The sequence below is a fragment of the Robertmurraya dakarensis genome (assembly GCF_900156875.1).
GTDB classification, from domain to species: Bacteria; Bacillota; Bacilli; order Bacillales; family Cytobacillaceae; genus Robertmurraya; species Robertmurraya dakarensis.
In genome coordinates, this window is sequence record NZ_LT707409.1 from 3,037,429 (window position 1) to 3,085,756 (window position 48,328).

38 protein-coding genes are annotated in these 48,328 nt (G+C 41.3%); 13 read left to right on the forward strand and 25 right to left on the reverse strand.

What is annotated here, in order from left to right:
* Positions 1 to 73: 73 nt before the first annotated feature.
* On the reverse strand, positions 74 to 760 hold the full coding sequence (locus CZ487_RS23630; protein WP_077214822.1) for a response regulator: 687 nt from the start codon (positions 758 to 760) through the stop codon (positions 74 to 76).
* Between the two features lie 59 nt (positions 761 to 819).
* Positions 820 to 1,953, reverse strand: coding sequence for a sensor histidine kinase (locus CZ487_RS23635; RefSeq protein ID WP_077214823.1), 1,134 nt, complete (start codon positions 1,951 to 1,953; stop codon positions 820 to 822).
* Between the two features lie 409 nt (positions 1,954 to 2,362).
* Between CZ487_RS23635 and CZ487_RS23640 the strand changes: the two genes are divergently transcribed.
* Positions 2,363 to 2,995, forward strand: coding sequence for a YigZ family protein (locus CZ487_RS23640; protein ID WP_077214824.1), 633 nt, complete (start codon positions 2,363 to 2,365; stop codon positions 2,993 to 2,995).
* A 162-nt stretch (positions 2,996 to 3,157) separates the two neighbouring features.
* Entirely contained in the window at positions 3,158 to 4,204 is a 1,047-nt protein-coding gene (locus CZ487_RS23645; protein ID WP_077214825.1) for an LCP family protein, read from the forward strand.
* Positions 4,205 to 4,342: 138 nt separating this feature from the next.
* Here CZ487_RS23645 and CZ487_RS23650 read toward each other — a convergent pair whose 3' ends face one another.
* Positions 4,343 to 5,410, reverse strand: a complete 1,068-nt coding sequence (locus CZ487_RS23650) for a glycosyltransferase family 4 protein (protein WP_077214826.1) — start codon at positions 5,408 to 5,410, stop codon at positions 4,343 to 4,345.
* Between the two features lie 318 nt (positions 5,411 to 5,728).
* Between CZ487_RS23650 and CZ487_RS23655 the strand changes: the two genes are divergently transcribed.
* A complete protein-coding gene (locus CZ487_RS23655) occupies positions 5,729 to 5,941 on the forward strand; it encodes a hypothetical protein (RefSeq protein WP_077214827.1) in 213 nt (70 codons plus the stop codon).
* A 4-nt stretch (positions 5,942 to 5,945) separates the two neighbouring features.
* Positions 5,946 to 7,337 (forward strand): SpoIID/LytB domain-containing protein, encoded by a 1,392-nt coding sequence (locus CZ487_RS23660; RefSeq protein WP_139339607.1) that lies wholly within the window; start codon positions 5,946 to 5,948, stop codon positions 7,335 to 7,337.
* 265 nt (positions 7,338 to 7,602) lie between these two features.
* Here the strand turns inward: CZ487_RS23660 and CZ487_RS23665 are convergent, their stop codons facing one another.
* The 7 genes from CZ487_RS23665 to CZ487_RS23695 all read right to left on the reverse strand — a co-directional run bounded on the left by CZ487_RS23665 (position 7,603) and on the right by CZ487_RS23695 (position 15,010).
* Positions 7,603 to 8,352 carry an S-layer homology domain-containing protein gene (locus tag CZ487_RS23665; protein WP_084783360.1) on the reverse strand — a complete coding sequence of 250 codons (750 nt, stop codon included), beginning with the start codon at positions 8,350 to 8,352 and terminating at the stop codon, positions 7,603 to 7,605.
* Positions 8,353 to 8,359: 7 nt separating this feature from the next.
* Entirely contained in the window at positions 8,360 to 9,883 is a 1,524-nt protein-coding gene (murJ, locus tag CZ487_RS23670; RefSeq protein WP_077214828.1) for a murein biosynthesis integral membrane protein MurJ, read from the reverse strand.
* Between the two features lie 27 nt (positions 9,884 to 9,910).
* Positions 9,911 to 10,393 carry a PssE/Cps14G family polysaccharide biosynthesis glycosyltransferase gene (pssE, locus tag CZ487_RS23675; protein ID WP_077214829.1) on the reverse strand — a complete coding sequence of 161 codons (483 nt, stop codon included), beginning with the start codon at positions 10,391 to 10,393 and terminating at the stop codon, positions 9,911 to 9,913.
* The gene (gene pssD / locus CZ487_RS23680) at positions 10,390 to 10,869 is read right to left on the reverse strand and encodes a PssD/Cps14F family polysaccharide biosynthesis glycosyltransferase (protein ID WP_077214830.1); all 480 of its coding nucleotides are present in this window, start codon (positions 10,867 to 10,869) and stop codon (positions 10,390 to 10,392) included. Before pssD ends, pssE begins: the two co-directional genes overlap by 4 nt.
* Before the next feature lie 6 nt (positions 10,870 to 10,875).
* Positions 10,876 to 11,979: a glycosyltransferase gene (locus CZ487_RS23685; RefSeq protein WP_202617870.1), complete on the reverse strand. Its 1,104-nt coding sequence runs from the start codon at positions 11,977 to 11,979 to the stop codon at positions 10,876 to 10,878.
* Entirely contained in the window at positions 11,969 to 13,132 is a 1,164-nt protein-coding gene (locus CZ487_RS23690; RefSeq protein ID WP_077214831.1) for a polysaccharide pyruvyl transferase family protein, read from the reverse strand. The genes CZ487_RS23685 and CZ487_RS23690 overlap by 11 nt, the downstream gene beginning before the upstream one ends.
* A gap of 189 nt (positions 13,133 to 13,321) precedes the next feature.
* Positions 13,322 to 15,010 (reverse strand): N-acetylmuramoyl-L-alanine amidase, encoded by a 1,689-nt coding sequence (locus CZ487_RS23695; protein WP_077214832.1) that lies wholly within the window; start codon positions 15,008 to 15,010, stop codon positions 13,322 to 13,324.
* Between the two features lie 218 nt (positions 15,011 to 15,228).
* On the opposite strand from CZ487_RS23695, the gene CZ487_RS23700 reads away from it, so the two are divergent.
* Positions 15,229 to 16,911, forward strand: coding sequence for a polysaccharide deacetylase family protein (locus CZ487_RS23700; RefSeq protein ID WP_077214833.1), 1,683 nt, complete (start codon positions 15,229 to 15,231; stop codon positions 16,909 to 16,911).
* A gap of 310 nt (positions 16,912 to 17,221) precedes the next feature.
* Here the strand turns inward: CZ487_RS23700 and CZ487_RS23705 are convergent, their stop codons facing one another.
* Entirely contained in the window at positions 17,222 to 19,993 is a 2,772-nt protein-coding gene (locus CZ487_RS23705) for an S-layer homology domain-containing protein (RefSeq protein WP_077214834.1), read from the reverse strand.
* Between the two features lie 215 nt (positions 19,994 to 20,208).
* On the opposite strand from CZ487_RS23705, the gene CZ487_RS23710 reads away from it, so the two are divergent.
* Positions 20,209 to 22,503, forward strand: coding sequence for a S8 family peptidase (locus CZ487_RS23710; protein WP_084783361.1), 2,295 nt, complete (start codon positions 20,209 to 20,211; stop codon positions 22,501 to 22,503).
* A gap of 164 nt (positions 22,504 to 22,667) precedes the next feature.
* Positions 22,668 to 22,871: a hypothetical protein gene (locus CZ487_RS23715; protein ID WP_077214835.1), complete on the forward strand. Its 204-nt coding sequence runs from the start codon at positions 22,668 to 22,670 to the stop codon at positions 22,869 to 22,871.
* A 70-nt stretch (positions 22,872 to 22,941) separates the two neighbouring features.
* Here CZ487_RS23715 and CZ487_RS23720 read toward each other — a convergent pair whose 3' ends face one another.
* From CZ487_RS23720 to CZ487_RS23730, 3 genes are all read right to left on the reverse strand, one after another.
* Positions 22,942 to 25,590, reverse strand: a complete 2,649-nt coding sequence (locus CZ487_RS23720; protein WP_077214836.1) for a YfhO family protein — start codon at positions 25,588 to 25,590, stop codon at positions 22,942 to 22,944.
* A 12-nt stretch (positions 25,591 to 25,602) separates the two neighbouring features.
* Entirely contained in the window at positions 25,603 to 26,577 is a 975-nt protein-coding gene (locus CZ487_RS23725) for a glycosyltransferase family 2 protein (RefSeq protein ID WP_077214837.1), read from the reverse strand.
* Between the two features lie 66 nt (positions 26,578 to 26,643).
* The gene (locus CZ487_RS23730; protein ID WP_419865738.1) at positions 26,644 to 27,045 is read right to left on the reverse strand and encodes a GtrA family protein; all 402 of its coding nucleotides are present in this window, start codon (positions 27,043 to 27,045) and stop codon (positions 26,644 to 26,646) included.
* A 247-nt stretch (positions 27,046 to 27,292) separates the two neighbouring features.
* Between CZ487_RS23730 and CZ487_RS23735 the strand changes: the two genes are divergently transcribed.
* Positions 27,293 to 28,339 (forward strand): S-layer homology domain-containing protein, encoded by a 1,047-nt coding sequence (locus CZ487_RS23735; RefSeq protein WP_077214839.1) that lies wholly within the window; start codon positions 27,293 to 27,295, stop codon positions 28,337 to 28,339.
* Positions 28,340 to 28,563: 224 nt separating this feature from the next.
* Here CZ487_RS23735 and CZ487_RS23740 read toward each other — a convergent pair whose 3' ends face one another.
* Positions 28,564 to 30,807: a 5'-nucleotidase C-terminal domain-containing protein gene (locus tag CZ487_RS23740; RefSeq protein WP_237562934.1), complete on the reverse strand. Its 2,244-nt coding sequence runs from the start codon at positions 30,805 to 30,807 to the stop codon at positions 28,564 to 28,566.
* Between the two features lie 305 nt (positions 30,808 to 31,112).
* Here CZ487_RS23740 and CZ487_RS23745 point away from each other — a divergent pair, with 305 nt between their 5' ends.
* The gene (locus CZ487_RS23745; protein ID WP_077214840.1) at positions 31,113 to 32,060 is read left to right on the forward strand and encodes an LCP family glycopolymer transferase; all 948 of its coding nucleotides are present in this window, start codon (positions 31,113 to 31,115) and stop codon (positions 32,058 to 32,060) included.
* 102 nt (positions 32,061 to 32,162) lie between these two features.
* On the opposite strand, the gene CZ487_RS23750 is transcribed toward CZ487_RS23745, so the two are convergent.
* Entirely contained in the window at positions 32,163 to 32,744 is a 582-nt protein-coding gene (locus CZ487_RS23750; RefSeq protein WP_077214841.1) for a transposase, read from the reverse strand.
* A gap of 392 nt (positions 32,745 to 33,136) precedes the next feature.
* Between CZ487_RS23750 and CZ487_RS23755 the strand changes: the two genes are divergently transcribed.
* A complete protein-coding gene (locus tag CZ487_RS23755; RefSeq protein WP_077214842.1) occupies positions 33,137 to 34,852 on the forward strand; it encodes a DUF2207 domain-containing protein in 1,716 nt (571 codons plus the stop codon).
* A 73-nt stretch (positions 34,853 to 34,925) separates the two neighbouring features.
* On the opposite strand, the gene hisC is transcribed toward CZ487_RS23755, so the two are convergent.
* The 3 genes from hisC to CZ487_RS23770 form a co-directional block, all read right to left on the reverse strand.
* A complete protein-coding gene (gene hisC, locus CZ487_RS23760; protein ID WP_077214843.1) occupies positions 34,926 to 36,035 on the reverse strand; it encodes a histidinol-phosphate transaminase in 1,110 nt (369 codons plus the stop codon).
* Between the two features lie 94 nt (positions 36,036 to 36,129).
* Positions 36,130 to 36,723 carry a class I SAM-dependent methyltransferase gene (locus tag CZ487_RS23765; protein WP_337189766.1) on the reverse strand — a complete coding sequence of 198 codons (594 nt, stop codon included), beginning with the start codon at positions 36,721 to 36,723 and terminating at the stop codon, positions 36,130 to 36,132.
* Positions 36,724 to 36,732: 9 nt separating this feature from the next.
* A complete protein-coding gene (locus CZ487_RS23770) occupies positions 36,733 to 38,088 on the reverse strand; it encodes a diguanylate cyclase domain-containing protein (protein ID WP_077214845.1) in 1,356 nt (451 codons plus the stop codon).
* 282 nt (positions 38,089 to 38,370) lie between these two features.
* On the opposite strand from CZ487_RS23770, the gene CZ487_RS23775 reads away from it, so the two are divergent.
* Entirely contained in the window at positions 38,371 to 38,631 is a 261-nt protein-coding gene (locus tag CZ487_RS23775) for a CGCGG family putative rSAM-modified RiPP protein (RefSeq protein WP_077214846.1), read from the forward strand.
* A complete protein-coding gene (locus tag CZ487_RS23780) occupies positions 38,616 to 38,894 on the forward strand; it encodes a hypothetical protein (RefSeq protein WP_077214847.1) in 279 nt (92 codons plus the stop codon). Before CZ487_RS23775 ends, CZ487_RS23780 begins: the two co-directional genes overlap by 16 nt.
* A gap of 100 nt (positions 38,895 to 38,994) precedes the next feature.
* On the opposite strand, the gene CZ487_RS23785 is transcribed toward CZ487_RS23780, so the two are convergent.
* From CZ487_RS23785 to CZ487_RS23790, 3 genes are all read right to left on the reverse strand, one after another.
* Positions 38,995 to 39,555 carry a recombinase family protein gene (locus tag CZ487_RS23785; RefSeq protein ID WP_077214848.1) on the reverse strand — a complete coding sequence of 187 codons (561 nt, stop codon included), beginning with the start codon at positions 39,553 to 39,555 and terminating at the stop codon, positions 38,995 to 38,997.
* Positions 39,556 to 39,880: 325 nt separating this feature from the next.
* Positions 39,881 to 39,985: a putative holin-like toxin gene (locus CZ487_RS27595; RefSeq protein ID WP_237562935.1), complete on the reverse strand. Its 105-nt coding sequence runs from the start codon at positions 39,983 to 39,985 to the stop codon at positions 39,881 to 39,883.
* 110 nt (positions 39,986 to 40,095) lie between these two features.
* Complete coding sequence (locus tag CZ487_RS23790; protein WP_077214849.1) at positions 40,096 to 41,010, reverse strand: carbohydrate kinase family protein; 915 nt, start codon at positions 41,008 to 41,010, stop codon at positions 40,096 to 40,098.
* A gap of 117 nt (positions 41,011 to 41,127) precedes the next feature.
* Here CZ487_RS23790 and CZ487_RS23795 point away from each other — a divergent pair, with 117 nt between their 5' ends.
* Complete coding sequence (locus CZ487_RS23795) at positions 41,128 to 42,237, forward strand: acyltransferase (protein ID WP_084783362.1); 1,110 nt, start codon at positions 41,128 to 41,130, stop codon at positions 42,235 to 42,237.
* A gap of 119 nt (positions 42,238 to 42,356) precedes the next feature.
* Here CZ487_RS23795 and CZ487_RS23800 read toward each other — a convergent pair whose 3' ends face one another.
* The 3 genes from CZ487_RS23800 to CZ487_RS23810 all read right to left on the reverse strand — a co-directional run.
* Positions 42,357 to 43,130, reverse strand: coding sequence for an N-acetylmuramoyl-L-alanine amidase family protein (locus CZ487_RS23800; RefSeq protein WP_077214851.1), 774 nt, complete (start codon positions 43,128 to 43,130; stop codon positions 42,357 to 42,359).
* A gap of 172 nt (positions 43,131 to 43,302) precedes the next feature.
* Positions 43,303 to 45,891 (reverse strand): bifunctional 2',3'-cyclic-nucleotide 2'-phosphodiesterase/3'-nucleotidase, encoded by a 2,589-nt coding sequence (locus tag CZ487_RS23805; protein ID WP_077214852.1) that lies wholly within the window; start codon positions 45,889 to 45,891, stop codon positions 43,303 to 43,305.
* A gap of 254 nt (positions 45,892 to 46,145) precedes the next feature.
* Positions 46,146 to 48,328, reverse strand: a 2,183-nt coding sequence (locus CZ487_RS23810) for an Ig-like domain-containing protein (protein WP_077214853.1), incomplete at its 5' end; no start/stop codon positions are given.

Sequence of the window (48,328 nt, forward strand, 5' to 3'; positions counted from 1 at the left end):
GCTTTGTAAAGTTATTCACCTCATTTGTCATAAGTTGTTCACGAATAAAAAAAAACACGCCGAAGCGTGTTTCTTATTTTACCTCTACCCAGCCATTCTTAATTGCGACAACAACGGCTTGAGTACGGTCGTTTACATTCATTTTTTGCAGGATGTTACTTACGTGGTTTTTAACCGTTTTTTCACTGATAAATAAAGCTTCGCCGATACCGCGGTTGCTTTTTCCATCAGCTAGAAGCTGAAGAACTTCACATTCACGGCGTGTTAATAAATGCAGCGGGCGTCGAATTTCAACCTGCTGTACATAGCTGCCGCTGCCAGCAGTTTCTTCAAGCGCCAATCTGCGATATTCTTTCACAAGATTATGCGTTACTTTCGGATGCAGGTAAGCTCCTCCGTCCGCAACCACTTTTACCGCTTCCACTAGCGCATCTGCGTCCATTTCTTTCAGCAGATAACCGCTGGCACCTGTTTTCAGCGCATGCTGAACATAGTTTTCATCATCATGTATCGATAAAATAATCACACGAGTCCCCGGATATTTTTCAATTAATTGACGAGTTGCTTCAACTCCATTGATATTTGGCATATTGATGTCCATGATTACCACATCTGGATTATGCTCTTCAACTAATGCAACTGCCTCGCTTCCGTCATCACCTTCAGCTACAACTTCAAAGGATTTTTCAAAATCAAGAATCCTTTTAACCCCTTCTCTAAACAACTGGTGGTCGTCAATAATAATAATCTTGGTAGTCATTGCTTCGCCTCCCTATGCCCTTCTACGTTTTCTGTTTGTTTGTTCGTATTATTTTTAGACTAGTATGGAACTTGAATAAGCACTACCGTTCCAGCGCCAATCTTTGAGTCAATCGCGATCTGGCCATCAAGTATATCTACTCTTTCCCGCATTCCGATGAGACCAAACGATTCGGCTTTTCTTTCATTCACATCAAAGCCCTTTCCGTCATCCTTGACGATGACAGTGACCTTTGAATCATTAATTTCAAGTCTTACCTTTATTTCCTTCGCATCGGCATGCTTTAAGGCATTTTGAACCGATTCCTGAACAAGCCGGAAAAGAGCGACCTCGTATTTGGAAGGAAGTCTTTTTATCTCCCCGATATTCGCAAAAGAAATTTTCGTACTATCATGATATTCTTCGATGGTTTGCAAATATTTTTTGAGGGTTGGAACTAATCCTAAATCATCAAGTGCCATTGGTCGCAAATCATAAATAATGCGTCGAACTTCATACAAGGCGCCGCGGACCATTTTCTTCAAGTTTCTTACTTCTGTAAATGCTTCCTTTGCCCCTTGCTCTTTGTAGACCCGTTCAATTAAATCAGAACGCATCATCACGTTCGCCATCATTTGAGCAGGGCCATCATGGATTTCCCTTGATAGACGTTTTCGTTCTTCCTCTTGCGCCTCGATGATCTTTAAGCCAAAGTCCTGCTTCATCTTGGCATCCTCAAGTGCTTCCCCAACCTGCTTTAGATCACTCATTAAATAATTCATGACAACAGAAATTTGAGAAACAAGATGCTCCGCTCGTTCAATTGTTTCTGTTAAGCCATTTAGCCTGCGCTCAATATCATCTCTGCGGTCACGCAGCTGTTTTTCCATTTGGCGCTTCATCGTAAGGTCCATCTGTAATTGATGAGCCCTTTCGTACGCCTCACGTACCTCTGCTTCTGTATAGTCTTTAAAATGCATGCTGACGACTGAAAGCCGCTTTCTTGCAAACTTGGATTGGGTTTCAAGCTTGTCCCCTTCATCAATAATTTGCGCGACCATATCTCTGACAGCTTTTAGTTCATCTGTCAGTGACTCATAATCCATTCTGCATTGTTCACCAATGCGAAATATTTCATCTTTGCTATTACCCACTGTCTCAACCATTTTATCTAAAATGAGATCCAGGGTTTTTGTATCAAGTTTTTTAGCCATATACATATTCCTCCAAGGGTCCAAAAAACCCTTTAGGTTTTTGTAAATATTTTAGCGTGAAAATAACAAAGATACTATATTCCGAGCTTGAAAAAACTTGAAATTCCTTGAAAAATCGTTAAAAAGTCCGAGATTATTCTACGGACTATGTCCTATATCCTAGTATTTACTTAGGATTCTTTTACTAACCAAACAGACCTATGCAAAACTTTATTTACAAAAACCTATTCTATTATACCATGACTAAAAGTTACCTATATTAAAGTTTCTTTACAAACGAATGATAATTTGAAGTAAGGTTATTGTCGAATTATAATGAAATTAGGGACTTTGTACGGTCATCCCACGATTCACTAAAATCTATTGTAAATAAATCTAAAATTTACCAAACGGAAAGGATATGTTTTTCATGCTGCCCCGCTACCATACAGTAAAAGGATACGGAGAACACGAAATTGTTATAGAAAAATCAAGATTCATCGCTCATGTAGACCGAGCTGAGACAGAAGAAGAGGCACAGGAGTTCATCCAAAACATAAAAAAGAAACATTGGAATGCCACACATAACTGCTCCGCTTATTTAATCGGAGAAACCGATGGAATTCAAAAAGCGAATGATGACGGTGAACCAAGCGGTACAGCCGGCGTTCCGATTTTAGAAGTTTTGAAAAAAAAGGGTCTAAAAGACACAGTGGTTGTCATAACCCGCTACTTCGGCGGAATAAAATTAGGAGCAGGCGGACTTATCCGTGCCTATGGAAAGGCAACCTCCGAAGGCATCAATGCCACTGGCGTTGTGGAAAGAAAGCTGATGAAGGTCATGCATACGAAGGTTGACTACACATGGCTCGGGAAACTGGAGAATGAATTGCGCTCTTCTGTGTACGCCATTAAAGAAATTCATTACTTGGACAATGTGGAAATTGAAACATTTGTCGAAGAAGAACAAACTCAGAACTTTACAGATTGGATGATCGAACTGACAAATGGACAATGTGAAATCACGGAAGGGGACGTGCTTTATTTAGAAGAAGATGCATAATACTGCGCTTTGCAGACCATTTTCTTCAATAATTCCCCTTCTGTTGTAAAACTTTCATTTTACGAGAGAGTAAAAAAATTGTAAAATGGTAGTTGGTTTATAGTTTACTAGTTTACAATCTATGACATTAATAGACTAATCTTTCTATAAAGGGGATTTTTTATGACAAATAATCGAGTCATGAAGAAAAGAAATCGAATTCGAAAAAGACGCAGACGCATATTTAAGTGGGTTTTACTGCCTTTTATGGTCTTGATCCTCAGTGGAACAGCCTATGGGGCATTTTTATACAGCAAAGCAGAATCCGTCATGGAGGATTCCTATCAGCCAGTTGAACGTGAGACAACGAGAGAAGTAGCAGTAGATCCCGTTGAGGATAGCACTTCTATTCTCTTTATCGGTGTTGATGATAGTGAAGTTCGTGATTATAACAGCAGCTCCCGCTCAGATGCACTGATGCTTGCTACATTAAATAAAGAAGAGAAATCAATTAAATTAGTCAGTATCCCCCGTGATTCCTACGTATTCGTACCGGAATTAGGGTATAAAGATAAAATCACACACGCACATGCAAATGGCGGTGTGAAATCAACCATTGAAACGGTTGAAGGATTTTTAGATATTCCTGTTGATTATTATGTGAAAATGAATTTTAATGCATTCATCGATGTAATTGATGCTTTAGGCGGCATCGAGGTCGAAGTTCCATACGCTTTAAATGAAAAGGACTCACAGGACCGTCATAACGCAATTAGACTGCAAGCAGGGCTTCAGGAGCTGAATGGCGAAGAAGCATTAGCATTGGCTCGTACGAGAATGAAGGATAATGATATTGAACGCGGAAAGCGTCAGCAAGAAATCATTAAGGCGATTATGAAAAAAGCGGTCAACGTACAGTCGTTATCGAAATACGATGACGTCATGGAAGCCGTCGGTGATAATATGTCAACGGATATTTCATTTAAGGAAATGAAATCATTTGTGAACTACGCAACTGCAGGAACAGGCTTGGACATCGAAACGATTACACTAGCCGGATACGATGATTATGTTGGCCCGAAATATGTTTATGCTCTAGACGAAGAAGCGCTTGATGAAACAAAGCAGAAGCTTCAGGTACACTTACAATTAATTGAGGAAACAGGTTCTGGAACAGAAACAAACGGGTATGTGAAAGAGGATTCAGAAGACGATAGCGTTAATTATTAAACTTAGCCATTTTTGGCTAAGTTTTTTTTGTGCAATACAGTAGTAGTCGGAACAGTTTGGCACGCACCTTATAAAAAACCACAAATAAAAAGGCTGACTCCATAAGGTCATAGAACCTTTTGAGTCAGCCTCTTTTGTTTATCTGTCTTTCGCTGCGGAATATCGTAATCCGCGCATGAATTTGAGTAATGGCTTATGGTCTTTTCCAACGAGACCAATTTTTTCAGCAAATATTTCGATTAAGACTACGAGCACCGCAACAAGGATTACCGCTCCCCAAATCTTTGCCTGTGAGAAAATGACTGCTACCAGCGCAAAGAACGCTGCGATTGCGTATATGATTAACACCGTCTGTCTGTGTGTAAAGCCTACCTTTAACAAGCAATGATGCAAATGCGACTTGTCTGGAGCCGAGATCGGCTGCTTGTTCACAATTCTGCGGATGATCGCAAATAATGTATCAGAAATTGGAACTCCGAGGATAATAACAGGGATAATTAACGAGATAAGTGTTAATTCCTTAAACCCTAGGAGTGACAACACCGAGATCATAAAGCCTAAGAACAACGCCCCCGTGTCTCCCATAAAAATCTTTGCCGGGTGGAAATTATAGAGCAAGAATCCAAGTGTACTTGCGAATACAATCGCTCCCATCACAGAGACAAATCCATATCCCATAAACATCGCCATTCCAGAAATGGCGATTAACGCGATGGATGAAACCCCGGCTGCAAGTCCGTCAAGTCCATCAATCAGGTTGATGGCATTTGTGATGCCGACAATCCAAAGTATGGTAATTGGAATCTCAAGGAAACCAAAGTTAATTTGACCGAAAAAAGGAACGTCAATGAATTCAAGCTGAATGCCACCAAGTATGACGACAACAGCAGCTGCAATTAATTGACCGCCAAATTTTACTTTGGCCGATAATTCCATCATATCGTCCAGAATTCCAGTTATGATGATAATCGTGCTTCCAATCATGATGGCCATGGCATATTCTGAATATTGACCCCAATCCCAGATCATGAATCCAATTAAGAAACTGATGAAGATCGCGAGCCCGCCAAGTCTCGGCATGATTTTTTGGTGTACTTTACGTTGGTTCGGTTTATCTGTTGCGCCTATTTTAAAGGCTAATTTTTTTACTAAAGGAGTTATCAGGATGGAACTTATAAAGCAAATCAATAAGGTCAAGTAGAACATGAAGACCCTCCTTAGATTATATCTTGCCAAAAAGTAATGATTGTTAAACAGTACATTGGCTGATTCCAAAATTACAGTATTTCATGAATTTTTTAACATTTGTGATCTTCAAATCTTGTATCCTACCAAATTTAGATATATACAAGTACCACGAGGATTATAACATAGTAACCCAAACTTGAGAATACTATTTTTATCGAAAAAGCTCAGATTTTCGACAATTCCTCCATTAACATAATTTATAATCTCATATTCTTGCAAATTTTGATATAATAGATTCTACCTTAATATTTACAAAGTTTAGGAGGTAGAAATTTAATGAAAAAGAAATTGCTTACTGGTTTTTTAACCGCGTTAGTTTTAATATCACTCATCTCCATCCCGAAGATTTCCGCTGCAAGTGAAACAGTGATTGCGAGTGTTGAATGGGTTATGACCGAGCTTAACCCGCTCCAGGACAAGGTCGAGGAATTGGAAAACCGAGTAGAACAGCTGGAAAAACAAGTCATTGAACTAAAGAAAGGAAATTAATTCAATGAATAAATGTATGTATCGTAAAACCTCCCTTGCAGCTGTTTTAGCCATTTTGTTATTGTTCCCATTTGGACAAGCGGACGCTTCTGGGACAACTTTATCGAATCCTGTCACATATAAGACGGAAGTTAAGGTCAAATTGTTACCTACAAATACATTTTCATTAAAAATTAATGGGCTGTATGAAATCGTCAATCTTGATAATAATACGATTATTCCCTATTCATTTTTGTCCGTAACCCAAAAAGATGGTGCTTTACAAATTTTAACAGCATCAGAAAGCTTCACTTCTGTAAAAGGGATCGATATTAACGAAATCCAATACAGTGCCGACAATGATGTCGAAGTGACCGGCATCAATACGGCACAAGGTGTGAAGCCTGTTAAATACAGAGGTTCGATGGAAATTCGACCTGGCAGCGGAAGCACCCCGCCTACCCTTTTTAATATCCTCGACATGGAAGATTATTTAAAAGGGGTTGTACCAAGTGAAATGCCTGCAAGCTGGCATCTAGAAGCCTTAAAGGCGCAATCAGTTGCAGCCCGCAGCTATGCACATACGCAAATTCAAAGCAACAAAGCGAAAGGCTATTTAGAAATGACTGTGAGCAACCAAGTGTATGGTGGAAAGTCAAGTGAGCACGCAAATTCCAATAAGGCGATTGAAGCGACTGCCGGCATTTTTGCAACTTATAATAATGTGCCAATTAACGCCGTTTTCCATTCAAGCTCAGGCGGCCACACGGAAAATAGTGAAAATGTTTGGAGCAGCGCCGTGCCATACATCAAAGCTGTCCCAGATCCATATGATGTAAATACAAGTCACTACGGATGGAGTACGACCGCTAATGCAGATACTATAAAAAAGAGCCTCGGCTTAAATGCCGATCAGATGCTTCTTGGGTTAGAGGTTACAAAGAGAGGACCTAGCAGCGCCGTTCAGCAGATGCAGGCAAGCATTTATAATCGCAGTACGGATTCTATTACGAAGATGGACTTGCTGCCAAAGTATGCGACTACGCCGGACCGATTCCGTTCGATTTTTGGAACTTCTTTAAAGAGCATTAAATTTGATGTTTCGGTGGATTCTTCACATAAAATTCGTTTAGCTAATGGCAAGGATGAAAGCACATCCTATTTGACAGGTTATAAAATCAAAGACGCTTCTGGGAAAGAAGTTACTGTTGAGGATTTGAATCTGCCTGTTAAAACGGCCAGCAGTTCAAAGCTTGTGCCAACTGGTCCAAAGACGTTTACCTTTAGCGGCGATGGCTGGGGTCATCTTCTAGGGATGAGTCAGTGGGGAGCTAAAGGCATGGCTGAATCTGGACATAGCTATGATCAGATTTTGAAGCATTATTATACTGGGATTGAAGTTAAAAAGATGAATTAGATTTGAGGAAAAGCTGTCGACGGGTGGTCGGCGGCTTTTTTGTGTGTGACTGGCAGTCTTAAGGACCGTTTGAGCAAGGAAAAGTTGATTTCGGGCTTTTAGAAGAAGTCTTATGACCCGTTTTTAGGAAAAAGACAACAATGTTGTCCTATAGAAGATGGCTTATGTCCCATTTTCAATAAAAAACGCCCTTAGAGGTCCTTTAGACTTGTCTTTTCACCAAAAAAAGGAGCCCTCCCAAAAGACTCCTTCCTTCTTCCTACTATTATTTAACCTGCAATGTCCGGTAAATGAACGCGGAGAACTGCGAACGCTTCGTTGGGCTTTCCGGCATGAAGCTGCCGTTGCTGCCGGTTGCGATTCCGTGCTGGCTGATGATCTTGATTGCATCATAGCCATCAAGGTCAGGATTTACATCACGATAATCTGCAACTTCCACATCTGTCTCTTCTAATTCAAAAGCTCGCTGCAGTACCATTGCCATGTGGCGGCGCTTCATCGGTTCATTCGGCAAGAAGCTGCCGTTGCTGCCATTGAAAATTCCATGCTCGTACACGGTCATAATTTCCGCCATTCCTGGATGACTCTTACTAACATCCTTAAACACAGAAGGGCTGTCCGATAACGGCAGATCTAACGCCTTAATAATCATCGATGCCGCTTGATAGCGCGTGATCGATCTTTCCGGGTAAAAAAGCCCTACATCCGGGTAGCCTTTAATAATCCCGTTGTCTGATAGATTCATAATTTCCTTGTAAGCCCAATAGTCAGGCTGAACATCCTCAAAAACAACCGGCTCTGATGCTGACACGTCACCGATTTCTTTCTCGAGCTTCGCGATTCTCTCATCTAAATCCGCTGTATCTTTAGATAGACTCTTAACTTCTTCATCTACCCACTCTACTGAAGCGGCCTCCAATGGAGCCTCGGCCGTTGTTTCTTTTTCAATAGAAGAACATGATGCTAGCACCAATGAACAGCAGACAAAAAAGAATCCTTTCTTCCACATCTTCATAGTAGTTCTACCCCCGTTTTCTTCCTCTTCCCAATGACAATATCTTTTGAATCTCTTTTATGCGTAATAGATATGCTCCGATTATAAACCCTGATCCGATTATGAGCAATCCTGCTAATAGATTCAAAATCGACGACGAAAGCGTCAACGTGCTTGCGACAGCTAGTCCCAAGCCTGCTAGCAAAGCTGCTAAAATAAATTGCTTGAGCAAATTAATTTTACTATCCAATTTCAACTTCAGCGACCTTCTCGCCGCAAACATCAAGATGATTAATTGAAAATAAGCACTGATCGTTGTTCCCCACGCAATCGACGCAGCCCCATATCCATCAATAAAGACGACGACAATGAGGATATTCAATCCAAACACCGCCAGCACACCGCTGATGACCGGAAGCACCGCCCGTTCCATTGCATAAAAGAACCGTGTCACATAGAGGTTAGCTGCGTGAGCAAACATCCCAAATACGAAAATTTCCAACAGTCCGCTTGTGATGATCGACGACTCACGATCAAATGTCCCATATTCAAAAATCACCGTCACGATATCTTCTGAGTAAAAGTAGAGGAATACCGTTGACGGAATCATGAGAAACAGTAAATATTGGATGCCATCGCCATACATTTTTGAAAGCTCCTGCTGCTTTCCCTCTGAAATTTTTCGAGCAATCAGCGGGTAAATGACGGTTGTTACAGCAGACATCAATATCGATTGCGGCAGCTGCACCAATTTGGAAGCATAATTGAGGGCCGCAATATACCCTGCTTCAAGCGAGGATGCAAACACCCGATGCACCAAAAAGTAAAATTGCAGCGTGGCTCCGCCTAGCAGAATCGGAATCGCAATTTTTAAGAAGCGAAACAGATGATCCTTTTTTTCCATATAAAAACGAAAACGGAATGCCGAAATCCCGATTTTCCGTAAATTCACAACCAGCATCAAAATCATCACAACGGCCCCGATGAGAGCTCCCCATCCGTATGCATGTTCGTGCAGGATCGGGAACAAAACTAGGGCTATAAGTACAAATAGAAGATTATTCATAAGCGGCGCTGTCGCGGTGATTTGGAAACGGTCGTTGACATTCAGAATCCCCGAATAAAACATCGAGAGAATCAGCAAGAGTGTCGCTGGAGCCATGATTCTAAACAAGCTCCCTGTGACTTCCACTTCCTCAGGATTTAAGCCCATGAAAAACAGCTCGATCCAAAAGTCTGGAAATAGAAAAAACGCTGCGCTGATCAGCGAGAACAGGATTAACGTATACGTAAAAATAACTTCTCTGATTTGCGTTTGCACGAGCGGGTTGCCCGCTTTATTAAAAACGCTGATAAAGGCGGTTGTAATCGCACCGCCGGCAACAATATATAAGAAATTTGGAATCGTATAGGCCGTAATGACACTATCCGCCAAAAATGAAGTTCCAAAATGATAGCCGATGACGACTTCGCGGACAAAGCCGAAAAAGCGGGAAATTAAATTAATAACGGCTACGGCACCAATGATTTTTAAAAGCTTATTTGTATTCATTGCGACCCAGCCTTCCTATAAAGGGTATCAGACCTGCTGATCAATAAAGTTTTTGATGATCGAAAGGATTTCCTTCTTCCCGCTTCGGTACGGAATAGGCTCGAAGGTTTTTACCTTCTCGAGAACATCCCCTAAATCTTCACCATCCGACCACGACAAGATATGGCCAGATGCCACAAATTGACGGACGATTTCGATTTGATGGTCATCATTATGCTCGTTATACTTCATCAGTCTTGGTACAGCGATCACTTTCTTGCCCATTTTAACCCCAAGCGTAATCGACCCGGTACCGCCATGGGTGATGATGAAACTCGCCTCATCATACAATTTTGTCATTTCTTCATAGGTAGTGAATTTCATAAATTCCATCAGCGGCGTGCGGTATTTTGTATGCCCCGCCTGCACCATGACTTCTTCATTAATATTCCCATTCTGAATCTGGTTTTCGATTTCCTTTAACAACCGGTTAAAAGGGAGTTCATGAGTTCCTAACACGACAAATATCAATAGATTGAACCTCCATAAACAGCGTTAGGATAATGCTTCAGCATTCCCTCCCACTGTACAATAAAAAGATCAGCAATTGGATAAATCATCTTCCCCGAAATCGTAGGTGTCGATGTTTTCGCAAAGCTTTCGATGAAGATCACTTTTTTTCGAAAAAGCTTGGCAATATAGCACATCGGTACCGCGGTATGGGCCCCCGTTGAGACAATCACGTCCGGCTTTTCACGCAGAAAAATGAACAGTGATTTGAACACATTGTAGCTGAATTTAAAAATGTATTTAAATGGGTAATTCCGTGCCCCATACACTAAAAAAGACATATTGTACTGTTTTTGCAATTCCTTTGTGATCACAGAGTTTTCCGTGACAATATGGTAGTCGTATTCCTTAAACAAAGGCTCCAGCTGAAGAAGCTGCGTTAAGTGGCCACCTAAAGAAGATATAAACAGTACTTTTTTTCTTTTTTTATTTTTCATCAAGTCCTACCCTCCAGTAGGAAAATAGACGTCCATAACCCGATTAAGCATCCGTTCCTGGTCGTTTTCCTCTGCTTTATTTTCCCCATTCTTTATGAACATTTCTCTATCTTCCGCAGAAGTAAGTAAATGCAGTATCCCTTCTTCAAGCGCCTGTGAATTCTTCGGCGGAACTAACCTGCCAGCTCCATCTGCGAGCAGATACTTTAACCCGCCGACATCACTTCCCACAACCGGCGTACCGCAAGACATCGCTTCAAGCGCAACCAGCCCGAAACCTTCAATATGGGAAGGCAGTACAAACACTTCTGCTGCCGCCATCCAGTTCGCAATCTCTCGCTGGTCTTTCACTCCTAAAAAGGTCACATGGGATTCTATGTTTAATGAGTGTATCTTATTTTCTAGTTCTTGTTTAAAGGCACCATCGTTGCTTGGTCCGATCAAATACAAATGAACATTAGGTTCCACACTGACTATGCCCGGCAACGCATCTGCCAATTCTAGCAGACCTTTCTGCTTGATCAAATTGCCAACAAATAGAATCGGCTTCGTGTTTCCTTCCAAACGGCATGCCTTTTTTGCCTCTTCCTTTGCAACAGGCTTAAATACCTTTCGATTCACACCCATATTAATAATAGAAAGTTTTTCGGCAGGCACTTCAAACTCTTTTAAAATTGTATCATACAGTTCTTGCCCAACGGCAATAACATGGTCAGCTTCATGAAGAATTTTTTTCGTCAAGTTAAAAATTTTCGTACTTTTCCGCGCCATCTTATCAATATCGCCGCCATGAGCGGTCACAATCAAGCGTGTTCCAAACCATTTTTTAAAATAATACCCTAATAACCCGCTTGGAAACACATAATGAGCATGAACGACATCATATTTTTTCCCGCTTGTGATGAACTTTTTCAGCGTCTGTAAAAACCATCGCGAATATTTTTTCAGCACGTTCACTTTGCCGGACTTTGGATTCGTAATTCCAGCCACATCAACCGTCAAGTCCCTCTCCCGTAAGGCCTCAACCTGGTTCTTAACGAAGACGCCAAAGCTTTTATGCTCATCTGTAGGATACATATTGGTTATCACTAACACATTTTTACGACTCATATTTCCCACCTAACATAAGGGCTTGCCGTATTTGCTGTATGCCTGCTTCAGCCTCTTCTTGCTGTTGCATCGATATCGCAGCAATCTCTTCCTGCTCCCTCATCCAGTTTTCTTTATATTTCTCAACAATAGCATCCAGCAGATGTGGATGTTCATGAAGATCCTGAATATCAACAAAGCCTTGTTCTCTATCAATTTTTTTCAAAAAATCTTTCACTTTCTGGTGATAGCCAATTCCAATAACCGGCGTTTTCGCCGCTACAGCCAATATTAATGAATGAAGTCGAGTTCCTATCAGAATATCCTGTTTTTGGCAAATTGAAACAAGCTCTGGAGGATGAAGGTTATCCTTCAGGATCGTAACATGGTCACGATGCTTCATTACTTCAAAAATCTCCTCTGTCACTTTGACATCTTGAGGAAATTTAGTAGAAAAGAACGTGACATTTACACCGTGCTTTTCAATCAACACATCAAGATTAGCCGCCATTCCATTTACATAGTTACGGTAGATAGCCTCGTCGCTCGTCGGCCAATAATCTTTGCTGAAATAAGGAACTGCGGTCACACCAATATTTTTCACAGAGGATGTAGGCTGCCGATCAACCTGTTTGCCCAGCTGAAAAGCTGGATCTGCTATCACATGTACGGGCTTTGTTACCCCGATTGACTCTAGCAGCTCCTTCGACTTTGTATCGCGGACCGATACACTTTCAGCGCTTGAAATCATTTTTTTAATCAGAAAAGTACCCGGCTTGGTCGTGATCGGCCCTGCCCCAACTCCGTAAATAATCACCTTGCAGCCTGTTAAACGCCCCAGCATGGCATGTGACGAATACAGGGGAGCATCGCGCTTGTACATATCCATGAGAAGACCTCCGCCGCCGATGATAAGAAGATTGAGGCCGGAAATAATCTTTCGGTTATGCGCGATTGTCGCCATCATGGACTTCAGGAGCGAGCCCCGCTTATGCAGGAGCTTCACTGTCTGCAGGCCGTATCTGCTTTTTGTATTGTCGGGGTTATTGCTGAAAATGACGATATCATCTGAATTAATACCCAGCTCATCCACCAGCTGCGTCAAGATCCCTTGCAGAATGGCTTCGTCTCCATTGTTATCATGCCCGTAGTTCCCAATAATTCCAATTTTCATTGACATACACCTTATTATCGTTGTTCACCAAAAAGTGACAGACTTCTTTTTTATTCGTTTTATTTCCCGAAAAATAAATGAGTTGCCCCTCGACAATATCTACTTATTTTCGCATAAAACATTATACCAAATTTTACTGAAAGAAGAAAAACAAAGAACGACTGTTTTTGGTTCAGCCGTTCTTTACTCTCATTCACTGTAGTAATTTTTGATCCCTCTAAAAATGGCTTCCGCATATAGTTCTTGATAAGTAGCAGAGGTCAGCTTAGAAAGATCCTCCGAATTTGTAATAAAACCAAGCTCGACTAACACACTTGGGATGTATTGATTTCGAATGACGTAAAACTCATTATCTTTGATGCCCCGGTCATTCGTACCCACTAGCTCAATGATTTGTTTTTGAATTTCTTCTGCAAGATTACGGCTTTCAACGCCGTTATCATTTTCAGAAGTATCGTAATACGTTTCTGTACCTTGCGCCGACGAGCCCGCTGCATTTACATGGATGCTCACAAATAGCTCAGCATAATGTTCCTTTGTAATATCCACACGGTCTTGAAGGCTTGGGAACGAATCGTCCGATCTTGTCATGACTACCTTAGCGCCGCTATTTTCAAGCTTCTGCTGCACGAGCTTAGCTACATTAATCACGATGTCCTTTTCATAGATGTTTCCATAAAGAGTCCCAGGATCTTTCCCGCCGTGACCTGCATCAACAACAATGATTCGATCCTTTAACGCATCACCTTTAAGATTTTTTAGCTTCAAATAAGCTTTATGAACATAGCCAATTCCGTTATTGTGACCGATCTTTGCCCAGTTATTCGTAATGCTGTATACCGTAACCTCTGCCCCTAGACCAAGCTTTCCTAGGATAGCTGCATCCGCATTTCCTTCAGCACGCACATTTAGTGAGTTTGCTGTAACCGTTCCAGTAGCGATTGCTTCTCCCAGCTGTGGAGCTGGTTCTGGCGCTGGCTCAGGAGTTGGTTCTTCGACTGGCTCTTCAACCGGTTCCTCAACTGGCTCTTCAGTTGATTCCTCGTCCTCCTCTGGTGCAGGTGCTGGCTCCTCAGCTGATTCTTTGTCATCTTCTGGAGCAGGAACTGGTTCCGGAGTTGGTGTTGGTTCTGGTTCAGGCACTGGTTCCGGCTCTGGAACAGGCTCTGGCGTTGGCTCCGGTTTTGGCTCCGGTGCCGGCGCTGGGTCATTCTCAGTTCCTTCTGGAGGAACTCTGAATTCATCTTCTAATACCCGGCTGATAAAGACAGAGAACTGCGCCCTCGTAATTTTATCATTTGGTTTAAAGTAATTTCCGCTGCCGTTCGAAATCCCATTATAATACAAAGTATTAATATAAGATGCCGCCCAGAAGCCTTGATTAATATCTCGAAAAACGATGTCCTTTTCCTGTGCTGCTGCGAGATCAAGACCAAACGCTACCGTAAGAATTTTACTCATTTGCGCTCTTGTCAAGTAGTTCTCCGGCTTAAAGTTACCATCCTCGTAGCCGCTAATAATGCCTAGTTCGTTGGCAGCTGCAATCCATTCTGACGCCCAATGATCACTTGGTACATCTTTAAATTTAGACTCTTTCACTTTCATGTCCGGGTCGCCCAATGCGATCATGATCATTTTGGCAGCCTGCGCCCTTGTTACACTATTGTTCGGACGGAACAGCTGTCCATTTTTCACTTCATAGCCATTGATGATCTCTTGTTTATGTAAAAATTCAATTTCTGACTTAGCCCAAAACGAGTCTGGTACATCTCCAAATACATTCTTGCTGGCAGCAAATGCCGAAATCGAAAATGATGATAGTATCAAGCCCATCACAACAAGACAAACAACCCCATATAATTTGACACCTTTCAACATATTGGTCCTCCTTTCTACAATAATTGTTCCCTACTAGTCTACCAAAATTTTGTGGTTCCGACCATAATTCGGTAAAACTTTACACGACTGTAATTTAATTTAGGACTAAAGACTATATTTTTAGGGAATCTTGTAAAAAATTTGGTTAAAAGGATTTGTGATGGTAGAATATTTTAATAGATTACCAATATCCAATATTTTGAATTCAGGTGTGTTTTATGAGAAAAAAGTATTACTATTTTTTGCTGTTTTTGGCGTGTCTCCTTCCATTTATTGGTGAAGGAAAAGCAGCTGCAAATGAGGGCGGGCCACTCCTTGAAGGGGTCGCAGAAAAGATTCCGATCTATGATAATAGCTCAGGATCTCTTGTAAAAGTAGGAGAATTGGTCAAAGGAGAAGTGTACCAGTCCCTTCGTCCTTTTGGAACAAACTGGTATGAAATCACTTTTGGAAATTCTACAGGCTATGTTCCTAGTAAAGATGTCAAAGAGGTTACAACCGCTGAGCTCCGCAATGAAAAAACGATTGAGGTGTTGTCGGGAGAAAGCATTAAAGCGCAGGCGGATTTGATCGTTTATGACAACAGCACAGGAAGCCTTATTCCATTTGCTGTGATTTCTAAAGATGTGCAGTACCCAATCATTTCACCTTATGGCAACTGGTATAAGATTGATATGGCCGGCAGAATTGGCTTTGTCCATAAAAATGATACCTTGTTTTTCGGAAAGCCCGAAGAGAAGCCTCCTGCCTCACAAGGAAAGGTACTTGAGATTGTATCCGACCGGGCAGAGGTATACGACAATCGTACAGGTGCGCTGGTGAAGGTCGGGGAGCTTTTTAAAGGACAAACGTTCCGGCTGCTTCGGCCATTTGGTGAGAATTGGTGGGAAATCTCGTTCGGTGATGCAAAGGGCTATATTGCTAAAGTGAAAGCGAAAGAGGCGCCCGGATCTTCCATTATTGCGGAGAACAAGTACTATGCCCCGCTTGGCGATGTCGTTAAGATCACAACCGACACAACGGTCGTTGATAACAGCACAGGCTCTCTTCTTCCTTTTGCAAAAATAACAAGTGGTACCTCTTATCCAATATTAAGCGTCTATGGCAATTGGTATCGAATTGATGTCGCAGGCAAGATCGGCTATATTCATAAAAATAATACCGTGAAGCTTCCTAATAAAATTGCTGCCACAAACGCGAAGAAAGTTCCCGTACTGATGTATCATCATCTTTTACAAAAAAGAGAGAACATTTTTCCGAACAATAATGTTATTTTGAATGTGGAAAATTTCGCAGAGCAGATGAATTACTTATCGCGTTACGGATATCAGACGATTTCGCTGGCGGATATGGAGAATTATTTAAAGGGACGAATTAAGCTGAAGGATAAAACGGTCTTAATTACGTTTGATGACGGTCTGAAAACGAATCATTTTTATGCTTTGCCGATTCTAAAACAATATGGATTCCAAGCCGGCGCCTTTATCATTACGGATAGAATTACGCCGAGTCCTTCTCATTTTATTGCTAGCAGGTCGCAAAGTTTAAGCGAACCAGAAATCAATGAAATGAAAAGTCATTTTCAAATCGGAAGCCATACAGCCGCACTGCATCAGTTACAAGGATACACTTCTTATGTGTTAACGAAAACCGAAGATGAAGTGCTTAGTGATTTTGTTCGCAGCAAACAGTTTGTGAATACAGGCTATTTTTGCTACCCATTTGGTCAATACAGCGAGAAAACGATAGGTCTTCTGAAAAAGGCCGGCTACACATCTGCCTATACGACAAAAACAGGCTACGCGGTACCTGGTACCAATACGTTTGAAATTCCTCGCTTCGGGGTATATCCATATACAACGATGTCTGATTTTGCAGCCATTGTGAGTGGGTCAAGATAGGTGAGACATTTGAGCATCCTCCGATTGGAGGGTGCCTTTTTTTCGTTTAAGGACGATATTCTTGAAGAATCGTTGATGACGGGCTAATAGAGTTATTCTATTGGACCGTTTTTCTCTAAAAACAACTAACTTGGGCTTTTAGAAATTTCTAATGGCCTTCAAAGTTACTTTTTTAAGGAAGCTGGGCAATAAGAGACTTCCTAATGGCCCAGTTTTGCTATAAATGTTCTATTCCGGGCACTAAGAGAAACGCGCCCCAAACAAAAAAAACTCCACTTACTCAAAATCAGAATAAGTGGAGCTTTTCTTTCTAAAATTGCGCTCGATGGATAAATGCACTAAATTGTGCTCTTGTTACAAAGTTATTTGGTTTAAATGTGTGATCTGCTTTGTAGCCTGTTGTAATGCCGCTTGCAGCGAGGGCATGGATTTCTTTGTATGCCCAGTATTCAGCTGACACGTCGTTAAATGCCGGCGTGATGGTTCCTTCTAACCCGTAGGCACGAGTTAAGATCGCCGCCATTTGCGCTCTTGTCAGTGTACCATTAGGGTCGAAAATCGTGTTGTTGTTCTTCCCGCTCATGATACCACTTTGTTTTACTGCAGCAATTTCCTTATAGTATTGATGATCAGTGGAAACATCCTTATAACCTGGATCAGTTACATTTGCTGTTGAAATCCCCATTGCTCTTACCAGCAATACAGCCGCATGCGCACGAGTCAACGTATTTTCAGGTTTAAAATAACCATTAGAGTAGCCGGTAATAATTCCCGCTTCACTTAAATCAGCGATTTCCTTTTTCGCCCAGTGAGTGTTTGGAACATCATTAAAGATTGGTTCAGCATAGCTGTTTCCATACTCAGCCTGGAGTTTGTCAAAGTAAAGAACGCCTTTATTTTGTTTTTCTGCCAGCGATTCTGCTACATAAAGTTTTGAAAATTTCACTGGAAGCTTGAGACCAGCTGGTACTTCAGCGCGTACATATTTCCAGCCTTTCCAGTTCAACTGTCCTTCTTCTGTGAAGTTGATGGTATGCTCAGTTCCAGATCCGTCCAGAATCTTTCCTCTTAGCCAATGGTTCGCACCATCGCCATATACCCAAAGGCCGATGTAGTTTGGATTTCCAGATAATGCGATTGGGTTAGTAAGCGCCGCATAAGATGCTTTAATTCCCGCTTCGCCGACTGTGAAATCATAATTCATTTTTAAAGAAGTACTGCCATGGAAATACGGCTCTGAACCTGATGCAAGAGATAGCTTCGTGTCTGCTTTAGCAGATTCCGCTTTCCAAGCTGACGCTGCATCGAATGTGTTTATGATCTCTGCTTTATTGGCAATCGTAACGGATGCCTGCGCGCTGGATTTGAATACAGTCGCTTTCACTGTACCTGTTTTCGCTTCAGTACCGGCAGTAAAGACGCCATCAGGTGTGATCGTACCAATTCCATTTGTGACGCTCCATTGTACCGTACCAGCTGGGAGAACTAATTCTTTCCCGTTCTCATCGTAGACTTTCACGCTGAATGAAGCTGAATTGCCAGGGCCCATCGTGGTGTTCGCTGGGCTGATTTCTACTTTCCCTGGAGTTTCCGTGACTGATACGGGGACCTTTTTCACCGCATTGCCGTATCGCCCGACGATATAGCCGCTGCCCTCTTTCGCTGCAACGAATTTATTCCCTTCAATCGTACCAACATCACCTTCAACACTATAAGTCACTTGCGCTGGATCAACTGTGATATGGTGATAGTTTGCATCCATCGCATACTGTGGTTGAAGTTCAATTGAAGTTCCTTTTAAAAGCGTTCCTTCATAAGCTTTCTTGAATTCAAATGTTGTCGCCGGTCCTGTTGGCGCCGTGTTGACTACCTGCAGGATCGTGGAAACAGATCTTTCTCTGCCATCTGATGGTGAGTTCATGACAGTTGGATAAATATTTCCATGCTTTCTTGCCACCAACGTCGTTGAACCGCCGCCATCAAGGTTAATGGCACGATCTGCCCCAAGGCTGACCAAGTACTGCGCAAATTGCTTTAAGTTCATGCCTTTGCTGTAGCCTGACTGACGGCCATCTACTGTAACAAGGAAAACTCTTTTGCCGCTTTTATCCATTGCAACAGCTGTTCTTGGCGCTACCTCTTTCGCGCGGCTGCTGTTTTCGCTGATGGTCATCGATACTTTTCCATCTTTAACAAGCATCGGTCCGCTTGCAAGCATGAACTCGGAATTTTTCCATTTATCTTCCACATTCACATTAAGCTTAATTTCTTGGCCAGGCTGGACATTTGCAAACTTAGCAGCCTGTGTGCCGCCTTGAATGGAAATGACATACCCGTTACTAGGAATGACCGAGTTTCCAGCTTGTCCATAAGGCGTCACAGCCTTGACCGTACCCGTAATCGGTTTGCCAAATTCAATTCCTTCATCTAATTGTGCAGATGTGTTTTCAACGATAATTTCCATTCCATAGCTATTGGTTCTTGTTGAGGAATAGCTCCAGTTTGGAGTGTACACAATAATCTCTGAATCTGTACGTGCCTTGTTAATAGAATTGACCTTCGTGCTTTGACCGTTGACTTCAAACGTCGTGTCATACGCAAAGCTATCAATCTGGGCATTTCCTGCTGCATTGATTCCAAATGCAGTTGGAACACTCATGAATTCGTCGGCTCCTGTGGAAATGACACCTAATGTTTTAACATTTTCCTTCCACGTTACCAAGTATGCTGGCATTTTTGTTTTTGTGTGAAAAAATGAAGCATTGACTGCGCCGACGACTCGATGCCCTTCAGCACTTTCGGCTTTTGCCCGTGCTGAAACCGTTGATAAGGTGTTAATTGGGTTTGGAATTCCCATTTCTACCTTAATATTAGGCTGATTTAAATCAATATCTAGTATTCTACTAGCCTGTTGAGCTGAGTTTTGCACAAACCGCATGTCTTTGTAAACCACACCTGGTGTGACGGTAAACTGCTCTCTAGGGGAACTTTCCGCACTAGCACTTATTGGTGCCACTAGTGTTGAAATAACCATGATAAAAGCAACAGCGATCATACAATATTTTTCTAGTTTTTTCCTCATTCTTCTCCCCCATATCTACAAACTTCCCATAAAACTGCTATCATTCTACAAATTAGTCAATTACCATTCTATGAGACTTGGGAATTATTTTCAATAAGTAGAATGTCTTAATAGAAATGACCATTTTACTTTTTTCTACCAACTTTGCATTAAATCTACTTCTATGATTTTTATAAAGTATAATAATAGTATATTTCTAGCTGGAGTGTGCCTATATGCTTTTAAAAATTGTAAGTCTGTTCACCTTTCTGCTTTTTTTCACCCTCTCCTCTGCTGGGGCAGAAGAAAGCAGGCAGGAGTGGATTGTTTATTTTTCTACAGAAGATGCCGCAACTGGGTTTAAAGAAGCGCATCCTGATCAGGTTTTGGATCAATTAGGGAGAGCTTTGAAGGTTGAACTGAGTGCGACGGAGAAGGATGCTCTTTCATCGGGCGTTCAAATTGAAAATATTGAACACAACTACAGGAAGGCAGCGACTGCCCTCCCTGACGTGGATGACCCGCTTTTTCCAAAACAATGGGGCTTGAAGGCCATCAACTATGCTTCCTTTCCTTCTACTCTTTCTAAAAATGAACTAGTGGGACGGGAGTTTACGGTTAATAGTGAAGTTACGGTTTATGAAAATGCTCCGTTCTCTGCAGATTCTTTTAGGATTGATTTGTCTGGTACGACACTATCGAGAGTTTCGGTTGAGTTAGAGGAAATTGAAGGTTTGTGGACGTTAGGCGTTTTTGATGGAAAAGGAACGTTGATCTCTTCAAATGTGGGGGCTTTGGAAAAGTTGGATGTGCTGCTGCCAAAAAAGGCCTATGATGAGATTACTGTTGTGATTGAAACGGCAGAAGAATGGAAACAGCCCCCAAGGATTGTGAATGTAGAAGGCGTCAATCATTCGATTGTTGCGGTGATTGATTCGGGAGTTTTTTTGCATGAGGATTTCTGCGGCAATGTTCTCTATAGCCTCGGCAAGGATTACAAAGAGAACTTAACGCATCCTGAGGATAAAAATGGACATGGCACACATGTGACCGGAATTCTGGCTGCGTGCAGCAACAACGGGATCGGGATGGCTGGCGTCATCGGGAACGCACCGATTGATATTTTACCTTTAAAGGTGCTCGATGCGAATGGCTATGGCGGCGATTTTGAAATCAGCAAGGCCATTAATGAAGCGATTGAAAAAAAGGTTGATTTGATCAATTTAAGCATTACGGGGCGCGGGCAAACGATAGCGCTGAAAGAGACTGTTCTAAAAGCGCTGAATCACAATATTCCCATTGTCGCTGCTGCCGGAAATTGGGATATTTCAACAGACCAAGTTTTTCCTGCCGCTTATCCGGGTGTGATTACGGTCGCAGGGGTAACGGAGGATTTGCAGAAGGTCTCTACTTCGAATTACGGCTGGGAAGTTGACATCAGCGCGCCTGGCTTTAATATTTTAAGCACGTATTTGAATCATGAGTATCAATACTTAAATGGAACATCGATGGCTACTCCATATGTGACAGGGACGTTGGCGATGATGAAGGCTTTATATCCTGGGGTCGATTTAATTTCGTTACGGAACCATTTATTTGAGAAAAGTGACGATGTTTTGGAGCCCGGTTATGATCAGGATAGCGGCTACGGAATCGTCAATATGAAAAACATGCTCACGGAGCCGTTGGATTTAGAAGGAATTGAGTGGCTTTCATTGAAGGAAGGCCAGGACTTCGATAGCAGTGAGGAGCATTTTATCGGCGTCTCTTCGAAGTGGACTGGTAAAAGGCTGACGGTTTTTGCAAATGAAGTTGTGATTGATGAAGGTGAGATTGAAGATTCTATTATGGAAATTGATCTTTCGGGAGTTGCTGACTCTGAGGGCTTGGTTAAACTTTTTGCGATTGTGACTGATGATGAGAAGCAGGTTTATGGGGTTAACCATTTAACTGTCGGTCAGGATACTTATAGGATTGAGAGCTCGTCGTTTTCTGATATTCCAGCTTCGTTTTGGGCCTATAAGGAAATTTCTCAAGCATCTCAATCTGGTATGATCAACGGCTATGGTGATGGCAGCTTCAAACCGAATGCACCGATTTCACGGAAACATAGCGTGTTGATGCTCAACCGCCTGTTTCAATGGGATGAGTTGGATTCGTACTCGTCCCCTTTTCAGGATGTTAACAGTGAATTAACGGCTGCCAATTTGGCGATCATGACTGCGAACCAAAAGGGAATTATACAAGGGTATCGTGAAGGCAGCGGGCAGTTTTTCAGGCCGGAAAATCCGCTGACGCGCGGACAGATGGCGTTGATATTAGCACGTGTACTAGACTTGGATGGAGTGCCGTTTGACGGGAAGGGTCATGAATTTCATGACATTGCTCCATCCGCGGAATACTACGACGAAGTGCAGCACCTAACATCACTCGGCATCATCACCAAACAACAAGCCTACCGGCCAACCCAACACATCACCCGAGCCCAATTCGCCGCCATGCTATCGCGGATAAAAGAGGCAGCGCTATAAATAAAGAAGGCGTTTTAAATAAAAAGGTACCTTTTTAAATAAAAAGGTACCAGGTACCTCCCATGGACACTGTCCATGGATGGTACCTGGTACCGGCGGTGGACAGTGTCTTCTCTGGATGGACAGTGGTTGGGCCGATACATAGTTATTAGGGGTGATATTTATTGAATAAGACAATTAAAACAATAATTACTATCTGTGTCTTATCTTTTTTAACGGTTTTATTTTTAGTGGGCATGCAATCATATTTTCATTATAAAGAAATCGATTTTGCCACTGACGAATGTTATGAAATTGATGGCGTACCAAAAGTGGAGAAGGATTTTTTGGCTTTGAATTATTCGTTTTCTTGTGAAAAAGATCGCTAAAGCTTAACGCCTGATGGCCATACATTTTTCTTCAGCTCATCTATTAGAAAAGGGTGAAATCCTCAGGATTTCACCCTTTCACTATGCTGTCTTTGCTGCTTTTTCCATTCTTTCTTCTCCACAGTGACAACAATGCGCCGCATATAATCGATAAAATCGATACAAGGAAGCCTTCTTTAAAGAATGGCGTTACGTAGTTCATTTCCAGCTTATAAGTTCCTTTTTCAAGCGGGATGCCGATGAAGGTGTGATTCACTTCGATGTGCTCGACCTCAGCACCGTCAATGCGCACATTCCAGCCTTTGCTGTAGGGTACAGATAAATAGAAGATTCCATCCTCCGCCGCGATAATTTCACCCGAAATAGATTCTTCTGTATAGTTCAAATTCTTCAAGCCCGTCTGTCGAAGATCATCCACTCTTTCGACTAAATTTTCATAGGAGTTAAAATAGACATGAAGATCGTTGATTCTGTAATGACCATTTGACAGCTCAATGCGAATCTCATCTTCCTCGTAATTCCAGCCGGCATTGATGACGAAATTGGTTTTAGGATAGGACCATGTTAAATGATTGGGCCTTTTCTCGAGCGTTTTCCCGTTCAGGGTTAAGGTAAAACTTTTTCCATCAAGCTCTTCAATGTCAATTTCAACTAGAATCTCACCATTCTCATCAGGGTTTTCGATTGGAATTATAAGTTCGCTGCCATTTTCCAGCAATGCGTTGTATTCGTTTCGGCCGCTGCCTTCGATATTTTTAAAAATAACATTCTCTACACCTTGATGCAGCGTTTGTGTGCTTAATTTTTTCACATCAAAATGTTCCCCAACTGAAAGTTCATCCTTCACAACCGCAGCTTGTAGCAAAAGCTGATCCTTCTCTGCGGGATTTAATTTTCTAAACTCCTCTTCTGTTATCCATTGGGAATAGTGAAAGCCGATTGGGAGGAAGTGCTGATTTTCGTAAATATCCCAGTTAGCAGTTTCCCACCGTTTGACATATCCAAATGGAATATGCATTGCGTTTTTATCCACGATATAATATTTATTCGCTGTTACACTCTCTAAATAAGCTCGTTGGTCATAGTTTTTAAACATACTCATCGAATCAAATTGGAGGATGTTATAATCCTCTTTGAAAAACTGATGAACATTCCCCGAAAGCAAGCTTTGGTACGCACTATTCCCTTTATATCCATAGTACATCGGCGTGTTGTACTCTACTTTTGGGTGATCCCAGATTATTCGGTAAAACCCTGGATCACTTCGCTCAATTTCCTCAAATATGCTGAGAGCCTCTCTATTATCAAAACTAATACTCGACAAGTACGTTCGATTTACTTCCTTTTGAATTCCTGCAGTCCCTAGGAACTCGTTATAGTAAAAATAATGCTGAAGCATCCCGTTGACTGCCACAGCCCCGACCAATAAAGCTGACAACACCCAATGTTTTCTTTTTAAAAAAAGAATCAAAAAAAGAATGGAAAGGATCCCTATCCCTAAAAGAATATAATTATAGACCGCCACATCATGACTAATGCCTTGACTCTTCCACACTAAATAGATGAGCAGGAAAAGCGTTCCGCCTGTCAGCAGATGTTTATTTTTCATAAACTTCATTTCATCTAAAAAGAAAGGCGTGATAAAGCAGATGGTAAAACTAAACAAATACAGCCATCTTGTCTGCATTGCTGACATTCCGTTGAAAAATGAATAAGTGTACGGAAAACAAAAAAGGAGGAAAAACACCCCTAAAAAGATTTTCTTATGTTTCAGGCTGGCTGACCTGATCGTAAAGCTCGAGAGCAGCAGGACAAACGCCAAGATCGGCAGTCCAATACTGTAGGTGATGGGATGCGCGCTTCTAAAAGAGAAAAACAAGAATAGCAGAGCATTTTCATAGTGTTCTATGTCGAAAAGAAAGGGAATAGCATAATCTCTTTGTAAGCGATCCGTGTGTAAAAATTGATAGACAGCCGGCAGAAAGGCAAAGGCCGAAATGCCAAGACCGATTAAATACACGATAGAAGTTCGCAAACCGTATCCGATAAAATCCTTTATCGAAGCATTTTTTTCCACTTCAAAATACTTTAAGATTGCATAACAAATGAGATAGACAGACGAAATAAAACCAAAATAAAAATTGGACGCTGTCATGAGAGCAACCGAAAGGATTAAGGGCCAGGCTCTTTTTTTATCAACATAAAGATCCAGTGAAAGTACTGCGATCGGCAGCCATATGTAGGGGTCCAGCATAAAATCAAATTGAAGAGAGTTAAACGCAAACAGGATCGTCCCGCCATACATCAGCGCACCAACTAATGAAGCGGTGAAGGACCTGTTATGGTATTTTAGTAAAACGTAAACACCTGCCATTGCCGCAAAATGCTTTATTATCGAGGACTTGTATACCCAGCCGGCAACGTCCGTGAGCGTGTCGATATCGAAAAATAACAGCAGCCATAAAAAGGGAGAAGCCGAATAATAGTAATTGAACTGCCCAAAAATATCTCCGCCAAGCCCGTAAGACCAAGACCAAAAGAAATGGTCATCAGTAAAAAGGCTGTGAAGCATATATTTGAAAAACAAAAGCTGAACCGTTGCGTCTGTTCCTCTTGTTATTAAAGGCGATCCCGATTGAAAAACATAGGCATGCATTCCCACCGCAGCAATGGCGAGAATAAACAGCGCGAGGATCTCTTTTCTTACTTTCCTTGACAACACAAATGCCTCCTAAATATGGGAAATCCGACCTCTTGAAGTAGACTTCTCTCTGACATGTTCCACCTGCCGCATTTTTTTCTCATCAATAATATAGTTTGGCCGGCCCTTTGATTCATAGTAGATGCGGCCGATGTATTCGCCGATGATTCCGAGAAAAATCAGCTGAACACCGCCGAGAAAAAGGATGGCGGTAATCGTTGTAAAATAGCCTGGTACTTCAACACCTTGAAATAATACCTGAAATAACATCGTCACAATATAGAGGACCGAAAATAACGTAATGGTCAATCCCAGAAAAATGGATATGCGTAAAGGCTTGTTGTTAAATGAAACAATCCCATCGATTCCGTAATTTAAGAGACTCTTAAACGTCCACTTGCTCTCTCCTGCTTCACGCGTGACATTTTCGTATTCAATGACGTATTCTTTAAAGCCAATCCAAGAAAAAAGCCCTTTTGAAAAACGATTGTATTCTTTTAACGTTAACAATGCTTTTAACGCTTTTTTACTGAGCAGACGAAAATCACCGACTCCATCCATGAAATCTACATCTGTTAAACGGTTAATTACCTTATAATATAGCTTCGATAGCAGCGTTCTCGATGCCGCCTCACCTTTTCTAGATCTTTTCGCAACCACTTGATCATAGCCCTCTTGGAACTTTTCGACCATTTCCGGAATGAGGTGTGGAGGGTGCTGCAGGTCAGCATCCATAATCACGACAGCATCTCCCCTTGAATAGCGAAGCCCCGCGAGCATAGCTGCCTCTTTGCCAAAATTTCTGCTGAATGATAGATAGTAGACTCGGGAATCTTGCTCCGCAAGCCTTTTTAAGATCGGCAAAGTTTGATCTCGGCTGCCATCGTTCACAAAGACCATCTCTAGATTGCCGGGAATCTCTCTGGCAATTTTTATTATTTCATTATAAAAATCATTAAGCACTGCGGCTTCATTGTAGCAGGGTATGACAATAGATAATTTCATTGTAAAATCCCTTCTTTATATAGGATCTGTTTTTTAAAATAGTATTATCTCCTCGAACTCCGCTTTTTATTCTGGTTCTGGCTGATGTTTGTCGGCTAAAATTTTTCTAGAAAGCAGAAATGTGAACGGAATTGCGATCACTGATGCAAATAAGGGTGTTATTTTACCATTCAATCCCATGAGATCCGTTAAAATATAGAGTGCTGTCGTGGTCACCGTAATATTGACCACATAGGTTAGCGGAAATTGAAAGAATTTCTTCAACGTCGGCTTGCTCTGATAGGTAAAGTAGGAATTCAAGAAAAAGGAACCGACCATGCTGATGACGAATGCTAGTATATGAGCCGCCATATAATGCAAGTTCAGCACTGTGTAAAAGAGTAAATACAATACATAGTAGTTTCCTGTATTGACAAATCCGATGATGACAAATCGTATCGCCTGCTTGATAAATGTTGAGTTGATCATTTTCATTACCTCAATTGTATAGCTTATTACTAAATTTGGGTTATTTTGGAATTTGTAGTTCTTATCATGAAGGATTGAGCGATGTTTTTCAAGGCGGGGCAGCTGGGATTGGTGAAATTGGTTGGAAGGCCGCGGTTTTTTCAGGGAATTTTGTCCTATTTATGATTCTTCCAATATTTTCAGTTGGTCTCAAATCTGGTAAACGTTTATCCTTGATATATAGTACATATTTTGAGAGGAGTTTAACATGAAAGCCCTGCGTATTACATTAAGTCTTGTCTGTTTGTTTGCGCTTTTGCCTTTTACGGCGTCTGCCGAGGAAAAAGCGACGATTTTTTATTTTCCTTCTGATGTTCCCGATGATCACTGGGCATTGGAAGAAATTGATGATTTCTTAGCTGCTGAAATCATTACAGGAAGTGTATCTGAGGGTGAGGGCGTCATTCCGAACGTGAGAGTTCAACCAGAAGGATTCATTACTCGAGCACAGTTTACAAAAATGATCGTGAATGCATTGAACCTTGAAGCAGCGGGCTCCGCAAAATCTTTTCCTGATGTGAATTCTAGCGCTTGGTATTACCCTTATGTGCAAATTGCAACGAGCCATGGAATTATAAACGGGAAAGAAGACGGAAAGTTTTATCCAAATGATAAAATCAACCGCGGTCAAATGGCAGCGATGATTTACCGGGCATTTAAAGATAGCATTACATTCAATTCTACTGGAAAAACATTTACAGATGTTCCCCCTAACCATTGGGCAGCTAAAGAAGTGAATACGATTGCTGCTAATGAGATTATTAAAGGGAACGGGCAGTTGTTTCAACCGTTGAACTTCGCGACAAGAGCACACGGAATCGTCATGATCCACCGTGCACTGCGTCAAGAAGATACCAACTTGCCAAGCGATAGTGAGCTTAAATCAACTTTAACGAATCATATTAACGAAGAAAGAAACCTGCTTAACACTAGTAACTTTAACGAATTAAAGTCGCTTTATACAAGAGATGGATTTGGCTATTATCGTTCTCAAGGAGTGGAAATCACTGAGCTCTATCAAAGCGCACTCGATGAAGGCGACACACTGCGCTTTGAACCAATCGGGGATTTTAGTGTGACCGTAGAAATGAAGAGCAATCGTTACGCAAAGCTCTACGTAGACAACCTGATCTACAAAGAAATCTATCATTCTAGCAAATACGGCAACCTAGAAGAACCAGCCGACTACTCAAACGACTACTACCTCCAAAAAGACAACAACGGCAACTGGAAAATCTACAACATCGGCTTCTAAAGTGGTACCTAAAGTGGTACCTGGTACCGCCCGTGGACACTTTCGGCCTTTTGTCTTTTTGTGGTACCTGGTACCGCTTGTGGACAGTTGTATTCTCAAGAAAGACACTGAATTAAAAAGAGGAACCGCGTCGATGTTGATGCGGTTCCTCTTTTTTTGGTATTCTATTAGCCTCTTTGGGTAGTTCTTGGGGCTAATAGTTTATATATTTTTGGTTTGTTATATTATTCGTTTTCTGTTTGTTGTGCTTCGTCTACGATGCGGCCTTCTACTGTTGGTTCAACAGTTTCAAGTTGTGCTACGTAGTCGCGAAGGTTTTCCCAGTCAGCGAATCCTAGGTCTGTTACACGGCCTTCGTCGTATGCTTTTGCGAACATATCAAAGCCGTCTCCGCCTTTAGCAGTGAATGCATTTGTAGCGATCACATATGTTTTCTCTTCATCAAGTGCTGTGATGACGCCCTCTTCTTCTTCTACTTCCACTGAAACCACTCTTTCTCCAGCAGGCTTGCTGCTGTCATAAGTGAATTTCATTCCAGCTACATGTAAGAATCCGCCGCTTTCTGCTGGAGCTTGGCTTACGCTGTGCTCAAGAGCAGCAACCAGTTCAGCACCTGTTAATTCCATCGTTGCCAATGTGTTACCGAATGGCAATGTTGTTAGAACGTCACCTAATGTAATTGGACCTGCATCAATTGCAGCGCGAATTCCACCGCCGTTTTGAACAGCAATTACTGTATCAGGGTTGAATTGCTTCGCTTTATCAAGCATTCCGTCTGTAATCAAGTTACCAAGCGGAGTCTCATTGCTTCTCACGCTGACTGTCTGCCCTTCACCTTGACGTGGATTTTCCAACGCATTAACGGCTACCGCACCCGTTTCAGTATTCTTTACTTCATCAATTTTTGTAGAGTATTGAAGTAGTTTTTCAGCCGCTTCTGCATCTTCTTCAAGATCATCTACTTTGATTAATTCAGCAGCAGCCCCTACGACCACTCCATTTTCATCAAATTCAACATCAACCGTTCCGAGGTAATCGCCGTATTGGGAAGCTTGGACAATGATCGTTGGTTCTTTCGCTTCACCAGACTCATCTTCTTCCACCCATACTGCTTCGTCAAGCTTTGTATGACTGTGTCCGCCGACAATGACGTCAATGCCGTCGATTTGCATCGCTAGTTCAAGATCGTTATCAACCGCCGCATTATCATCATATCCAATATGTGTAACGGCAACAATTTTATCAATACCAGCTTCTTCAAAAGCAGCAACGGCTTCTTCAGCTTCTTCTAGGTAATTTTCAAAAGCTACCTGTTCAGGGCTTGAAATAGCCACAGTTTCTTCTGTTGTTAAACCGAAAATACCGACTTTTTCGCCGTCAATTTCTTTAATAATCCCTTTGTAGATGTTTCCATCTTCCGGCTGTTCTGTAATAAGGTCACCTTGGTTGATATCTTTAAACAACGCGTCACTTGAAAAATCAACGTTCGCACTAACAAACGGGAAGCTTGCGCCTTTAATAAAGTCAGCTAACGGTTGATGTCCTCCTTCGTTCGTTCCTAAATCAAATTCATGGTTACCGAAGGTCATTAAATCATAGCCCATCAGGTTCATGAATTCTAAATCAGCCTGTGCTCTGAATTCATTGAAATACAATGTTCCAGAGAAAACATCCCCTGCATCCACTAATAATGCGTTAGGCTTTTCTGCGCGAACATTTTTAACAGCTGTTACACGCTTAGCAACATTGTCTAAATGTGCATGTGTATCATTTGTATGCATGATGGTTAAGTTATAATTGTCCACCGGTTCAGGCTGCGGCTCTGGCTGAGGTGCCGGCTGCACCTTGTCAAGAGCACGCTCTAAAAATACAGCAAATGTAGCACGGTTTACTGGAGCCTTCGGATCAAATGAGCCGTCTTCTTTTCCAGTTGTAATTCCGTTTTGTGCTAAAATTTCTATATTTTCCTGATGAGAAGGACTAATGGAATCCCAGTCCGTGAAGGTAATGTCTTCTTCTGTTGCTTTTAAGTCGAATGCGCGAACTAGAACAGATGCCATTTGTTCACGAGTTAACTCAGCACCAGCATTGAATTTACCGTTAGACCCGTTGAAAATATCAGCTGCTTTCGTTGCAGCAGCTCCTTCAGCAAAGCTTGAACCTTCCGCAACGTCTTCGAACGCTTTTACATCAGAAGGAACTGGAAGGTCTAAAGCTCTCATTAGTAAGTTAGCTGCCTGACCTCTAATAATTGATTGGTTTGGCTTGTATGTATTATCTTCGTATCCGTTAATGAAACCTTGCTCTACTAAGCTATAAATTTCTTCTGCCGCCCAGAAACTTTCACTTACATCAGAGAATTGCTTCGCTTCAGCAGCGCTGGCCATTGGTGCAGCTGCGGATGCGATTAATGCTGCTGTTGTAATCGTTGCCATAAATTTACGATATGACTTTGGAGAATAAGACATGATATAAATTCCTCCTTACTATTTTTTAGCTTGAGTAGTGTAGGACTTTCTGAGGTCATTTTTTTAAAAAATAGCCCTGTAACCTTCCTACAACTCTACTAATCTATCTTCTATATTAACTGAAAATTGCCTATTGCGGGTAAGTTTTTTACAGTTTTCTAGCAAAATTCACAAAAACTTATCATGGTTTTTTCTTTTTCACATCATAAAGCTTTGTTTTCTTGGAAACAGTATGATATACGGTTGTTTCTTGGTCGGAGTGATGACATTTAAACGATAATTTTCAACTTGGGGGAATGAGCAGGATGAGGTCTGCTAGACATCGGAAAAAGAAACGTAAATGGCTCCGTATAACGGGTTTTCTTCTTCTTTTTTTAGTCGCTGGAGTATCTGCTTATGCTTACTCCATCTACTCTTCGCTGACAAATGCTGTTGATACGATGCATGAACCGATGCAGATTCGAAAAGTGTCGGAAAAACGGCTGGAAAAAGTGACGCTGAAAAAGAGGGATCCCTTTTCTGTTTTAGTGCTTGGAGTCGATGAACGCAAGGGTGACATCGGCCGTTCTGATACGATGATCGTGCTGACAGTGAATCCGAGTAAAAATTCGATCAAGATGCTGAGCATTCCTCGGGATACGAGAGCGGAAATTATTGGGCACGGGACATCCGATAAAATGAATCACGCTTACGCTTTCGGCGGCGAGAAAATGTCGATTGATACCGTAGAGAATTTTTTAGATATTCCCATTGATTATTTTGTAAAAGTGAACATGATGGGTTTTAAAGAGATTGTGAACGCTGTTGGCGGGATCACGATTAATAATCCGTTTGCTTTTTCGGAGGACGGCTTTCATTTTAGAAAAGGGCTGATCACACTGAATGGTGATGAGGCACTTGCTTTTTCGAGAATGAGAAAACAGGACCCCGCCGGCGATTACGGCCGCCAGCAAAGACAGCGTCAGGTTATTCAAGGGGTTATTGATAAGGGCAGCAGCTTTAGCTCATTAACAAGGTTTGGTGATATTTTCGCTTCACTCGGCAAAAACATCAAAACCAACCTGACATTCGATGAAATGGTTGACATTCATTTGAACTATCGAAGCGCAAGCGAAAACATCGAACAAATCCAGCTCGAAGGCAAAAGCGAACGCATCGACTCCATCCTCTACCAAGTCGTCTCAACCGAAGAACAACAACGCATCCAAAACGAACTAAAAACACACCTTGGACTAACAAACAAAACCCTCTAGGTACCAGGTACCGCTCGTGGACACTTTGCATCTTTTGTCCTTTTGCGGTACCTGGTACCGTTCGTGGACAGTGTCTTTTCCACGTGTACACTCATTACGGATTTAGATTTCTTGTTCCGACCTCAATACACTCATAGCTTGAGAAAATGTATATGCTGATTTTAGATACTGGTGATAGTAGATTTCAGGTGGGTCGGGAAAGTATGAAAGAAGATGGTCGGTTGTAACGAGAGGATTGTGCTCTTTCAGGATATATGCCCTATAGCTGCTCCATGGATAATCTTCCATTTTTTGAACCATACCCGCTTGGAGAGGATTGAGATGAATATACTTACTGACATCCAGTTCATACTCAACAGAATCAATAAATTCATAATTGTAACGATTTTCAAAGACGTGGCCCGTTAGGTCATATTTTTTATTAAAGTATTTGGCGTAATTAACATTGATGGCATGCATGATTTTCCCTGGAGGATCTTTGATTGTCTCTAAATTGAGGTGAATATGATTGGTCATCAAACAGTAGGTATTAAGATGAAATGGATACTTTTCCTTCGTTTCCGCAGTGATTGTTAAATACTTCATGCGGTCTTCATCATCATAAAACAGGGTACTTTTTCGATTGCCTCTATTGTAAATATGATATTTAGCACCTGGGTACCAGAACTGAGGTTTGCGCGGCAAGTAACTTCCTCCTTTGTTAGAGTAAAATCAAGGGCTTTAATTACATGACAGATTTGGGAAGAATACATAAAGCAACAGGATAGCAGCTAATCACTTGGATAAAATAGTAACGATAATTCTCCTAAAACATAGCAAGATTCTACCTTCCTCATACTAGAAAATTATACCACTGAACAAATCACCCTTTTCACCCACTTTATGACAAGAAATCTACAATTAACCGTCCGCCTCGAAAGGACAAAATAACCCTAAATGTCCACGGGCGGTACCTGGTACCGTAGAAAGACAAAAAGGTGAATTTGTCCACGGAGGGTACCTGGTACCGATATTTGGTTTTGAAACTTTTTGGGGGAGTGGTTCGTATTTTATAGGGAAGGAAGGTGTGGAGGTTGATGTTTAATAAGAGGATAGGCCTTATTTTAGTGATAGGATTTTTTATGGCTCTTTTTGTGTTTCCGGGGCAGGGGCTTGCGGTGGAGTTTTCGATTGATGATGTTGAGATTGAAGCTTGGCTGCTTGAGGATGGAAATGTGGAAGTGAAGGAGACTCATACCTATAGCTTTGACGGTGATTTTGGTGGGATTACGCGAGAGATAGCGCCAAAAGAAGGCAGCAGTATTACCAACTTCACTGCAGAAGAAAATGGGAAACCTTTAAAAATAGAAAACGAGGATCACCTTTATAAAATTCATCGCAAAGGCGAAGACGAGGTTATTACGATTGATCTTGCCTATACCATAAAAAATGGTGTCGATGTCTATTCAGATCTTGCTGAATTTTACTGGCCATTCTTTGATGACCGCAATGAATCAACCTATGAGAACATGAACATTACGGTTCACCCTCCAAAAGAAACGAAAAATGTGATTGCTTTTGGTTATGATGAAGCATTTGAAACAGAAAACATTCAATCAGACGGAAGTGTCATTTTTACTCTTGGCGAAGTGCCTTCTGATGAGAATGGTGATATCCGTGTGGCTTACGATGCCGCTCTATTTCCATCCGCAGCGATTACAGCAGACAAACCAATAAAGAATGAAATCCTGAAGGCTCACGCCGACCTTATCAATGCAGCCATTAAAAAACTAGAAACGAAGGATACGCTTAACACAATCGGCAAAATTGGCATTCCAGCGTTTACGCTTATTTTACTCATTCTGATGATTAGCACCTTCATGAAGGCACGCCTGAAAAAAGCTGATGTGCAGCGTGAAGCGAAAGACGACTTTTCCATCCCAAAAGAAGAAATGAGTCTACCCGCTACCATCTTTTTTACAAATGGCGGATACCTCCCAGCTGAAGCAATGGCAGCCGGTCTGCTGGATTTGGTTCGAAAAGGAATTGTAGAGCAACTTGATCAGAATGTGTTTGTGATGAAAGACACGCCAAAAAAGCTTCTGAAACATGAACAAATTTTAATAGACTTCTTATTCCATGAAGTCGGAGAAAACGGCAAATTTACCTTTGACAATCTTGCCTCCTATACAAAGGCAAGTAGGAATCATAATAAATATCAGCAAAATCAAATAAAATGGAGTCAGGCCGTAAAAGAAGAAATGAAGGAAAAGAACCTTTATGAAAACAGCGCAAAGTTTCGGTGGACCGTTGGCTTATCAAGTCTACTCGTGCTTCCTTTTATCATTCTGTTTCCGATCTATGATCTTCTAGGATGGTTTATGGCAGCACTGCTATTGTTTATCACTACCATCTTCTATGCCCTTTTTTACCATCCAAAGACGCGGGATGGACTAAAGATTTCCTATGAGTGGAATGCTGTTAAAAAGTTTTTTAAAGAAATGACGGTTGTAAAATGGAATGAGCTCAGTGCCGATGACAAGATGCGTGCCTATTTATACGGATTAGGGATCAACAACAAAGGCATTGTGAAGAAAAACGAAGAACTCGTGAAGTCATTTGAACGACCGCTAACTAATACGGCTGGTCATTCTGATCCAGCAGGCATTTATGCCATGACCTTTATTGGCCCGGTTGCTTCGACGAACTTTCATTCTGCCAGCCAAAATACTCAATCCTCTTCAAGCAGTTCATCATCTACCAGCGGTGGGGGCGGTGTTGGCGGCGGAGGCGGCGGTTCTGGCGCTTTTTAGCATACAAAAAGGGAACTTGATCAAACGTTTGATCAAATTCCCTTTTTCTTATTAAGTGGAATCAGTGAGGGTCTTACCGCCCGTTAACCTGCGATAAACTTAAGCTTTTTAATACCTCAATAAAATTCTCATTCTGCTCCGGCGTTCCCACCGTTACCCGAAAATGATTAGGATAGCCAAAGCTTGTACAAGGACGAACAATGAACCCTTTTTTCATCAGCTCCATGTAGAGCGGCTGAACATCCTTGCCCGTATCAACAAATAAAAAGTTCGCATAAGACGGGACCGAAGAATACCCTAATTTTTCAAGCTCCTCACTTAAATACGTGAGCCCCTTACGATTTTCATCTAAAATAAAATTCTTATAGTCAACATCTTCTAAAGAAGCAATCGCAGCTGCATCAGACATTCTTGTGACAGGGAAAGGTTCGCGCACAGCGAGAATCGGCTTTAACAATTCCTCTGAGGCAATCGCATATCCCACTCGCGCCGCCGCTAATCCATATAATTTCGAAAAAGTATGCACGGAAATCACGTTATAGCCTTCCTTCACATACTCTACTCCCTTTTTATAGCCTTCAATATCAATGAACTCGGCATACGCCTCATCCAAAATGACAATCACATGGTCTGGAACTCTTTTTATAAAATCCTCCAAGACATCCGAATCAACGACCGTGCCTGTAGGGTTGTTCGGGTTACAAACGTAAATGAGCTTCGTCTTCTCATTGATCTCACGGAGAATGCCCTCTAAATCAAATTCATGCTGATCATTTAGCGGCACCTCAACTGGCACCCCGCCCATCATCAACGTCGTCGAACGGTAGACAGAGAAAGTCGGTGCGCAATAAATGACTTCATCACCCGGATTGATGTATGCCTGACTGATCAGCAGCAAAATATTGTCAGCACCATTCGAAATGGTGATTTTATCAGGATTTATATCATATTCTTCCCCTAGCTTTTCCCGCAATTCCCGATTGGATGGCTCCGGATAAAGCTGATTAATCGACGCTGCTTCCTGTGCTGCTCTAATCGCTTTTTCCGACGGGCCGTACGGGTTTTCATTGGATGCTAAGCGAATGATTTCCGTTAAGCCCAGTTCCTTTTTCACATCTTCTATCGGTTTCCCAGGTACATAAGGGGTTAATTTTTTAATGTTATGATTCCATAAATGTTCCATATCGAGCAGCTCCTTTTTAGAATTCGCTTTAATCCATTAGCAAACTAAAGTATAAGGTTATTATTGACTACTACTTACTAGTTTGTCAATAGCTTTACCTGCATTCTATTACTAAAAATAAACCCTTGTAATAGGACTCTACTTTTTGAATTTCAAAGCCTGCCTCTCGGATCAGCGCCAGTGTGTTTCTATTCAAATGGCAGCCATCGCAGACTTTTTTCCACGCTGGAGTCAATGTTTCCTGAAGCTGAGCTAAAAACGGCTGCTCCATTTTTACATGTTCAAAAAAGAGAATCGAAGCGTTCGGCTTCGCTACACGTTTTATTTCTTTCAGCGCCGAGACCGGGTCTGGAATGCTGCACAGGACAAGGGTTGCGACTACGGAGTCAAATGTCATGTTTGGAAAGCTCAGGTTCTCTGCTGATTGTGTATGGTATTGCACCGGAACATCCGCCAAGTGCAGTCTCTTCTTTGCTTTTTCAATCATGAGAGGGTTCGGTTCGATGGCATCCACTCTCTCAACATTCTGGTAAAATGGAAAATTGATTCCTGTTCCTGCTCCTATTTCTAAAACTCTGCCGGCGGCCTTGCCGATCAGTTCTTTTCTGATTGTTTTAAAAGTCCCTTTTTCTAAAGGAGACATGGCCATATCATAGATGGATGGAAACCACTTTCCCAATACATTCACCTCTTTTTTTCAACTAATAAAACGAATATCATTCTTACCGGACTGCTTCACCATGTACATCGCCTTATCTGCATTTATAATCAGCTTGTCCAGCTCATCTCCAGGATGATACAAGGAAACGCCGATACTCGCTGTGATGGTGATCAGCTCTTTATCGATAGAAATCGGCTCTGCCAGGGATTCCTGGATACGTCCGATAATTTTTCCTACATCTTCTTTAGAAAGTCCTTTTAAAATCCCTACAAATTCATCCCCGCCAATTCGCGAGAGAATATCGCTTTCCCTGATCCATGACTGAATTCTTTTTGCAATAATCTTAAGCACCTGGTCACCGATGTAATGACCGTAAGTGTCGTTTACCTCTTTAAAGGAATCTAAGTCGATGAAAAAGAGGTACAGTTTCTCTACTTCGGCGTCCGCTTTTTGGAAATACTTTGCTAAAAAAGAACGGTTCGGCAATCCAGTCAGCGGATCTTGATAAGCTAGATTTTCCATTTTTTCCTCTTGAAGCTTTTCTTCGGTGATATCTGTTAGTATCCCATCAATTCGCTTTTGCTTCGGGTTGTCAAAAATGGGGATAAAATGACATCTAAGCCATGTTTGTTTACCTTCCTGGGAAAGGAGCCGGTATTCGATTACTTTCTCTGCCCCCTGTTGGATTTCTTGCTCTGCCTGATTTATCTTCTCGAGATCCAGCGGATGAACGTATTCCTTCCACTGAATAAGCCCTTTTGGTGCTATTTCTGTCGGCAGCATTGTTTTTAGATTCGAGTTAATAACGGTTTCCCCTGTATTCAGGTCATAAGAAAAAGTCATGATATTGGCGTTGGCTAACAGATGCTTAATCTTTTCTTCATCGCGCTGCGTTTTTTCCCTCAAGCGGGAAGTAAAGCGAGTTGAGAACACGAGATAAACAGTGATAAAGATACAGAACAATATTAAATAGACAATATCAGAATAAACAACGTTTGGAAAAATTTCTTCATGAAAGCCGAAGAAAGCATAAAAGGTAAGCAGGATCGATAAAATGCCTGCGAAAATAATGACGGAAATCTTTTGATAAACCGAGCTTAAGATGAGACCAAACCACATGAAAACATAGTTGACTAAAAATGGGTAATCAGTGATTAGGTAAAAGAAATACAGAAAAATAAATAAAACCAACAAATACATCGTGGTTTTGATATAGGTCTTTTTATAGATTAGTAATGCCAGGGTACTGCACAAAATAAGCCCCACTGGAGGGAACAGGGCAGAGATTCCCAATACAGCTACATTAACAACAAGGCTAACAAGGTAATAGCCAGCCAAACCGAAAAGCAGCCACTTATTTCGTTGATAAACCAATTCAATGTCCTTCCCCAAACCCCTCACCCCATTACCCACAAGTACTATATCGAAATTATAACAGAATCAACCCACTCCAAAATACCTAGATTATAACAAATTTTAGAAAAAAACATAAAAAAGGTACCTGGTACCGCTCGTGGACAGTTTGGGGATATTGTCTTTTTCAGGTGGACAATAACCCCTAAAACCACCTATCTCCGTTGGTCATCCCTAAAAGTTTTCAGTACCGTGATGTATATCAACTCTTTCTCTGGGCCTTGGCTGTATGATGGGGTTGAGAGGAGTAGAGGTGAAACGATGGAGAAAAATTGGTCTATATCACTTGAACATGATGAATATGAGAATAATATGGAGTTAGTTGTTGAGGATGCTATCGAGGCTGTCGAACAAACATCGAAAGGTTACTATGTTAATCTTGTAACACCAGCAAACTTAGGAAATCCTGATGATTATTTATCAGAATCACTACATCTATATTTTGGTAACAGAATTGATACTAAATTTATCGACCAATGCGGTTGCGGAGGGTATGTGCTAAGAGTATGGAAAAGCAAATAAATGACTTAGAGACGTTAACTCAATATCAAAATCGCCAGGTAGTCCTGAACTATTATGAAGAAGATTGTTTATATGATAGGCAGGGTTTTAACTTTAAAAGGATTATGGTAACTCGCGATAATCTCACTTTTATTAAACATGACGGCAGCCCGGAGCAAAAAATTCTATTAAAAGAATACCCCGAAAAATATATAAAAGATGATTTCCGGAACTACTATACCATTAAAAACGGCGAAAACCGAATCGACATCTACTTTCCATAGATGGTACCAGGTACCCCTCATTAGGTACCTGGTACCATCCGTGGACAGTTTGGTGTTTTTGTATGTATGGGGTGGACACTTATTCTTACAATCTTCGAAACTACACTTTTTGTTCTAAGCGTCTTTTTGCTCGTATTAATGTGCTCTTACTTATCCCCGTTAATTGCTCTACTTCCTTATAAGAATTGCTTTCTAGCAGCTCCAGGGCATGCTCAATCTTCTTTTTGCCGTATTTGCGAGGGCGGCCTTCTCGAAAGTCAGGCTTCTGCTTCGCAATCTCTTTTCCTTCCTTCATTCGTTCCACGATTAATTCTCTCTCAAATTCAGCAAACGCAGAAAACACACTGAAGATTAACTTTCCTTGCGGCGTATTTTCAATGACCCCAAGATTTAACACATTCACTTTAACCCCTCTATCAAAAAGGTTCTTAACGGTCGTAATCGCATCAATAGTAGAACGTGCAAAACGATCTAATTTCGTTACAACCAGTGAATCCCCTTCTTCAAGCATATTCATCAGCTTTTGGAATTCTTGACGGTCCGATTTCGAGCCAGTGGATTTTTCTGAAAAAATCTTCTCGCATCCAGCCTCTTTTAACTGCTGAATTTGCACCTCAATATCCTGACCTTGCGTACTTACTCTAGCATATCCGTAAATCAAGGTTTCCCCCTCCATTTTGAATACAAGTTATGATCTCTCTCAATCATTAGCTTACCTCTCGCTCATTTCAACGTCAATACTAAGTAAGTTATGAAACACTATTAGGTACCTGGTACCGCTCGTGGACAGTGTCCATTTGGGGCGCACAATAATACATTTGGCCAATTGTCATTTGCGTATGGGTAGAGTATAATTTAATCATCAAAAAGATCAGGTGCTGCAACACCTGATCTGGCAACTACATGCCGTGAGCGAACGGACGGCAGACTAATTTTCATAGATCCTAAAAGAAGTAATCATCCTATTTCCAGACGAGGCAGGGTGATTACTTCTTTTGGTTTGTGACGAATAACATAACACAAAGTGAAAGAACCGCTATCAATAATGAATTGGATCCAATTGCTACATTAATTGCTTCGTATATTGTCAATCCTCCACCTCCCTTCCAAAGGGAAGTAGTCACCCGCCCGTCTGCTTTGTAGTTGTTACCCTCATTTTACCATCTAACCATATTTAAAAACAGAACAAATGTTCCTATTTTTAAAACAACTCCTTACTCACTGTCAATGCCCCTACAACACTAGCAGCCTTACCACCTAAATCATTTCCATACTCCGTGTATCTTTTTAGCGCAGCACTATCTTCCGGAAGCCCCTTACTATGAATACAATGCAGAATCCCCGCCATAAACGCGTCACCCGCACCGGTAGTGTCAACCGCTTTTACCTTCATAGCAGGAACATGTAACTCCACTCCACCATGAACTGCCAACGCCCCTTTTTCTCCTAACGTCACCCAAACATAGGGAATCCCATAGTCCGCAAGCTGCTTTAACCCATCTTCAACCGTCAGCGTTTCTGTTAAAAATAGTAATTCCTCTTCAGCTATTTTGAGAAGATCCACATTAGGAAGCATTTCCATGATCGCGGCTCTGCACTTTTGTTCACTTTCCCATCTTTTCATACGAATGTTGGGATCAAAAGCGACCAGAGTGCCATGCTTCTGAGCCAACTCAACAGCCGCCTTCGTTGTCTGACGGGATATTTCGTGAAAAAGAGTTCCCGACCCAAAATAAAACAGCTTCGCTTTTCGAAAAAGCTCTTCATGCAATTCTGAAACCAACAGCTGCTCATCTGGGGATTCATTTTCATAAGAATGAAAATAGCGCTCACCATCATCATTCAAATGAACGTATACACCGCAAATTTTTTTCTGGCCAGATTCAACACTGTATTCCAAATTAACATCCTCTTTGTTCAGCTCATTTTTTATAAAAAAGCTTACCTCATCCTCCCCCAGCTTGCATAAATAATAGGAAGGACTACCGAGTCTTCTCACGCCAACCGCAACATTCAGCGTAGTCCCTCCGATGTATTTTTGAAAGTTTTGATTGGAAGAATCCACCGAGATATAATCAACAAACGCCTCACCGTAGGAAATAATTCCATTTTTCATAGACCATGCCCCTCTAATTCCTTTTTTAAAATAGTCTAGCAAACGATTTAGCCAATCTCTAGACCTGCAATCGTCATAAGGTATAATAAAGATAATACTTTCAAAAGATTTGAGGATATGATGAGAAAAGAAAGAATTGATTCGTTAAAATATATGAGGGTCGTCGCGATGCTGCTCGTTGTGTTGATCCACACAACCGCGGAGGCTTTGTCCTATCTTGATCCAACTGACGCTTGGTATCAGTTTTATTTACTCTTAAATCGCTTCACGAGATTTGAAGGCCCCGTCTTCGTTTTTCTAAGCGGTGTTGTTTTATTTTACAATTATGACGACCGGCCGTTTACGCTGAAGACATGGCTTGGTTTTTACCGAAAAAGATTTATGTACATTCTTTTTCCTTATCTTGTTTGGTCGTTGTTTTATGAAGGTTTTTCCCATTATATGGGTTACAGAACTTTTGAAAATATCGAAACAGTGGCCACGAATATTTTTTACGGGAGCTCCAACTACCAGCTGTATTTTATTTTGATTCTCGTGCAATTATATTTCCTGATGCCTGTGTTTGTTTTTTTAATTAAACGCTTTTGGTTTGTAAAAAAATATCTATTTTTATTTGGATTTGCCCTTGAATATTTTTATCAAATTTTAAACCATAGCTATAACTGGATTACCAGCCCCTTTTTCATGGTTTATCTGGCGAGTTTTTTATTGGGGGGATGGGTTGGCATTTACTATCCAAAGTTAAAGCAGACTTTATCGAAAAAGAACTTTTGGGCAATGTTTGCGGTGACAGTTGGCCTCGGACTTGGATACACCTACTTGTATCACCAGCAAAACGTATTGGGAAACATTCTAATGGAGTATCATGTATTTAAATTTTTGGCGATCTGTTATTACCTGCTTTCCTGCTACTTTTTGTTTAAAGCTGCGATCTGGGTTGACGGCATCTCTTCCGAATGGTTTAAAGCTGTGATTGAGAAACTGCGCATCTATTCATTCGGCTTTTATTTGGTGCATCCTTTCATCCTAGCACTTTGGCAAATCTATTTAGTGCCACAAACAGAAATGCAGTTTCACCTATTCATTTTTGTTCGATATGTGCTAGTCTTGGTCAGTTGCTACGTGTTTATTAGAATCATTCATCTCCTGTTCCCACGAGCATGGATGATCTTCGGAAAGCTTCCAGACCCAAGAAAACCACTAAACACCGAAAAACCAGCCACCTAAACCAAAGAGGGGATAGATCTGTTTGATACTAGATCCATCCCCTCTTCAATACTGTCCACCCCAAAAACACAAACTCAACCAACTGTCCACAAGCGGTACCAGGTACCTAATTGTGGTACCTAATTGTCTTCGACGATGTGGACGACCCAGCCAAATTCATTTACGACACGGCGTTTTGCGATTTCTGCGTGTGCTCGGGTTCGGAAGCTGCCTGTTAATAAGCGAAGTCCGTTGTCGCTCACTTCATGAACAATCCAGCCGCTAAAGGATCTGAGACGTTCTGCGGCGATTCTTTGATGTGTTTCATTTGCAAACGTACCTGTCTTCAAGCGGTAAGCTCCCCCGCCGCTGAGCTTCTTCTGTAAATTAAAAGACCTCACCAACCCATTGACGTGCCCTCGGGCAATTCGATCAATAAAGTCCGTTTGTTTTAGCTTCGCAGCATCGGAGCTACTGTCAATAAATCCATTTTCTGTCAACAATGCAGGCATGTTTGAAACTCTCAACACGTGGAAATTAGCCTGCTTCCTTCCCCTATCAACAAAATCAACCAGCTTCATCACTTCTTGATGAATGTTTGTTTGATATGTCGTCGTCGGAGTACCACTTCCAGGGTAAATGAAATCTTCATACCCTGTTCCTCCGCCGGAGTTAATGTGAACAGATAGATAGAAATCGGCTCCCCAAGCATTGGCGGCATTTGTACGCTGTGACAGAGATACGGTTTGATCGCCTGTGCGGCTTAGTCTTGTGGTTACACCAGAATATTCGTTGAGAAGGATTTCATTAATTCTTCGCGCTATTTGCAACGTTACGTTTTTCTCATACAACCCGTTACCAACAGCCCCTGAATCCATTCCTCCATGGCCAGGGTCAATAAAGATTTTCACCATATTTTTCACCCTTGATATCTATATGCCTAAGAGTGACACAAGGTGATTTCCAAAAATAACTAACCCTCCCATCTACAAAAAAACCGACTGCACGAAAACGCACAGTCGATTTTTCTGTGTACACACCAGAAAGACAAGTGTCCACGAGTGGTACCTGGTACCTTATTATTTATTATTTGTTGTTTAGCAGGTAGACTACTTTTGCAGCTTGGGCGCGTGTTGCTTGGTTGCCTGGTTTGTATTGTTTGCCGTAGCCTTGTACTAATTCTAGATCAAATGCTTTTTGGATCGCATCTTGTGTTTCTGCACTTAATGCTGCCGTATCCGCGAATTGCTTTTGTTCTGAAGCTTTTACTTCACCGTTTTGCTTTTCGTATGCACGAACTAACATCGTTGTCATTTGTGCACGTGTAATTGGCTTGTAAGGATCAAACGTTGTCGCAGAAGTTCCTGTTGTAATTCCTGCTTCATATGCTGCCGCCACTTCTTTTGCAAGGTCGCCGCTAACATCTGTGAATGGCGCATCGTTTTTAGCAGTTAATCCTAAAGAACGTACTAACAAGCTCGCAAATTGACCGCGAGTGATGTTTGCTCCTGGATCAAATGTTGTTGGAGTTTTTCCTTTAATGACGCCTTCATTAGCAAGAGCAGCGATATATTCATAAGCCCAGTGGCTTCCAGAAACATCTTTAAATCCTGGATCTACTGGAGCTTCAGGCTCTTGCGGCTCTGTCGGTTCAGTTGGCTCAGTTGGTGTTGGTTCTGTCGGCTCTTCCCCTTCACCAGCTCCACTTAAGTCAATGCTGAAAATGCCAAAACCAGCTTCATTTGTTTTACCAGTATAAGTGATATTATTCGTTTCCTTCGCTAACTCAGCAGCTTTTGGATTAGATAAGAATGTTACATTTGCATCAACAGGAGCGAATGTCCAGTTGTTATTTACTTCTGCTTCAATCGTTCCATGTTCAACAACATAGTTCATCATCGCTTGACGGTTTGAATCTGGCGCTTGTAGAACTGTGTTCACTCCGCCCGGATTCATTAACTTGCTGCCTGCCGCACGGTAGTCATTTGTTGCTACGATGAATTCCATATCCGCTGTTACAGGCTCACCATTGTACTTAAGGTTTTTAATACGATTTGCTTCAGGGTTAATCACGTTTTGACCTCTGTCATACTTTGGCAATGATGTCACGTCGATTTCGTATGTTACGCCATCAATCACATCAAAGTTGTATGTCGGGAAGTCTGGGTTAATCAGATTTTGCTCTTCCGTGCTGTTCGGATCAATGGTGTTGTACTGGCCAGCTGACCATTCTAACCATTCTTTAAGTTTTTCGCCATCCACTTTAACAGCATTCACAACGTTATTATCATAAAGATATAAATCAGCAATATTTTTAAGAACAAGAGTACCAGCTTTCACGTCTGTAAAATCATCTACACCGCCGCGGCCTGCTTTAAATGGAGCAGCAGCCGAAAGCACTGGAAGATCTGCGTATTCACTATCTTTTAATGCATTTTCCACATACCATGTTTGTGCTCTATTTAAAATTTCCATCGCTGCATTATCTTTTACAAGACCAAAGTAAGTGTTCAAGTCACCTGTTAATTCACCAACAGGAGTTTCCATATATTTGATGGTCGCTTCATGCTCTTCTGCTACAGCATCTACGATTTCTTGAACAGGCTCAGCAGTTTGTTCGCCGACCGTGATTGGCTTTAATTGCGCTTGAGCATCCTGTACGACCCATGCATTGTCCACTTTTTCTATTTTCAAATCGATCAGTCCGATGTTATTTCCCCAAGAACCAGGCATTAACGTTGGAATTCCATTGATCGTTCCTTTTGTGTTATCAATTCCATTTCCATCTGGGAATGATGGTTTAGCTGCGTTCGGGAATGTTTGATGCTGATGTCCTGTTAAAATCGCGTCAATTCCTTCAACTTGGCTCAAGTAGTAAGAAGCATTTTCCATGCCTTCTTGGTATGGCTGCAATTTGCCATTTTGATCGTAGCTCGCGATACCAGAGTGAGCAAGCACGACAACGATATCTGCTCCTGCTTCCTTCATTTGCGGTACTACTTCTTTTGCAGACTCAACAATGTCTTTCACTTTCAAGTCATCTGCAATATATTTTGCATCCCATGTTAAAATTTGCGGAGGCACGAAACCAGTTACACCGACTTTAATTGTATGTTCCTCTCCATCTTCATCTACTACTGTTTTTTCTAAAATTTCATAAGGAGTAAAATAGCGATTGCCGTCATTATCATAGACATTGGCATTCACGTATGGAAAATCAGCACCTTCTAGTGCAATATCTAAATAGTCTAATCCATAGTTAAATTCATGGTTCCCTACTGTTGCAGCGTCATAGTTTAATTGATTCATTGCCTTAAAAACAGGGTGTACATATCCTTCTTTCATTAAGTCGTTGTTGTAGACATAATCACCCATTGGGCTTCCTTGGATTAGATCACCGTTGTCAAAAAGCAGGCTGTTCGGCGCTTCTTCACGAACTTCGTTAATTAATTTAGCTGCTTTGGATAAGCCATAAGCATTAGTAGATGAACCTTTGTAGTAATCATAGTTCATAACGTTTGAGTGGATATCTGTTGTTTCAACGATTCGAAGATTGACGACATCTTCATCGTTCATCACATCAGCGTAGGTAATAGTTGGAGCAACTTGCGGGATAATCAGTCCAAGTGCGATAGCTGCACCAGCAACTGCCTTTTTTCCAAACTTCTTTTTCACTAAAAATTCCCCCTAGGAAAGTGTTTTCAAACAAAGAAATCATAGCATTTTAGCAGGGTAAAATCTACTATTTTAATCTATTTTCCATAATTTTTACAAATGTATGACATAGTAGAATACTCACTATCATAATTTCCAAAAAAAGAGAGCCACCCAATACCCTCCAACAGATATTGAGTGACTCTCTTATTACTTATAATGACTGTCTGTGTCGTGTGGACAGTGTCCACGGGCGGTACCTGGTACCTGTTTTATTACTTCGCTACAGTGAAGAAAACTTCTTCTTTTGCAGCATTTCCATTTCCATCTTTAATAATATTAACGATGTCAGTAGTAAATCTAACTCCGCCTTCTGTAGTGCTGATAGAAGCACTTTCACCAGCAGTTATTACGAAAGTCTTGTTATCTTCAGTTACTGCAATAGCACCTTCACCGAATTTCTCCATTCCTTCTAGTGCTGCTTTAACAGCTGCCACTGATTCACCTGACAATGCTTCAGTAAATGTGATAGTTACAGTCTCTCCAGCATCTAAAGTAGAATTACTGTTTTGGTCAGCGATAACCATAGATTGAGCTGCAGGAGCAAATACATCTTCAACAGTTACATCAAATTGGTAATCTACTTCAACAGTTTTTCCATTGATTACAACTTCATCAACAAATAATGTTGCAGTTCCTTCAGAAAGAACAACTTCAGCAGCATTTTCATCATCTAGAGTAAATGATGCATCAGCGCTATCTGCGATAACAGCCTTCTTATCAGATACAACTGAGAAAGAAGTAATGTTTGAAGAATCTACAGTATCTCCATCTTGAGTAATTTCTAGAGCAGCTTGGATTTCTGCAAATAAGTTAGTTGTGTTATCAACTACAATTTCATCTTCAGTTTGAGTTAATTCATAAGCGGCTTCAGTATCAACTACCTCAAATTCAGTGTTGATGACTTCAAGGGCACCTACAGTTACTTTTAATGTGTACGTTCCAGTTTCTGTTACAGCAAGTTCGCTTCCAAAACCAAGTGAAACTGAAGTTCCAGTTGCACTATCGATCTCAGTACCATCTTCATCAACAACTACGTACTCAGCCTCAACAGCACCCGCAGTTTTCACATCATCTTCATCAACTGGGAATACTTGAAGTGTAGTTTCGCTTACAGTATCTTCGTCATCATCAGAAGAACCATAAAGATCAATTTCCTTTAAGCCTTCTAATTTATAGTCAGCAATCTCTCCAGCTTCTTCAATAGAAACTTCTAGAGTTTCAACAATTTTACCATCTTCATTTTTCACAGTGATAGTAGTCTTGCCAGTTTCACCATCTACTGCAGTTAAGTTTAATACAAGTGCACCAGATGTAGTTGTACGGCCTTCACCCTCTTGGTCCACCTCTACTGAATCACCTTTAACTTCAACAGTTAAGTCTTCTTCAGATGCCGAGAAATCCTCACCATATTGGTCTACTAGTTGAACTGTTACAGTTTCATTTTCATCAACATCAGGGTTAATTGCTAGGTTAGTAATAGCATCTCCCTCATCGTTTCGAATTTCTAAAGCATCAAACTTCGCTTCAGCCACAACATCAATTTTAACTACTTTTGTAACATCTCCCATAGTTACTTTAACATCTGCAGTACCGACTTTACGTGCTGTTAATTCACCAGTCGCTTCATCAACTACAAGGATGCTTGGAGAAAGTGATTCAAATTTAATTGTTTCGGCTGCTTCTTCACCATATTGGTCTAAGAATAATACATCTAGAGATAATCCGTTTTGGCCGATTGCGATATCATGGTCAGCTTCAAAATCATCAGCATTCCAAGCATCTAAGTCGCCAACAGGTTCAGACACTACTGAATAAGCTGAGAATTCTGTTGCTTCTCCATCATTAGCAGTAATTTTAATTCTTTTGCTCTTAACGTCACCAGCAACGATTTCGACAAAAACAGATTGTCCATCTTCTAAATCATTAGCAACAATTACACCAGTTGAAGTATCAACATCAGATCTGTCATCATTGAAAGTTACGTCAGTTTCTTCAGTAACATCTACTCCAGTATCTGTTAATACAGTGTATTCAATTTCGTAGTCTTCTGAAGGATCAATTGTCTTGCTTGAAGCTAGGATTTCAGAAACTTCACCTAGTACAAAGTCAAGAGTGTAAGATAATTCTTCTTCACCAGCATTGATTGTGAAATCGTATGAAGTTTCATCTTTAAGTGCATCATATAACTCAAGTGAAGCAGATTTTCCATCTTCAGCTAGTTCTACTGATTTAACGAAAATACGATCTTCATCTTCATCCTCAATCACAACATCATTACGGTCAAATGCTTCTACAGCTTGGTTAAACTGAACTTCAACTGTTGTTGTTGTATCAACATCAATGTTTATAATTTCTGATTCAACAATTTCAGGAACTTCCGGTGTATTAACAGCCT

What these genes read in the sequence shown, in the direction of transcription:
- CZ487_RS23705 (WP_077214834.1), bottom strand. Translation starts at nt 19,993, where the DNA reads ATGAGGAAAAAACTAGAAAAATATTGTATGATCGCTGTTGCTTTTATC.
- CZ487_RS23745 (WP_077214840.1), top strand. Translation starts at nt 31,113, where the DNA reads ATGAGGTCTGCTAGACATCGGAAAAAGAAACGTAAATGGCTCCGTATA.
- hisC (WP_077214843.1), bottom strand. Translation starts at nt 36,035, where the DNA reads ATGGAACATTTATGGAATCATAACATTAAAAAATTAACCCCTTATGTA.
- CZ487_RS23700 (WP_077214833.1), top strand. Translation starts at nt 15,229, where the DNA reads ATGAGAAAAAAGTATTACTATTTTTTGCTGTTTTTGGCGTGTCTCCTT.
- pssD (WP_077214830.1), bottom strand. Translation starts at nt 10,869, where the DNA reads ATGAAAAATAAAAAAAGAAAAAAAGTACTGTTTATATCTTCTTTAGGT.
- CZ487_RS23640 (WP_077214824.1), top strand. Translation starts at nt 2,363, where the DNA reads ATGCTGCCCCGCTACCATACAGTAAAAGGATACGGAGAACACGAAATT.
- CZ487_RS23695 (WP_077214832.1), bottom strand. Translation starts at nt 15,010, where the DNA reads ATGTTGAAAGGTGTCAAATTATATGGGGTTGTTTGTCTTGTTGTGATG.
- CZ487_RS23650 (WP_077214826.1), bottom strand. Translation starts at nt 5,410, where the DNA reads ATGTTCTACTTGACCTTATTGATTTGCTTTATAAGTTCCATCCTGATA.
- CZ487_RS23660 (WP_139339607.1), top strand. Translation starts at nt 5,946, where the DNA reads ATGAATAAATGTATGTATCGTAAAACCTCCCTTGCAGCTGTTTTAGCC.
- murJ (WP_077214828.1), bottom strand. Translation starts at nt 9,883, where the DNA reads ATGAATACAAATAAGCTTTTAAAAATCATTGGTGCCGTAGCCGTTATT.
- CZ487_RS23635 (WP_077214823.1), bottom strand. Translation starts at nt 1,953, where the DNA reads ATGGCTAAAAAACTTGATACAAAAACCCTGGATCTCATTTTAGATAAA.
- CZ487_RS23645 (WP_077214825.1), top strand. Translation starts at nt 3,158, where the DNA reads ATGACAAATAATCGAGTCATGAAGAAAAGAAATCGAATTCGAAAAAGA.
- CZ487_RS23780 (WP_077214847.1), top strand. Translation starts at nt 38,616, where the DNA reads ATGGAAAAGCAAATAAATGACTTAGAGACGTTAACTCAATATCAAAAT.
- CZ487_RS23685 (WP_202617870.1), bottom strand. Translation starts at nt 11,979, where the DNA reads ATGAGTCGTAAAAATGTGTTAGTGATAACCAATATGTATCCTACAGAT.
- CZ487_RS23665 (WP_084783360.1), bottom strand. Translation starts at nt 8,352, where the DNA reads ATGAAGATGTGGAAGAAAGGATTCTTTTTTGTCTGCTGTTCATTGGTG.
- CZ487_RS23740 (WP_237562934.1), bottom strand. Translation starts at nt 30,807, where the DNA reads ATGTCTTATTCTCCAAAGTCATATCGTAAATTTATGGCAACGATTACA.
- CZ487_RS23755 (WP_077214842.1), top strand. Translation starts at nt 33,137, where the DNA reads ATGTTTAATAAGAGGATAGGCCTTATTTTAGTGATAGGATTTTTTATG.
- CZ487_RS23630 (WP_077214822.1), bottom strand. Translation starts at nt 760, where the DNA reads ATGACTACCAAGATTATTATTATTGACGACCACCAGTTGTTTAGAGAA.
- CZ487_RS23775 (WP_077214846.1), top strand. Translation starts at nt 38,371, where the DNA reads ATGGAGAAAAATTGGTCTATATCACTTGAACATGATGAATATGAGAAT.
- CZ487_RS23800 (WP_077214851.1), bottom strand. Translation starts at nt 43,130, where the DNA reads ATGGTGAAAATCTTTATTGACCCTGGCCATGGAGGAATGGATTCAGGG.
- CZ487_RS23735 (WP_077214839.1), top strand. Translation starts at nt 27,293, where the DNA reads ATGAAAGCCCTGCGTATTACATTAAGTCTTGTCTGTTTGTTTGCGCTT.
- CZ487_RS23795 (WP_084783362.1), top strand. Translation starts at nt 41,128, where the DNA reads ATGATGAGAAAAGAAAGAATTGATTCGTTAAAATATATGAGGGTCGTC.
- CZ487_RS23710 (WP_084783361.1), top strand. Translation starts at nt 20,209, where the DNA reads ATGCTTTTAAAAATTGTAAGTCTGTTCACCTTTCTGCTTTTTTTCACC.
- CZ487_RS23655 (WP_077214827.1), top strand. Translation starts at nt 5,729, where the DNA reads ATGAAAAAGAAATTGCTTACTGGTTTTTTAACCGCGTTAGTTTTAATA.
- CZ487_RS23690 (WP_077214831.1), bottom strand. Translation starts at nt 13,132, where the DNA reads ATGAAAATTGGAATTATTGGGAACTACGGGCATGATAACAATGGAGAC.
- CZ487_RS23790 (WP_077214849.1), bottom strand. Translation starts at nt 41,010, where the DNA reads ATGAAAAATGGAATTATTTCCTACGGTGAGGCGTTTGTTGATTATATC.
- CZ487_RS23725 (WP_077214837.1), bottom strand. Translation starts at nt 26,577, where the DNA reads ATGAAATTATCTATTGTCATACCCTGCTACAATGAAGCCGCAGTGCTT.
- CZ487_RS23730 (WP_419865738.1), bottom strand. Translation starts at nt 27,045, where the DNA reads ATGATCAACTCAACATTTATCAAGCAGGCGATACGATTTGTCATCATC.